The 57671-nt window shown below is 41.5% G+C and carries 49 protein-coding genes and 4 tRNA genes (1 of these 53 cut by a window edge); 5 read left to right on the top strand and 48 right to left on the bottom strand.

What is annotated here, in order from left to right; all coding sequences use genetic code 11:
* Both ACTNC6_RS04100 and ACTNC6_RS04095 read right to left on the bottom strand, forming a co-directional pair.
* A protein-coding gene (locus ACTNC6_RS04100; RefSeq protein ID WP_441032625.1) for an ATP-binding protein crosses the window boundary here: on the bottom strand, positions 1-138 show its start. Its footprint begins 1554 nt before the window's first position; 138 of the gene's 1692 nt are visible here — the first part of the coding sequence; its start codon is at positions 136-138; its stop codon lies off the left edge, out of view.
* Positions 57-1199, bottom strand: coding sequence for a transporter substrate-binding domain-containing protein (locus ACTNC6_RS04095; protein ID WP_441032622.1), 1143 nt, complete (start codon positions 1197-1199; stop codon positions 57-59). The genes ACTNC6_RS04100 and ACTNC6_RS04095 overlap by 82 nt, the downstream gene beginning before the upstream one ends.
* Before the next feature lie 407 nt (positions 1200-1606).
* Here ACTNC6_RS04095 and ACTNC6_RS04090 point away from each other — a divergent pair, with 407 nt between their 5' ends.
* From ACTNC6_RS04090 to ACTNC6_RS04080, 3 genes are read left to right on the top strand one after another with little or no spacing between them, the layout of a single operon-like run.
* Positions 1607-1924, top strand: a complete 318-nt coding sequence (locus ACTNC6_RS04090; protein WP_055153994.1) for a PadR family transcriptional regulator — start codon at positions 1607-1609, stop codon at positions 1922-1924.
* Entirely contained in the window at positions 1921-2535 is a 615-nt protein-coding gene (locus ACTNC6_RS04085) for a DUF1700 domain-containing protein (protein ID WP_441043291.1), read from the top strand. The genes ACTNC6_RS04090 and ACTNC6_RS04085 overlap by 4 nt, the downstream gene beginning before the upstream one ends.
* Positions 2532-3350 carry a DUF4097 family beta strand repeat-containing protein gene (locus ACTNC6_RS04080; RefSeq protein WP_441043290.1) on the top strand — a complete coding sequence of 273 codons (819 nt, stop codon included), beginning with the start codon at positions 2532-2534 and terminating at the stop codon, positions 3348-3350. Before ACTNC6_RS04085 ends, ACTNC6_RS04080 begins: the two co-directional genes overlap by 4 nt.
* A 224-nt stretch (positions 3351-3574) precedes the next feature.
* On the opposite strand, the gene ACTNC6_RS04075 is transcribed toward ACTNC6_RS04080, so the two are convergent.
* The 22 genes from ACTNC6_RS04075 to ACTNC6_RS03970 form a co-directional block, all read right to left on the bottom strand.
* The gene (locus ACTNC6_RS04075) at positions 3575-4903 is read right to left on the bottom strand and encodes an IS200/IS605 family accessory protein TnpB-related protein (RefSeq protein ID WP_441043289.1); all 1329 of its coding nucleotides are present in this window, start codon (positions 4901-4903) and stop codon (positions 3575-3577) included.
* 318 nt (positions 4904-5221) lie between these two features.
* Positions 5222-6148 (bottom strand): site-specific integrase, encoded by a 927-nt coding sequence (locus ACTNC6_RS04070; RefSeq protein WP_441032611.1) that lies wholly within the window; start codon positions 6146-6148, stop codon positions 5222-5224.
* A gap of 91 nt (positions 6149-6239) precedes the next feature.
* Positions 6240-9215: a type I restriction endonuclease subunit R gene (locus ACTNC6_RS04065; RefSeq protein ID WP_441043288.1), complete on the bottom strand. Its 2976-nt coding sequence runs from the start codon at positions 9213-9215 to the stop codon at positions 6240-6242.
* Positions 9121-9771, bottom strand: a complete 651-nt coding sequence (locus tag ACTNC6_RS04060; protein WP_441043364.1) for a restriction endonuclease subunit S — start codon at positions 9769-9771, stop codon at positions 9121-9123. Before ACTNC6_RS04060 ends, ACTNC6_RS04065 begins: the two co-directional genes overlap by 95 nt.
* 35 nt (positions 9772-9806) lie before the next feature.
* A complete protein-coding gene (locus ACTNC6_RS04055; protein WP_441032600.1) occupies positions 9807-10280 on the bottom strand; it encodes an NADAR family protein in 474 nt (157 codons plus the stop codon).
* A complete protein-coding gene (locus tag ACTNC6_RS04050) occupies positions 10280-10696 on the bottom strand; it encodes a hypothetical protein (RefSeq protein ID WP_441032597.1) in 417 nt (138 codons plus the stop codon). Before ACTNC6_RS04050 ends, ACTNC6_RS04055 begins: the two co-directional genes overlap by 1 nt.
* Before the next feature lie 9 nt (positions 10697-10705).
* Positions 10706-11353: a DUF3990 domain-containing protein gene (locus ACTNC6_RS04045; protein ID WP_441032594.1), complete on the bottom strand. Its 648-nt coding sequence runs from the start codon at positions 11351-11353 to the stop codon at positions 10706-10708.
* 16 nt (positions 11354-11369) lie between these two features.
* The gene (locus ACTNC6_RS04040) at positions 11370-12623 is read right to left on the bottom strand and encodes a restriction endonuclease subunit S (protein WP_441043287.1); all 1254 of its coding nucleotides are present in this window, start codon (positions 12621-12623) and stop codon (positions 11370-11372) included.
* A 3-nt stretch (positions 12624-12626) separates the two neighbouring features.
* Positions 12627-14225: a type I restriction-modification system subunit M gene (locus ACTNC6_RS04035; RefSeq protein ID WP_441043286.1), complete on the bottom strand. Its 1599-nt coding sequence runs from the start codon at positions 14223-14225 to the stop codon at positions 12627-12629.
* A 108-nt stretch (positions 14226-14333) separates the two neighbouring features.
* Positions 14334-15491: a M20 metallopeptidase family protein gene (locus ACTNC6_RS04030; protein WP_441043285.1), complete on the bottom strand. Its 1158-nt coding sequence runs from the start codon at positions 15489-15491 to the stop codon at positions 14334-14336.
* Between the two features lie 126 nt (positions 15492-15617).
* The gene (locus ACTNC6_RS04025; RefSeq protein WP_441043284.1) at positions 15618-16487 is read right to left on the bottom strand and encodes a DegV family protein; all 870 of its coding nucleotides are present in this window, start codon (positions 16485-16487) and stop codon (positions 15618-15620) included.
* Positions 16488-16577: 90 nt separating this feature from the next.
* Positions 16578-17768, bottom strand: coding sequence for a S41 family peptidase (locus ACTNC6_RS04020; protein ID WP_441043283.1), 1191 nt, complete (start codon positions 17766-17768; stop codon positions 16578-16580).
* Positions 17769-17890: 122 nt separating this feature from the next.
* Complete coding sequence (gene ftsX, locus ACTNC6_RS04015) at positions 17891-18796, bottom strand: permease-like cell division protein FtsX (RefSeq protein ID WP_433845274.1); 906 nt, start codon at positions 18794-18796, stop codon at positions 17891-17893.
* Positions 18786-19469, bottom strand: a complete 684-nt coding sequence (gene ftsE / locus ACTNC6_RS04010) for a cell division ATP-binding protein FtsE (RefSeq protein ID WP_019162442.1) — start codon at positions 19467-19469, stop codon at positions 18786-18788. Before ftsE ends, ftsX begins: the two co-directional genes overlap by 11 nt.
* A 230-nt stretch (positions 19470-19699) precedes the next feature.
* A complete protein-coding gene (locus ACTNC6_RS04005; protein WP_019162443.1) occupies positions 19700-20788 on the bottom strand; it encodes a PucR family transcriptional regulator in 1089 nt (362 codons plus the stop codon).
* A 200-nt stretch (positions 20789-20988) separates the two neighbouring features.
* A complete protein-coding gene (locus ACTNC6_RS04000; protein ID WP_441043282.1) occupies positions 20989-21876 on the bottom strand; it encodes a YitT family protein in 888 nt (295 codons plus the stop codon).
* 138 nt (positions 21877-22014) lie between these two features.
* Positions 22015-22383 carry a PqqD family protein gene (locus ACTNC6_RS03995; RefSeq protein ID WP_173743505.1) on the bottom strand — a complete coding sequence of 123 codons (369 nt, stop codon included), beginning with the start codon at positions 22381-22383 and terminating at the stop codon, positions 22015-22017.
* Between the two features lie 24 nt (positions 22384-22407).
* Positions 22408-24306: an OPT family oligopeptide transporter gene (locus ACTNC6_RS03990; RefSeq protein ID WP_441043281.1), complete on the bottom strand. Its 1899-nt coding sequence runs from the start codon at positions 24304-24306 to the stop codon at positions 22408-22410.
* 178 nt (positions 24307-24484) lie between these two features.
* Positions 24485-26278 carry a cobaltochelatase CobT-related protein gene (locus ACTNC6_RS03985; protein ID WP_441043280.1) on the bottom strand — a complete coding sequence of 598 codons (1794 nt, stop codon included), beginning with the start codon at positions 26276-26278 and terminating at the stop codon, positions 24485-24487.
* Positions 26268-27188 carry an AAA family ATPase gene (locus tag ACTNC6_RS03980; RefSeq protein ID WP_195565585.1) on the bottom strand — a complete coding sequence of 307 codons (921 nt, stop codon included), beginning with the start codon at positions 27186-27188 and terminating at the stop codon, positions 26268-26270. The genes ACTNC6_RS03985 and ACTNC6_RS03980 overlap by 11 nt, the downstream gene beginning before the upstream one ends.
* Positions 27189-27304: 116 nt before the next feature.
* Positions 27305-29425, bottom strand: a complete 2121-nt coding sequence (locus tag ACTNC6_RS03975; protein ID WP_441032567.1) for a glutamine synthetase III family protein — start codon at positions 29423-29425, stop codon at positions 27305-27307.
* Positions 29418-30377, bottom strand: coding sequence for a diacylglycerol/lipid kinase family protein (locus ACTNC6_RS03970; protein ID WP_303241947.1), 960 nt, complete (start codon positions 30375-30377; stop codon positions 29418-29420). Before ACTNC6_RS03970 ends, ACTNC6_RS03975 begins: the two co-directional genes overlap by 8 nt.
* 591 nt (positions 30378-30968) lie before the next feature.
* On the opposite strand from ACTNC6_RS03970, the gene ACTNC6_RS03965 reads away from it, so the two are divergent.
* A complete protein-coding gene (locus ACTNC6_RS03965) occupies positions 30969-31763 on the top strand; it encodes a Cof-type HAD-IIB family hydrolase (protein ID WP_441032563.1) in 795 nt (264 codons plus the stop codon).
* 262 nt (positions 31764-32025) lie between these two features.
* Here the strand turns inward: ACTNC6_RS03965 and trpA are convergent, their stop codons facing one another.
* The 21 genes from trpA to ACTNC6_RS03860 all read right to left on the bottom strand — a co-directional run bounded on the left by trpA (position 32026) and on the right by ACTNC6_RS03860 (position 52581).
* The gene (trpA, locus tag ACTNC6_RS03960; RefSeq protein ID WP_441032561.1) at positions 32026-32805 is read right to left on the bottom strand and encodes a tryptophan synthase subunit alpha; all 780 of its coding nucleotides are present in this window, start codon (positions 32803-32805) and stop codon (positions 32026-32028) included.
* The gene (trpB, locus tag ACTNC6_RS03955; RefSeq protein ID WP_441032558.1) at positions 32798-33982 is read right to left on the bottom strand and encodes a tryptophan synthase subunit beta; all 1185 of its coding nucleotides are present in this window, start codon (positions 33980-33982) and stop codon (positions 32798-32800) included. Before trpB ends, trpA begins: the two co-directional genes overlap by 8 nt.
* Positions 33983-34044: 62 nt before the next feature.
* Positions 34045-34683 carry a phosphoribosylanthranilate isomerase gene (locus tag ACTNC6_RS03950; protein WP_441043279.1) on the bottom strand — a complete coding sequence of 213 codons (639 nt, stop codon included), beginning with the start codon at positions 34681-34683 and terminating at the stop codon, positions 34045-34047.
* A 30-nt stretch (positions 34684-34713) separates the two neighbouring features.
* Positions 34714-35514, bottom strand: a complete 801-nt coding sequence (gene trpC, locus ACTNC6_RS03945) for an indole-3-glycerol phosphate synthase TrpC (protein WP_441043278.1) — start codon at positions 35512-35514, stop codon at positions 34714-34716.
* Positions 35515-35516: 2 nt separating this feature from the next.
* Positions 35517-36527, bottom strand: a complete 1011-nt coding sequence (trpD, locus tag ACTNC6_RS03940) for an anthranilate phosphoribosyltransferase (protein WP_441043277.1) — start codon at positions 36525-36527, stop codon at positions 35517-35519.
* Positions 36520-37098 (bottom strand): anthranilate synthase component II, encoded by a 579-nt coding sequence (locus ACTNC6_RS03935; protein WP_441043276.1) that lies wholly within the window; start codon positions 37096-37098, stop codon positions 36520-36522. Before ACTNC6_RS03935 ends, trpD begins: the two co-directional genes overlap by 8 nt.
* Positions 37095-38582: an anthranilate synthase component I gene (gene trpE, locus ACTNC6_RS03930; protein ID WP_441043275.1), complete on the bottom strand. Its 1488-nt coding sequence runs from the start codon at positions 38580-38582 to the stop codon at positions 37095-37097. Before trpE ends, ACTNC6_RS03935 begins: the two co-directional genes overlap by 4 nt.
* A gap of 410 nt (positions 38583-38992) precedes the next feature.
* Entirely contained in the window at positions 38993-40405 is a 1413-nt protein-coding gene (locus ACTNC6_RS03925; protein ID WP_441032542.1) for a uracil-xanthine permease family protein, read from the bottom strand.
* A gap of 404 nt (positions 40406-40809) precedes the next feature.
* Positions 40810-40883 (bottom strand) — tRNA-Met (locus tag ACTNC6_RS03920).
* 17 nt (positions 40884-40900) lie between these two features.
* Positions 40901-40973: transfer RNA gene (locus ACTNC6_RS03915), tRNA-Val, on the bottom strand.
* A 28-nt stretch (positions 40974-41001) separates the two neighbouring features.
* A tRNA-Met gene (locus ACTNC6_RS03910) sits at positions 41002-41075 on the bottom strand.
* A 15-nt stretch (positions 41076-41090) separates the two neighbouring features.
* Positions 41091-41163: transfer RNA gene (locus ACTNC6_RS03905), tRNA-Val, on the bottom strand.
* Between the two features lie 191 nt (positions 41164-41354).
* On the bottom strand, positions 41355-42470 hold the full coding sequence (locus ACTNC6_RS03900; protein ID WP_441043274.1) for a heparan-alpha-glucosaminide N-acetyltransferase domain-containing protein: 1116 nt from the start codon (positions 42468-42470) through the stop codon (positions 41355-41357).
* 116 nt (positions 42471-42586) lie between these two features.
* The gene (locus ACTNC6_RS03895) at positions 42587-45610 is read right to left on the bottom strand and encodes a leucine-rich repeat protein (protein WP_441043273.1); all 3024 of its coding nucleotides are present in this window, start codon (positions 45608-45610) and stop codon (positions 42587-42589) included.
* A 105-nt stretch (positions 45611-45715) separates the two neighbouring features.
* The gene (locus tag ACTNC6_RS03890; protein ID WP_441043272.1) at positions 45716-46123 is read right to left on the bottom strand and encodes a hypothetical protein; all 408 of its coding nucleotides are present in this window, start codon (positions 46121-46123) and stop codon (positions 45716-45718) included.
* 175 nt (positions 46124-46298) lie between these two features.
* Positions 46299-48314 carry a protein kinase domain-containing protein gene (locus tag ACTNC6_RS03885; protein WP_441043271.1) on the bottom strand — a complete coding sequence of 672 codons (2016 nt, stop codon included), beginning with the start codon at positions 48312-48314 and terminating at the stop codon, positions 46299-46301.
* A 207-nt stretch (positions 48315-48521) separates the two neighbouring features.
* Positions 48522-49448 (bottom strand): MetQ/NlpA family ABC transporter substrate-binding protein, encoded by a 927-nt coding sequence (locus tag ACTNC6_RS03880; protein ID WP_173743523.1) that lies wholly within the window; start codon positions 49446-49448, stop codon positions 48522-48524.
* Between the two features lie 90 nt (positions 49449-49538).
* Positions 49539-50198 carry a methionine ABC transporter permease gene (locus ACTNC6_RS03875; RefSeq protein WP_008707324.1) on the bottom strand — a complete coding sequence of 220 codons (660 nt, stop codon included), beginning with the start codon at positions 50196-50198 and terminating at the stop codon, positions 49539-49541.
* Complete coding sequence (locus tag ACTNC6_RS03870) at positions 50185-51240, bottom strand: methionine ABC transporter ATP-binding protein (RefSeq protein ID WP_441043270.1); 1056 nt, start codon at positions 51238-51240, stop codon at positions 50185-50187. The genes ACTNC6_RS03875 and ACTNC6_RS03870 overlap by 14 nt, the downstream gene beginning before the upstream one ends.
* A 252-nt stretch (positions 51241-51492) precedes the next feature.
* Positions 51493-51735: a hypothetical protein gene (locus ACTNC6_RS03865; RefSeq protein WP_441043269.1), complete on the bottom strand. Its 243-nt coding sequence runs from the start codon at positions 51733-51735 to the stop codon at positions 51493-51495.
* Between the two features lie 171 nt (positions 51736-51906).
* A complete protein-coding gene (locus ACTNC6_RS03860; protein ID WP_441043268.1) occupies positions 51907-52581 on the bottom strand; it encodes a hypothetical protein in 675 nt (224 codons plus the stop codon).
* Between the two features lie 294 nt (positions 52582-52875).
* Here ACTNC6_RS03860 and ACTNC6_RS03855 point away from each other — a divergent pair, with 294 nt between their 5' ends.
* Positions 52876-54087, top strand: a complete 1212-nt coding sequence (locus ACTNC6_RS03855; protein ID WP_441043267.1) for an IS110 family transposase — start codon at positions 52876-52878, stop codon at positions 54085-54087.
* Positions 54088-54209: 122 nt separating this feature from the next.
* On the opposite strand, the gene ACTNC6_RS03850 is transcribed toward ACTNC6_RS03855, so the two are convergent.
* The 3 genes from ACTNC6_RS03850 to ACTNC6_RS03840 all read right to left on the bottom strand — a co-directional run bounded on the left by ACTNC6_RS03850 (position 54210) and on the right by ACTNC6_RS03840 (position 57046).
* Positions 54210-54794 carry a fibronectin type III domain-containing protein gene (locus ACTNC6_RS03850; protein WP_441043266.1) on the bottom strand — a complete coding sequence of 195 codons (585 nt, stop codon included), beginning with the start codon at positions 54792-54794 and terminating at the stop codon, positions 54210-54212.
* A 363-nt stretch (positions 54795-55157) separates the two neighbouring features.
* Positions 55158-56366 carry a hypothetical protein gene (locus tag ACTNC6_RS03845; protein WP_441043265.1) on the bottom strand — a complete coding sequence of 403 codons (1209 nt, stop codon included), beginning with the start codon at positions 56364-56366 and terminating at the stop codon, positions 55158-55160.
* Between the two features lie 62 nt (positions 56367-56428).
* Positions 56429-57046, bottom strand: a complete 618-nt coding sequence (locus ACTNC6_RS03840; RefSeq protein ID WP_441043264.1) for a Crp/Fnr family transcriptional regulator — start codon at positions 57044-57046, stop codon at positions 56429-56431.
* Between the last annotated feature and the right edge of the window lie 625 nt (positions 57047-57671).

The following is a 57671-nucleotide window of genomic DNA, read 5'->3' as shown; positions in this document are numbered from 1 at the left end:
GAAAGGATAGTTAAAAGAAATATACCACTTCCCCAGCAGGTTATTCCTGCTCACTGCTACTGTATTATCTTTATTTTCATCAAACTTCTTAACACCGGTGAGTACTGCAACATTGACTTCAAAAACAGTATTTGACAATATAACATCGTTTTGCTCTGATTCATATGAAAAATCATATCAATCCTGCTATCCTTTAATGCCTGCAGTTCTTCCTCCTGAGAATCAAAGCCTGTCAACTGAAATTCTATGTTTTTTTCTCCCAGACAGCCAGAAGCCAGACTAATATAATCGTTAATAATTCCTACCGGTTTCTCTGACTCCGTATCCACAAGGCTGATACCCACATCATTTTTCAGATATCCAATCCTGACCGCCCCATGCTGTTCCAGCCAGTTCTGCTCCTCATCCGTAAGAGTTTCAAGGGAATTTGCGGAGAGATACCTTTTATAAAGATCGTCTTTATAAAAAGGATTCTCCCTCTCTATCTTCTGCATTACCTGATCCAGCTCTTCTTTCAGATCCGGGCGTTTTTTGCTGATTGCAAAATAGTTATAGGAGCCACCAATCAGAATAGCTGGTGAAATATCGTCTCTTTCCCACTGTGGAGATTCATTTAAAACAAATCCGTCAATTTCATGATTTTTTAATTTCTGACGGACATCGTCTACACCGGTAATATCAACCTGCTGCGTGTTCACTCCATGACTTTTCTCCCACTCATGGAACATTTCGGCAGGAAGTGCATTCGGCAGCATACCGATTCTTTTTCCATTTAATGTAGTCAGATCTGAAGTGGAGATATCTGTATTAGAAGTATCCACATACAGGTAATATTTATCCTCTCCCATAGGCAATTCTGAAAAAAGCACGGAAGTGGAACGTTCCTCTGTATAGGAAATGCCTCCCAGCAGATCGATCTGTCCATTTTTCAGCATGCTCATCAGTTCTGCCCAGCTTCCCTCCACATATTCATATTTCCATCCGGTATGCGCAGCTACTGCCTGCTGGTATTCGTAGCTGTAGCCTCTCCTCTGACCGTCTGCTCCTGTGGTATTATAAGTTCCTTCATACCAGCCTACTCTGACTGTTTTGGATTTTGCTTCCTCTGCTGATACAGGAAGGGGAAGCACAGTAATATATAAAATAAGGCATAATAAAATGCAGATATGTCTCTGTACATTTAACTTAAACTTTTTCATATAACTTTCTCCAAATGATTTTGTGTCTGTCCGGTGAAGATATCTCAACAGATTATTGCCTTTTTCATTTACTTCACCCGGGTTATGGAAACATGTATCATGCTTCTGCAGATATCATACCTTATTTTCCGTCATTGCAACAGCCCTATATTTATTTTTTATACTCATTTTTCAGTTTTCAAATAATCTTTCCCTGCCAAAATTCAAACACACTCCAAAAGATAGTCAAATGAATAGTTTGATATCAGAAATCCATTGCAGATTGTCCAGAGATACCATAACGATTGAGCTCCGAAAAATATATATATAAATTTTATATATGTATTGACATTGTGGTAGCATCGAAGTATAGTATATGTAAAATTTATATATATAAATATTTTACATATATACCAGGAGGTGATTCAATGTATTTTCCGGTATCAGCATTATTGATTGAATATATGATACTGTCAGTGGTAGAAAGCAGGGATTCTTATGGCTATGAGATCAGTCAGACAGTGAAGAAGGCTGCTGACATTAAAGAATCTACGCTCTATCCCATATTGAAGAAGTTACAAATTGCAGGATATCTGACTACCTATTCGCAGGAGTATCAGGGAAGAAAGAGAAAATACTATTCCCTTACAGAAGAAGGCAAGGCACAGATTGCATATCTGAGCAATGAATGGCAAATCTACAAAGACACTGTAGATGGAATTATTGAAGGGAGGATAAGAGGTTGAGCAAAGAGGAATATTTAAACCAGCTGCATAAATATCTGCGGAAGCTTCCGAGACAGGACTATGAAGATGCAATGGAATATTTTACCGAGTATTTTCAGGAGACAGATGAGGACGGAGCAGAAGAACTGATGAAAGAACTTGGTACGCCGAAGGAGGCTGCCAGAGAACTGATGGCGAATCTTCTGAATAAGAAAATAGAAGCTCATCAGAATTATGAAACAGATGGACAGACCAGAGCAGAACAGAAAGGTTCCGGAAAACATGTGGTATGGATAGCGCTATTGGTATTATTTGCAGCACCGGTAGGAGCTCCGCTTCTGGCAGCATTTGCTGCAGTCGTTCTTGCATTAGTTGTGTGTGTATTTGCAATTTTGTTATGTGTAGTTTTATGTCTGATGCTTATTGGCGGGAAAATCCTTATCCGCGGTATACTGGCAGTTCCGTTTTCTATGAGCGGTTTTGCAATGCTTACAGGAAGTGGGCTGTTGGCTGTGGGCGCTGGCATCCTTGTTGTACTGTTGTGCGTATATCTATGTAAATGGAGCAGCATGCTGATTGCGAAGCTGGTACGCCGGATCACAGGCAGAAAGAGAGAGAGGTTAGAACGATGAAAAGATGGGCAAAGGCATGGCTTGCAGTAGGAGTCGGATGCTGTGTATGTGGTGCAGCTTTGACGGGCATCGGTGTTGCGAGCGGTGGAAGTAAATATGTGAAATCAGCAGATTTAAACAAAATGGATGGAGCTGCAAAAAAAAGCGATAATGAGATGGTTCTTGAGAAAACAAAGCTTGATGATTTCGACTCAGCAGACATCTCCATGACAGATATGAATTTGCAAGTAGTCAGTTCAGATGATCAGTACTGTTATATTTCTTATCGGGCATCCGATCAGAAAAAGGATCCGATCAGTTATCAGGTAAAAGATGGTAAATTAAGGATTCAGGAAAATAACAATGATGGGAAGACTTATTATCATGTTGATATCGGATTTTTGTCGGGTCTTTTGGGTAAAGGAACACTTACTACAGATGAAAATGTGGTAACAATTTACGTGCCGGAAAGTCAGAAATGGAAGCTTGCAGATATTAAATCGGATATGAGCAATATATTGCTGAATGGATGCGAAATCGAAAATGGAGCCGTTCAGACGGATTCAGGAGATGTATTTTTTAAAAATTGCGATTTCAGTAATCTGAAAGTGAAAACGGATATGGGTGATCTTTGTTTTATTGGTAAAGAAGACGTGATGCGCACATGGAACATACAGGTGAATACTGATATGGGAGATATCAATGTAGATGATGCGCTGACCGGTAAGATGGTGGAAGACCAGGATGACTGTGATATTTCTTACACACAGAAAGGAACGGGTGGCAATCTGTTAATCCAGACTGACAGTGGAAATATAAGGCTGAAGTGCAGATAACGTTACTGTTTACTTCATTCTCAACAACAGAGCCTTTCCCTGAAATTTTCCGATTGACAGTGAACCTCACATGACTAAAGTCACATGCTTCCAGACGCTTTAGGCGTCAGACTGAATATCGGCGGATACGCCTGTAACTTAGGTCTGCACAATTATGCGCTTTTTCCATGCCGGATACGGCAGGTTTCCACATTACAGGTAGTCCGCTGTATATCTGCCTGTATCTATGCTGCTTTTAAGAGTTCCATTTCTGAATGGAGTTTCCTCAGATCTGCATAGACACATGAAGTTCTACGCTTTACAGGAGGGACTTTTGCCTCCAGCAAAGACCTTTCCGTTGCCGGAAGGGGTTTTAAAAGTTCTCTGATAAAATATCTCGCTCCTATATTACAGGATGCTGACAGGTCACAATTATATCGTTTTCCTGTCTGAAAAGTACAGAGGCTGTGGTTTTTCCAGTCGCGTATTACCACCCCGGAACCATCATAAGCCAATCTGCTGGTATTCCATGCACAGATCCGGGATACCCGCATCCCTTTCCTGTGTGCCTGATGTTCACAACACTTCTGGATATCTCTTTTTCTCCACAGGTGCAGTTTCTGCTTTTTCTTTCCCGATATCTTCCCCTGCATCTCCAGATACTCGAACACGATCACATCTGCGTGGTTTTCTTCCGCATATCTTACAATCGCACCTGCAATTTTTTTGCCCAGTTCTGTATTCAGACGTTTCGTATATGCCCATCTTCCCTGTGTCTGCGCAGAACCATGTTCCCTCTGGGATCTGCGGATCCGTCCCAATGTACGGTACATCCGGTCTTTTTCACTGGGATGATCGATAAATTTTCTTCCCAGGACAGTTCCGTCTGCCCGCATGATGGTACAGACTGCATCGGTATTGATCCCTAAGTCCACGCTGCAGATAACCTGTTCTTTCACAGGTGTTTTGGTAAGTGTTACTTCTTCTGTATAGGAAAAACGCAAAAAGTACTTCTGGTGTCTCTTTTCCAGAGTCGGGGCAGATGCCTTTTTCCCTGACCAGTATTTTCTCAGATATTCCATATCTGTATGAGCCAGACGTACACAGAACCATTTCCAGTCATGGCCGTCATAGAGTTTCAGGTATGCTTCGTCTTTCCCTTCCGCTCCCTCACGATACATGACATCACGGTAGAAGACCGGCATGGCATGATTTTCATATACAAGCTTTGGTTTCCCGCTCTTTCCGTCTGTCTTTTCCCATAGATTCAGCCGTGTTTTATAAGAGGATACTGTCCCCAGTGCATGCCGGATGGCAGATCTGCGCAGATAGGAAGGCATCTTTGGGAACCGGATATCAAAATCAAAACAGGCATGGTTTTTCTTCGTAGTATGTACCAGATGTTCTGCAGCATTAAAACGCCTCTTTGCATCCGGGATTTCTGCTAATTTTTCCCATACCTGCACATAAATCCCAATCAGATAACTGACAGCAGAACGGTAGATCTCCAGTGTCTGGCGGATCGGGATATTCTGTTTTCGTAATTCTACACCATAACTGGATATTATCTGCATTTTTATTTCTCCCTGATAACTCTTTTCTCAAATCCTGTTGTTTTTTCTACTACCCATGGCTATATTTTAGCACATATAGTGCCAGAAGTAAACATGTGTTCTTTCTTTGAGTAAAAAATTTGCGCGTCTAACTCATCTAAGTTCACTAAAGTAACGAGAATGTGACGCGCAAATATTCAAAAACTCCTATTATTCTGTAATGCCTGCCTATAAGATAACTAACAGTATACCACACTTCACATTTTTTTCCATGCCTCCTGTAACAAAAAAAGCAGTAACTTTTTTATCAGCGCAGGTAATTTCTCTAAATCATCCAGATTATAATCCTGATAAAGTTCTCATCACCAGATCTACATCTTTGTTCTCCAGTTCCTGAATAATGTGCAGGTATGTTTTCTGTGTTGTAGTCATACTTGCATGCCCCAGTCTGCGCGCAACACTGGCAATGGACACTCCTGCAAACAATAATAATGAGGCATGGGTATGTCTGAGTCCATGTATGGAAATCTCAGATATCCCACACCTTCTGCAATGCCTGGTAAGCACATCATTCACAGTAGAATTGTAAACCTTTGATTCTCCCACAAAAACAGGTTGATCCTGTGGAAGTGTTTTGGTCAGTTCTGAGAATTTTACAACAATCTGCCAGTCAATCTGAATTTTTCTCACAGAAGATTTATTCTTTGTTGGAAGGAAACCTCCTTCACCTTTATAATCCCAGGTTTTGCTTATTGACAGCGTCTGCCTGCCAAAATCAAAATCTGCCGGAGTAATCGCCAGAGCTTCTGAAAATCTCATTCCGGTTTTTGCAACAAGAAGAATAAACCAGTCCCAGTTTGGCTCCTCCTTAATATCCAGATCAGCGATCAATGTATGAAGTTCAAACTGATTCAGATATTTTATTTTCTTGGCCTTGGGAGTTTTTCCCTTAATGATGGCTTTTCTAGTCGGATCTCGTTCTATCATTCCTTCATCAACTGCATCCAGAATGGCACCTTTCAGCTGATGATGAAAATCCAGCGTAGTCTGTCTCTCATGTTCCCTTGCATAATCATTCAAAAGCTGCTGATATACCGTTCTGGTCAGCTCTGACACCTTCAGTTCAGGCACCAGCTTCTCCACCCACCTCTGTGTCATCAGATATTTTGCCATAGTTGCTTCACGAATTGCACCCTTTTTATATACATCAATCCACTGTGCATAATACTTCGAAAACAGTACATTGTTATTTGTATCATTTGACATAAGCATTCTCCATTTCCGAAATGACCTGCGCTGATATTTACAATGTAATGACTATAGCAATTCTGCAAATAGAGCGAATAAATTGATGGATTTATGCAGTCATAAGAAGAGGTTTTATCTCTTCATCCAGAGTTTTCTTCAATTCTGCCATCATGCGATTATAAAATTTATACTTCGGCAAAGCTGTTTCCTGTGCTTCTTTGTAGCTGGTATAATCAACAGTCGCTTTAATTGCCGTTTCATTGGGGATTTTCCCATTTCTGTAATGGATTGCCGCATACATTACATCATCCTTTGACGCATACCATTGAATACAGAAATCAGAGATAACTTTTTCCACACAGTCTCGTTTCATATTCTCAATAATATTAAGGATAGATTTTCCCCTGTACTTTTTGTCATCTTTCTCAATATCTGCAATCAGATTTGACATAAGGTCTGCTACTTTTTCATTATCTTTGCGAAGCTCCGCCACGTACTGTTTTACTTCTTCCAGCTTTTTCTGTCGTTCCTGTGGTGTAATTTCCTCATCCTCCTCTGTCGGAGTTACAATATTCTGGATCAGGTTAATGATATATTCGTAATCAATCTTTGTACTGCTGTATGCCATCAATTCATAATCCTGATCCACCTGTGTATCACCGGAATCTGAATCCCCATGATCTTTGGAATCACGAATCTCTTCCATTACATTTTTATAATGACCTGCATAATCCTCATATTCTGCCTCTGTAATTCCATACGCTTCCAACATACTGTCGTCATACTTTGTAAAAGATTTCAGCTGTGCAAACAGGCTGTCAAACTCCTGGAACATTTTTGCAAAAATTTTCTTCTCTTTCATGGACATACCCGGAATGTCCGAAGGCTTCTCAGCGCAGATTTTCAGTGCAGAAAGTGCTTTACGAAATGCAGGCTCTACTTCATCCCATTCTGCCAGCAACGCTGTCTCTGTGCTTCCGGCAGAATACAATTTCACTGCATTGTCCACGCACTTCTTAAAGAGCATTGGTGCCTGAAAGGTTACAATCTGTCCATATGTCTTATTGGTGTCATAAATACGGTTAGTTCTTGAAAAAGCCTGAATCAGATCATGAGGTCCCATAGGCTGACGATCAATAAAAATCGTAGACATACATGGTGCGTCAAAACCTGTGAGCAGTCTGTCTACCACAATTACCAGATCCAGCTGTTCTCGTCTGCTTTTAAATCTGGCATCTTTTCTGGCAAGACGTTTATTCAGATTGGCATTATAGCTCTGTATCTGAGACATTTCATATTTCGTTCCAAACATACCATTGTAATCATCCAAAGATTTCTGCATTTTTTCCTGATTTACATGAGAGCCTTCTTCGTTTTCGGTAACAGAATAGGTGATGGCGAATTTAGGAAAGTCCGGAAGCACCTGTCTGATTTTCTCATCAATCACAAGAGAAGTTTCTCCGTTCTTTACCCTGGTAAGCAGCTCATAATATTTCTGCGCAACCTGAATGGATTTGGTTGTAAGCATACACTCATATGTCATTCCCTTTCCATTCTGAAGACCTAATTTGTAATAGGATTTGTTTAAAATTACATCCAATACCTTTAACATATGCGTTTCATTGTCATACTGGCTGCTGTCCGTTTCATCTGTCATATTTTTAGGACCATTATGCTCAACCTGAAATCCCAGAACCGCCTTGTCATGAATTGCATTCTGTATGGTATAAGAATGGAGACATTTTCCATATAATTCTTCTGTTGTTCGTGGCAAATCGCCCATCTGCGGATATGGATTCTCTGCGAAGCGTGGAGTTCCGGTAAAACCGTACCATAAAGACCTGCCAAAGAAGCGTTCCAGTTCTCTCTTTGTTTTCGGTGTCACTGCCCTGTGGCACTCATCCACTACAAAAGCAATCCTCAGATTTTTGATTTTATCAAAGTCCGAGGTACCTTCCTGCAGTCTTTTACTTATGAGAATCTGCATTTTCTGGATTGTCGTTACAATCACCTGACGGTCAGCCGATTTTAATTTCTTTTTTAGATCATTTACATTATCTGTTTCATCCACATCTACCAGATCATTATTTGCATATGCCTGAAATGCCATAGTTGTCTGTGTATCCAGATCTTTACGGTCAATAAGAAAAATCGTCTTATCAATACTTGGAATATCCATCAAAAGATTTCTTGTTGCCTTATAGGATGTCAGTGTTTTTCCCGAACCGGTTGTATGCCATACAAAACCGGATTCTCCGGTTTTTGAAGCTTCACGTATAGACTCAATGGCATGAATCTGATATGGTCTGAGCAGAATCAGCCGTCTGGCATCTTCATCCAGAACTGTGTATCTGGCAATCATTTCATGAGCCTGGGGAATACGGAGTACACTCTTTGTGAAGCTAAGATAATCTGAAACAGGATTATTCTTTCTGTCTACCCATCCACTCATAAATTTGGGATTTAACTCTGTATCCCCTGCTGCCGCAAAATATCTGGTATCCACACCATTACTAACTACAAACATCTGCACAGCTGAGAAAATCCCGGTAAATTTACCCTCACCAATATATTTTTTTATCTGCCAGAATCCGTCCATGTAAGAATGCTGTTTATTCTTCAACTCAATATGTATCATGGGAAGCCCATTAATCATAAGAGTTACATCAAATCTTCTGTCCCGCACATCTGTGGAATCCTCATCATCTGATTTCAGTGCTTTATACTGATTAATCACTTCATAAACACTGGAACCGCCTGCAATATGCTCATGGTTCATCACTACAAGATGCAACTTTTCCGTATCCCGCTGTACATGAACCATTACCTTTCCATTCTCACCTACCAGCCATTCCCCGGCTTTATAAAATGAGGAAAACTGCAGCTGGTTCTTTACCTGTTCAAATTCAGAGTCAGAAAGACCCTCTCCATCCAGCCTGTCCTTATTATTCTGCTCCAGAATATATCTGAAATTCGCCCACAGATCCTCATCAGTTTTTAAATCCTCCCGGTATGTCCACTGGGAATCTCCGTAAATTAGCTGTTCTATTAATTTTTCCTCTATCATTGACTCTAATTCTGACATATTTTTCTTCTCCTTTGTGTTTCGTGTGGGTAGTTGGATGGTTGGGATGGGGAATTGGCTTTCGCTGGTGAAGAGTGATGAGGTGGTCAAGACTTTGAAAATATTCCCCAACTTCTTTTTGTTCCTCAAAACTCGGCAAGCAAATCGGTGTATCCGATAATTGTGTAATCGTGTAATGTGCTATAGTTCCAACATGAGAAATATTTCCCAAATAATTTCTAAAGGTTGGAGAGAAGAAAAATTCATATAAAAAATATGGATGAAATTTCCCTTTGTTTTTTATCCATAACAGATCTGCATCTTTTGTGTATAATGACTTATTATCCGGCACAATATAGGGATTTCCAACTGATCCTCCGCCTGTAACAAGGATATCTCCTTCTTCCAATTTTCCTGATACTTTAGAAAGCTTTTCATACAATTCTTCTGAAATAAACGCTTTTTCATTTTCAGTTCCATTTATTGCTGCCATTACATCACTCGATCTATAAAAAGGTACACCATTTGATGTCCATTCATCTTTATGAACTCGTGATGCTGACTTTAATTCTGTTATTTCACCGAACTTACGCTGTTCCCAAGGATTAGCATTTACAACTGCTCTCTAACCATCATCAGAGCATACCCTAACAGATTTTTCCCCTTCCACTTACTTAGATCAAGTCTATTGGGATCTCTCATGGATAAACCTATCCCCCAAATCTGATCTCTTACTGCACATTCTGCCAATATTGCGTCACCTGTATCAACAAGTTTTTCTTTCAATTCTGCATTTTGACTGAATTTCGCCTTTAATCCTTCATAGACAACAATCTGCCTTACGCCATTCCAGGTATTTTCATCATACCCATGTACCTCACGCCCTAATTTCTTAATTTCCGCAACATCATTTGTGCCCAGTATCTCATTTACTACTGAAGCATCATGAAAGCGGCATGCTTTCTGATACATCATAAACTGTTCCATTGAAGAAAATTCTATTCCATCAACTGTGAAATGAGTCGGATACCAGTTACTCAAATATCCATTTTCTTCATTCGGGTTGTGAAAACAAATAATATTCATTAAACCTCACCTACTTTTCTGACTGCCAGCTCAAGTTCCAGATCATGAAGTCCGTAATAAGCTTTCTTCAAAAAATCCACCGGGATTTTCTGAACAACTTCTGAACTTGGCATATTATAATACCACTGATAATATGCGTAAAATTCTCCAATCCAGTCCGGAATAAAACCTTTTAAGTTTTCTCCTTCCTGCAATCTGTAATGATCAGTTTTAAGAAAATACGACCATAAATCTTCCACATTCATTGTATTCACATAAGCCTGTGCTTCATCTATGCTCTTTCTCGTTTTGCTCTTCATGTATGTGTTAATAAAATCTTCTGTATTTTTATCAGGGAATGACTGTGCTACAAAATCAAACAGCTTTCCCTGATTTTCTACAACATCGCTTAAATAAGCTTCTGCATACGCTCTCATAATCCTCTCCTAAAGCAATGTACTGAATACATTCGTTACTTTATTGGCATCAGAATCAATTAATTCCCGCATCTTTTGTCTTGCTGAAACATCTCGCTGATTATATTTTTCTCTGAATTCCATATAATCAACAGGCAGCAGACCGTCCTGTACTTCCTGCAAATGCTCATATGCCAGCCTGGATTTAATACAATATTGGATTCCCAGACCACCAAGAGAAAGCAATTCCGTCAGAATGTCCATATCAATATTATCTCTTACAAATTCCTTTGCAATATAAAAGTAAGAAGCATTGGCTCTCCAGCCCTTAATCACATCATATCCTTCTGTATCTATTCCATATTTCTCAATAAATTTTTTTGATAACACCCGATAACGTTTGGAATCGGAAGCATCTCTGTGTTTCATCAGCTCTGCCAGCCATGAGAGAACATCTTTTTCCTGAAAATCCAGTATTTTTAATTGGTCGGTATCCAGTTCATATCGATGAACCCAACCATTCTCATCATTAGGTTTACAAACAGCCCATTCCTTTGCAAGATTCAGGTTATCTGTCAAATAAAACCCCATGCCATAATCATGTTTTTTCTCACCAAGTCCGTATGTTGGCACTACAATTCTGTTCGGAGTTCCATGAAATAACGTAATTTTTTCCATTTGCTCACCTTTTTTCCTAGACAAACATTTTCTGTAGCATGAATTTCTTTATTTTTTTCAGTTCTTCACACTTTTGCTGGTGAAGGGTGATAAGGTTGTCGAGGTTTCTAAAATAATCTCCTATCTGTCTCTGTTCCATCTCAGATTTAGGGTACATAATATCCGTATCTTGTATTGCAGATTTGGAAATAGATGAAACCTTTGTACCTTGAATCAAAGGAAGCAATTGGTCATGATATGAACCCGAATTCATATAATATCCAAGATAGCCTTCTGCAAAATTTCCTCTTGGTCTACATGGAATAGTATGTAGTCCGGACAATACTTTTTCATCTGTCAAACCCGCTATTTCACTACATTTTCCTACAGTCTCATCCTCCGCTGCATCGGCAATAATGATATCCCCATTTTGCAATAAAGAAGCCAGATGCTTATTTACAAGAGATGCATCCAATAGGTAAGTCATTTCATCCTTTTTAACATCTAAAACCTCTCCATATTTAATCAGAACATCTCCATAATGCACATTCATAACATCTCCACCTGCACTACTTAAGTCTGCCCTAGACAGAGCGTTATTTTGCATAATGTCAAAGGTATCTCTGAACTTACGCTGTTCCCAAGCTTCCGTAAATCCCTTAAATCTGATCTCTGGAACTTTTTGTTCATTTTGAGGAAACATTTTTTGTAACATATATTTTTTTAAACTTTTTACTTCATCACACTTTCGCTGGTGAAGAGTAATGAGGTTATCTAAACTTTGAAAATACTCACCTATTTGCTGTTGTTCTTCTCCTGATGGAATCATAAATTCCATTTTTGAGAACATATAACCTGTAATCTGATTAATAGTTGCTCCCATATTCTTTGCAATTTCATTTTCAAATACAGAAGTGTCAAGTAGTGCATTTACAAAAGAAGAATGTTCAGAACGCATGCCGCTCATAAATGCTCCAATTACTGTATTTGGCATAGAAACCTTAATTTGCGCATGTTTTCCAATAAGTGCACGTGAACCATTTCTTACTACAACTATAATATCACCTTCCTGTACATTTTCAGATGTAGCCACTTTATCATTCACATACACATTGTCAGCATCTATAATTTCTCCATTTTTCACATTTGAAGATCTCAATACCAATGTTCCTGTTTCTTCCACATCGTCTGGCGTATAAGTCAAACCATTAAAAAATGAAACAAATTCAGGAAGCTTACGCTGTTCCCACTCATCCGTATACCCTTTAAATCTAATCTCAGGTCTTTCCATAATTTACCCCTCCATTTTCGCAATCAGTTCATCTAATGATTTCATAATTGCGTCATCTGTAGAAGTTAAATCCCTGAGTAAGGACAGGAATTCCCCCTGTGTTTTTTCTAATTCATCATCTGTTTTTTTCATCTCGGATAACAGATCATTCAGGTCTATCTCTTCTTCTTTTTCAAAGTTGTCAACATAGCGTGGGATATTGAGGTTAAAGTCGTTCTTTTCTATTTTTTCAAAGCTGGCAAGAAACGATTCTTTTTCTACAGTTTCCCGTTTACTGTACAGTTTCATTACTTCATTGATATGCACATCTGTCATTTCATTCTGCTTCTTGCCTTTGTCAAATTTCTTTGAAGCATCAATAAACAGCACATCTCTGCCATCTCTGTGCTTCTTCAGCACGATAATACAAGTTGGAATCGAAGTATTGTAAAAGAGATTTGCCGGTAAACCAATTACTGCATAAATATTTCCGGAACGAAGCAGCTTTTCTCTGATTTTCCCTTCCGCAGCTCCCCTGAAGAGGACACCATGTGGAAGTACAATTGCCATAGTTCCATTATTTTTCAGATGGTAGAGTCCATGCAGTAAGAAAGCGTAATCTGCTTTTGATTTCGGTGCAAGTACCCCATAATCACTGAATCTTTCATCCTGCAGAAAGCCTGCTGCTGCGGTCCATTTTGCGCTGTAAGGCGGATTCATAAGTACCATATTGAAGTCTGTTTCTTCATCTGTTGGCCAGTCTCCGTCAAGAGTATCGCCATTTCTCAGATTCTGATTCTCTGCCGGAATGCCATGAAGAAACATATTCATTCTTGCAAGATTGTAAGTTGAAGTATTTAATTCCTGTCCATAATATTTAATGTACTGAGAATATTTCGCATATTTTTTTGCATTAAGCAGAAGAGAGCCGGAACCCATACATGGGTCATAGACAGATAATCCCTGTTTTTCTTCCTGTCCTGCGATTGCAATACGAGTAAGAATTTTGGATACTGCCTGAGGTGTATAGAATTCACCTGCTTTCTTTCCTGTCTCTGATGCAAACTGTCCGATCAGATACTCATAGGCATTTCCAAGTATTTCCGCATCTGAATTCAATAAATCTGCTTTATCAATTTCTTTTATCAGACTTGCAACTGTATCACTCTGCTTCTGATCTCCCGTTCCCAGACGGTTAGAATACAGATCAATATCTGCAAATAAATCTGCAAAGATAGGATCACTTTGTTCAATATTATTGAATGCTTTCTGCAGCTGCTCTCTGTTAAAAGAATTGTTTCTTGCAGCATCTGCAAAATACGTGTATGTAAGTTCAGGCTCGATCACATAATGGCATTCTTCTTTCATTCCCTGTTTCAGTTCCTCGCTACCTTCACTTTCCAATTCTTTTACATATACATCCAGTGCTTCTTTTAATGTCTGTGGTTTACCATCACAGATCATATCATATACTTTGATAAGAAAAGAATCTGACAGGTATTTATAGAAAATAATTCCCAGAAGATAGTTTTTATATTCATTTGCATCCATTTTTGAGCGAAGAATATCTGCTCCGCTCCACAATACACTGATCAGAGCTTTACTGTTTTCCATTTCAGCCATTTCACGTTCCCCCGTTTTTACTATCGCTTATGTATAGCGTAAGTATATCATATTTTTTTTGAACATGATACATTTCTGTATTAATTGTCGTGGGAAATTTCAGCTCTCTCAGATTCCCTTCACAATTTCATACAACGCTTCCACACTGCAAGGCAGTACTGCTTCGTCGATCTGGAACTGGTTGTGGTGGAGGGGATGGCTTTTTCCGGGGATTCCGGCCAGGAATATGGCGAAGAGGCCTTTTGTTTCGCGGAAATAACGGTAAGCATTATCTCCGGAGAGGAATAATTCATCTTCGCCTTCCAGAATAAAGCGGTCTCCGAAAATCTTATTTCCCACCTGACACGCAATATCCACCAGCCCATCATCATTGGCAAAAGGATAGACCGGTTCTTTTGGGAAATCCATGGTGATCTGTGTGCCGGTCTGCTGCCCGATCTCCACCAGCTTCTCTTCCAGTTCTTTTTTCAGGGCATGATAAGTTTCCTCATAAGCTGCGCGGATATTTCCGTTCATCACTACATGATCTGCAATAATGTTGGTATATTTACCTCCCTGCACAGTTCCGATTCCCAGAATATATTTTCCAACATCCGGATGTTCTCTGCCAAAATTCTCATTCAGATCATGAATGGCATTGATGACCTGAGCAGCCCCATAGATACTGTCTATGCCTTTCTGTGCTTCACACCAGTGGCTGGATTTTCCCCGGACATGAAGCTCCATACTGTTGATCATAGAAGAAGCCTGTCCCCGGTGGACTGCCATTCCAAAAGGCAGATCGGAGGCATAATGAAACATGACAAAGGCATCCGGCCTGGGCTCCTCCATAGCACCTGCCTGCAGCATCCGTCTGGCTCCTTCCCCGATTTCCTCTGCCGGCTCAAAGAGAAAACGTACCCTCACTGGGAAATCCTCCTGCTCTTTGGCCACAATCTTTGCCAGGATCAGGGCAGATGCAATAATGCAGTCGTGTCCGCAGGCATGCATACAGCCATTGTCTGCTGCATAGGGTAAACCTGTTTTCTCTGTTATGGGAAGAGCATCCATCTCTGCCCGAACTACTACCATCTTGGCCCGATTCTGTAGACCTGGCAGCTCTGCTATCAGTCCTGTTGGAGGGACTTCTGTAATGGTATATCCCAGTTTTTCCAGATAACGCCTTACATATGCGGAGGTTTCATATTCCTGCAGGGCAAGCTCCGGATATTGGTGGAAATGCCGCCTCAGCTGTATCAGTTCCTGTGTAAAATTTTCTATCTGCATAATTTCTCCTGTCTGTTATCAATATAGAATACTGCTGTAACTGTTTTTTACCTATATATATTATAGAGAAAGGCTGCCGGAATATCCATTCTGATATTTCGACAGCCTTTTACGTGCTGTATAACCTTATCGCACATCTCCCACAAAAAACAACGCCATAGTTCCCGGGCCTGAATGTGCACCGATGGTAGCACCTACCTGGTTAATAATGATGTTCTTTATATTATATTTTTCCTTCACCTTTGCCGCAACATACTGTGCATCCTGTTCGCAGTCACCATGACTGATAAAAATAGTATCGCAGTCAGCTCCAAAGCTTCCGATTTTTTCATCCATCAGCTTTACCAGTTCCTGAAGTGCCTTCTTTCTGCCGCGGACCTTACCGATTGCAGTCAGCTTGCCCTCATTATCTACATGAAGCACAGGTTTGATATTCAACATGCTTCCTACAATTGCAGTTGTTCTGGAAACACGTCCCCCTCTGTATAGATGGTTCAGATCATCCACAGTAAACAAATGTACCATTTTCAGTTTGTTTTTCTCTACCCAGTCTGCAACATCCTCCAGCGTCTGGCCCAATTCTTTTTTCTGCTGCGCCAACCATACCAGAAGTCCCTGTCCCAGAGAAGCAGAAAGAGAATCCACCACTATGATCCTCCGGTCCGTATATTCCTCCATCAGTTCCTCTGCTGCGATACGGCTGCTATTGTATGTACCGCTTAAACCAGAGGAAAATGCAATATGAAGAATATCTTTTCCTTCTTTCAGGTAAGGCTCCAGCAGTGTTTTTGCATTTTCAGGATTTACCTGTGCTGTGGTTGGCATGGAACCGTTTCTCATTGCCTCATAAAATTCATGCTCCGGAAGGAAATTTTCATGTGTATAATTTTTTCCATCCATGGAATAACTGAGATACATGCAGCCTACTCCATGGTCTTTGAAATATTTCTCCGGAAGATCTGAATTGTTGTCGGTGGTGATCACATATTCGCTCATGTTGTCGCCTCTCGTTTTCTGATATTTTTCAATTTCTGCCCATATAAATACAGATATATACAGTATAGCATCAAACTATCAACCAAACAACTACTTTTCCTTCTCAACTGCCTTAATCGCTTCCTGCAGCTGGTTATCCTCCTCATGTGTGATCTCATCTCTGGTCTTATTCAGCAGGTTATTATCCAGAGAAACCTCTATATCCGGTTTGATCCCAATTTTATTAATATTATTTCCCTTAGGTGTATAATAATTGGCAATGGTAAGCTTCACTGCACTTCCATCGTTCAACTGACTGATAGACTGTACTACCCCTTTTCCATATGTAGTAGTGCCCACAATGGTTCCGATTCCATAATCCTTCACAGCTCCTGCAAAAATCTCCGATGCACTGGCGCTGCTTTCATTAACCAGAACAGACAGGGGAAGCTGCAGTTCATTTTCTCCATCGCATTTTTCTTCTGTACGGTTTCCTTCTTTATCTTCTGTATATACAATCAATCCCTCAGGCAAAATATCCCGCAGGATTTCGCAGACAGAATCCAACAGACCGCCAGGATTGTCCCTAAGGTCTACGATCAGCCTTTCCATCCCCTGGGAATCCAGATCTGCAAAAGCCTTTCTGTACTGTTGGGCAGTTACACCTGCAAATTCTGTAATACGGATATATCCAATCTGATCCTCCAGCATTTCATGAAACACGTAAGGAAGCTCCACATCTGTAATGGAAACCGTAAGCTCCATAGCTTCCTTTACCCCTTCCCGATGAACAGTAAAAACAATACTGTCTTTGTCAGAATTTTTAACCAGTCCAGCCACATCTGAGACTTCCATATCTGTAATGTCCTCGCCGTCAACAGCACTGATAATATCCCCTTCCTTCAGTCCTGCTTCTTCCCCGGGGCCACCTTCATAGCATTTTTCCACACGCACGCCGCCCTCTTTATTCTTTGACATCAGGATACCGATTCCCACATAAGAACCCTGATTGGAGGTATTCTCCGCCTCATATTCCTCTGCAGTATAATACCTGGAGTAAGGATCATCCAGGCCATAGAGCAAACCTGTATACAATCCTTCTTTCAGTTTCTCCTCATCCTTATCTCCCAGATAATATTGATCGATCATATTTTCCAAATATGTAAGTTTTTCCGTACATTTCCGATCCCCAAGTACTGTATCTCCCCTGAAATAATTCACTCCTGCATAAACCCCGGTGCTTACACAGGCAGTAATCAGGACTCCTGCCAGTGCTCCTTTCCAGAATTCTCTGTTCTTCATGTTCTGTCTCCTGTTTTCTATTTTTTCGCCTTCTGTCAAAGGCCACACAACCAGCCAGTAAAAAAGGCTGCCGTTTTCCGTCCGGCAGCCTGACCTTTTCTCACTGTTCTCAGTAACAAGTGTCATACTCGTAAGTGTTTTCTTGTTGTAAAGAAGCTTCCTATTAATCCAATGCCAATTCCCAGCCCCAGGCTGATCGGCAGCAGAGTCCGGTACATCTCCAGAACAGGGATAAAATCCACCACTCCGGTTAATACATTAAATTTATTCAGGATATAGGAGATTGCTGCATTGTATCCAAAATACAGGCCAATCAGCGGAATTGCTGCCCCAATAATTCCAAGTACGATTCCTTCCAGCATAAAGGGAGCCCGGACAAAGGAATCTGTGGCACCTATGTATTTCATAATCCCGATTTCATCCTTGCGGACTGCAATACCAACTGATATGGTATTGCTGATCAGGAAAACAGAAATAACAAGAAGAAGTGCAATGATCGCAATGGAAACATAGGATACCAGCTTATTTATATTTCCCAGTGTTTTGGCAGCTTCTTCTGACTGATTTACCATTCTTACATGTTCCAGGCTTTGGATATAGGAAACCAGTTCTGTCTGTTTGGTAATATCATTCATATAAACACGGTAATTGGCTGAATTTGCCAGAGGATTGTCATCCTTAAATCCGTCTGCTGCATCAGAACCCTGGAAATATTTGTCTTTATACTCTTCCCACGCATCCTCTGCTGACTGGAACTCAATCTTTTCCACTTCCGGACGGGCTTTGATCTGCTTTCCTACTGCTTTCATCTGCTTACTGTTGGTTCCCTCATCAAAAAATACTGTGACAGGAACTTCTGACTCTACTTTATGTGCAATATTATTTACATTATTTACAATGGAGAAAAAAATTCCAAACAGAAAAATACAGGCAGCCATAGTAATAATAGATGCCAGGGAAAACATCCAGTTTCTTTTTATGTTTTTGATACCCTGCTTCAGGGTATACCATATTGTACTAGGCCTCATGATATTCTCCCTCTTTCTCGTCACTTATTATGGAACCCTCATGCATGGTTACCACCCTTTTACGCATGGCATTTACAATTTCCTTATTGTGTGTTACTACCAGAACTGTGGTTCCTCTGTCATTGATCTGTTCCAGAAGCTTCATGATCTCTTCAGAAGTTTTTGGATCCAGGTTTCCGGTCGGTTCATCTGCCAGAAGAATATCCGGACGGTTTACCAGTGCTCTTGCCAGGGCTACCCTCTGCTGTTCTCCGCCGGAAAGCTCATCCGGAAAGGATTTGTATTTACCGGCCAGGCCAACTTCCTGAAGAACCTCAGGTACACGTTTGCGGATCACACGGGTGGGACGGTTGATCACACGCTGTGCAAAGGCTACATTTTCATATACATTTCTGTCCTTCAGTAATCGGAAATCCTGAAAAACCACACCAAGCTTTCTGCGGTATTTCGCTACTCTCCTGTGCTTCATTCCCTCCAGGCGTTCACCGCTTACAATTGTCTGTCCGGATGTGGAATCCAGTTCCTTCATGAGAAGCTTGATCATCGTTGTTTTACCTGAACCACTGCTTCCTACTACGAATACAAATTCACCTTTGTCTACGTGCAGGTTTACATGGTTCACGGCAGGAAGTCCGGGCCCATAGGATTTACTTACATCTATCAGATCTATCATTTATTTATTCCTCCAGTGGGGTCATTAATCTTTTCGTAACATTATTGTAATATATGTTTTGTCATTTGGCAAGAGGATTCTCGGTGTTTCATAGATTGTTCATATTTTTTGTCACAGTCTACTCCAATAAAGCTCCGGATATGTGACCGGATATTGACTTTCACATAAATACTGCCTGCAGATAAATACACTGCAGGCAGGTAAAGACCAATCATTTTTATTCTGCGTTATCAGTATTCCAGAGTCTCCATATATTTCATATATCGCACTACCATCAGGGCAATCTTAAAGGTGATGGCATCCTCGAATACTCTAAGGTCAAGTCCTGTGCTCTTCTGAAGCTTATCCAGACGGTAAACCAGAGTATTTCGATGAATATAAAGCTGTCTGGAGGTCTCAGAAACATTCAGACTGTTTTCAAAGAATTTATCAATCGTTACAAGAGTTTCTTCGTCAAAATCGTCCGGAGACTTTCCGCCAAAGATCTCTTTGATAAACATTTTACACAGCGGTATAGGAAGCTGATAAATCAGTCGTCCGATTCCCAGGGAACTGTAGGCAATCACTTCCTTATCTCCAAAGAAGATCTTTCCTACATCCAGAGCCATTCTGGCTTCTTTGTATGAACGTGATACTTCCTTCAGTTCATTGACAATAGTACCGTATGCCATATGAGTCCTGCCGTCATTTCCCATTCCCAGTGTATCCAGAATAGTATGAGCCAGAGCATCCATCTCCGGATAATTTTCGCCCTCATCCAGTTCCTTGACTACGATGATACTCTTCTCATCCACTGCTGTAATAAAATCCTTGCTCTTACCGCCAAAGAGACTCTTTACACTTTCCATGGAGCTGTGATCCTTCTCCTGAGGCATTTCCAGAATCATAACCACACGGCGCACATCTGCTTCTATGTGTAATTTCTTCGCACGGTTATAAATATCCACCAGAAGAAGATTATCAAGAAGAAGATTCTTGATAAAGCTGTCTTTATCAAAACGTTCTTTATATGCTATGATCAGATTCTGAATCTGGAATGCAGCAAGCTTACCTACCATATAGGTATCCTCATCATCGCCGTGTGCTACCAGAATATATTCCAACTGATAGTCGTCACACACCTTAAAATACTGAAATCCCTTTACCAGCTGACTGTCAGCCTGGGATTCTACAAAAGCCTGTACATCTGCTGCTGCAATGGAAAAATCCGCAAAAGTGCTGGCCAGCACTTTGCCCTCTGTGTCAATAACACAAAATTCCGTTCTTGATATTTCTTTTAATCCTTCCAGAGTATTTTGAAGCACCTGATTCGATATCATCCCAATTCAATCCCTTCTCATCTACAGTTTATTTTTCTATTTTGCCGTTCTGTTTTACCATAAATATTTCTCACTGAATTATATTTTAATACAAAATCACCAAAATAGAAAGAGGGAAAATGAAAAAACTTACAATTTTTTGCATGTTTTTTTTTATATTTTGCTCAGTTTTATCTTTCAATATAAAACTTTCCATAGATTTACCTGTTTTTTTCTATAAATCCCTCTCCATGGACTTCTCTGGCATCCGTTACGATCACAAATGCCTGAGGATCAATTTCATCCACCTTTTCCTTGAGCATGACAATTTCCTTTTTATTTACCACCACAAAAAGCATAAGCTTATCCTGTCCGGAATACATCCCCTTCACATTAATCCCTGTAGCTCCCCGGTCCAGATCTTCCATGATAATTCCGGCAATTTCCTCCGGCTTTTCTGTGATAATATAGACAGCCTTGGAGAATTTCAGGCCTTCTATCAGTCCATCCGATACTTTTGTCACAAGGTACACTGCTATAATGGCATAAAGGGCCTTATGGATTCCGAATACATACATACCCACAACAACCACTGCCCCGTCAATAATCTGCATGATCTGAGAAATGGAATAATGCTGAAGAAATTTCTGGATAATAGCAGCCATCATATCTGTTCCGCCTGTAGTTCCGCCTCCCAGGAAGACCAGACCAATTCCCACTCCCTGGATCACGCCTCCATAGAGTGCTGCCAGAAGCAGGTCATCCCCGGCCAGATGAAACACTGGCTGTATTGCCAGCCATACAGACAGTGATATTTCACCCAGGATTGCCTTCTTTATAAAAGAAAAGCCTTTGACCCTCCATGCAATAAAAAACAGGGGAATATTCAGGACACAGTTGGTCACCCAGAGGGGAATCCCACCGTTCACCAGTCCCTTTGTCCAGGCTTTTATAATAATTGCGATGCCGGAAAATCCACCTGTTACCATTCCCGATGCATCAAACACCGAATTGATAGCCAGTGACATCAGTCCTGTACCTACAATGATCATCAGATATTCCAACCAGAGGGGTTTTCTGCCCTGCATACTTGATTTTTTTGAATTCATATTACTCCTCTCTGTTTTTACTTTAACACTGCGCCGTATTATTTTCTCTGCAAATTACAAGAACGGCAGCAGATCCAGTTAAGGACTGCTCCCGTTCTTATTATGGCTTATGATTCATAAACCAAACAATATATGCCATTATTTTTTCTCAGGCTTATTGATAAAATTTACAAAATGATAACTCTCCATTATCTGGAAATATTTCACAATTCTTGGATATAAAGGCTCTGCCTTTTCTCCGAATTCTTTTTTTACCAGTGCTGCAATCTCTGTCACTGTTTTCTCACCATCTATGAGTGGCCAGATAAATGTGCCATTGTCATCCAGATGTATCTTCGTATATCTGGGTTTTCCAAACAGCTTCTGGGCAATCGTGTTAAACGCGCCCTTATTCTCTATTTCCAGCACCATTCTCCCCCTGATATCAGTATGCCAGCGAAGCTGTGCACTGCGCTCAGGAATGAGATCCAGATAATTGATCTGTAATTCTTTTTTCTTTTTACTCATTTAAATATTATCATCTCCGCCTGATCAGGCTTTCTTCTTGTTCCAGATACTGAATTTCAGAAGGCTTAAGATCATAAGTAACATCAGGATCACGCCGCCTGCATTACCAAGGTTAATGCTTCCGGAGAGATCAAATACACTGCTTACGTTTACTACTGCAAGGATTGCAAGAAGGATACCTACAAGACCTTCACCTGCGATCATACCTGCACAGTAAAGTGTACCGTCTGTTGCCTGTTCTTCTTTTTTCTTATCATCAACATTCTTTCTTCCGTCAACGAACATACGAACAACACCACCGATCATGATAGCAGCGTTGAGGTAGATTGGAAGGTAAAGACCGATAGCAAATGGCATAACCGGAATTCTTAAGATTTCCAGACCAATTGCAAGGAATACACCGATAAATACCAGTGTCCATGGAAGCTTGCCGCCCATGATACCTTCTACGATCATCTTCATCAGAGTTGCCTGAGGAGCAGGTACTTCTGCACTTCCGTATCCCCATGCAGTATTCAGAAGATAAAGAACACCACCGATAGCAAAACCGGCAGCAACAACACCGATAAGCTCACCGATCTGCTGCTTCTTAGGAGTTGCACCAAGAAGATAACCTGTCTTTAAATCCTGTGAAGTATCACCTGCGATCGCTGCTACGATACAGATTACGGAACCAATAGCAATTGCTGCTTTCATTCCGTCGATACCGGTATTGCCTGATGCTTTGATAACCATTGTTGCGATCAGAAGTGTAGCGATAGCCATACCTGATACAGGGTTGTTGGAGCTTCCTACAAGACCAACCATACGGGAAGATACAGTTGCAAAGAAGAAGCCGAAGATTACGATAATCAGCGCACCGATCGGGTTAACCGGGATAGCCGGAACAAGCCAGATGATCGCAACCATTGCCACAATACCGATCAGGATAACGTTCATTGGAAGATCCTGTGCAGTTCTTTCTGTACTTGTATTCTTGCCACCTTTCATGCTCTTCATGGAATCACGGAAGGTTGTAATGATCAGAGGCAGGGATTTGATCAGGGAAATAATACCACCTGTTGCGATAGCTCCTGCTCCGATATATTTTACATAAGTACTCCAGATTTTAGCTGCTCCGCCTGCTGCATAAAGAGCAGAAATTGTTTCTGTTCCGGGATACATAACTGTATCAGCTCCGAACAGACAGATTACCGGAATCAGCACCATCCAGCCGATAAGAGAACCAACAAACATAAAGGATGCGATTCTTGGTCCTACGATATATCCAACACCGAGAAGTGCAGGATAGCATTCCATACCAATTTCACCTTTGAATCCTTTAAATGCTACTGCAACGTCTGCAGGGATTACCTTTAAACCGTCAACGACAAATTTAAAGATCGCTGCGATTCCCATACCTGAGAATACTGTCGCAGCGTTTGCACCACCCTCTTCACCTGCAAGAAGAACATCTGCGCAGGCAGTTCCTTCCGGATAAAGAAGTGTTGCATGCTCTTTTACGATCAGTGCGTTACGAAGTGGTACCATAAAAAGTACACCAAGAACACCACCGCAAAGTGCGATTAATGTGATTTCCACGATACCCGGCATTTCACAAAGTCCTTCTTCTGCCCAAAGGAACAGAGCAGGCATTGTGAAAATTGCACCGGCTGCCAGTGATTCACCGGCTGAACCGATTGTCTGGACCATGTTGCTCTCCAGAATGGAGTTCTTTTTCATGATCTTGCGAATTACGCCCATGGAAATAACTGCTGCCGGAATGGAAGCAGATACAGTCATACCAACACGCAGGCCAAGATAAGCATTGGCTGCACCGAAGATGACTGCAAGGATAACACCCATGATGATGGATGTCACCGTAAATTCTGGTGTGATCTTGTCAGCCGGAATATACGGTTTGAACTCTTTGTTTTCGTTCATGATTTTCTCTCCCTTTTGTATTAATTTATAAACATAAAACATTATAGCGAAATTTGTACAAAAAGGCAAGGTGAAAAAACTGGTTTATTATGCACTTTACCATATTGACGTGCTAATCTGATAATTTCTTAATATATCAGCACGTTCAAACAGCATATTTTCGCCCTGTTTTATCTGTCTATTCATCCGAATCCAACTGTTTAATCAGGTATCTCCCAACAATTCTGGAAAAATTCGAAATATCCCGGATATATGCGAAATCTTTTCCAAATATCTTTTTTTCTGTGGATAGGTCCTTTTCTTCCCCTGCAAACACTCCCAGAACACTTACTCCAAGGTTTCGCAGATGCCGTACTTCTGTTGCAGTGTCATTGACTGCATATTTTCCCATATAAGGTTCCGGATTCTTTGCATGAGGTCTGTTTACGATGACATCGTATGGTTTTCCATCACTTAATACAATGAGGATTTTTTTCTCCTCAGATCTCTGAAGCAGACCGTATCCTGCGGTTTTGATGGCAAGTCCATCCCTGTTATTGGAAGAAGTTACATAATTAAAAATATTTTCATTAGCTGACTGTGGATCATCGTACTCGCGGAATCTGTGAAGGATCGTATAGTCCCAGAATGTGCAGAAGCTCATGACACGGTGAGGCAGGTTTACATTACTTAATGCTTCACTGATGATGTAAGCCTGTAATGCCACATCCCCCTGCCTGGACATCTGGGAACCGCTGGCATCGATCAGCACATCTACTACGAAATCAGATGCATCAGATTTCAATTCTCTTTTAAACAGATTTGCTTCACTGCTTCTGCCCACACGCCAGAGTCTGGACGGAATGATCATTCCTCTGTCTGACAGTACTTCCTGCGTCTCGCTTTTCAGCACCAGTGTCTTTCGCAAAAGGTCTGTAAGGGATGCGATGTTCTGCTTTACAATCCTGTGTTTGTCATGGTAGAGCCAGATATTCTTATTCTTTAATCGCACTGCATATTCGTACTGATAATTTCGTTTCACCGGATTCTTGAGAATTCCTTCTGTAAAATAAAGGCTGCAGTCCCTGTGAAGTTCCCTGCACATCAGATAATTCATTCGCTTCTCTTCTGCTGGAGTGAGATAAGTTTTTCCGAAATTCAACTCTACATAGGTGTATGCTTTCTCAAGTTCCTCCTCTGTGAGAATTGTAATTTTGTGTTTGGTCTGGCGCTGTTTTTCCATTTCTTCAGTGACAGCAGTATCTTCCATGTCCGTGATTTTGTTTGTCATCTGTTCGATGTAACTCTCCAGAGCTTCCTCATAGAGTTCTTCTGTAAGAAAATCTTCCCAGTCGTATTCTGTCAGTTCTTCCATGGTGACTGCCATAACCTGTTCCAGTGTTCCATGATCTTTCTCAAAATTCGGATCAATAATGGTGTTATAAAGACTGTCAATAATACGGATCAGTTCTATAGTGTCTGCAGCTGTTCTGGCTTTGTAAACCATGTCGCGGATTTTTCGAAGACGCTCTTCTACATAATGGTTTCCATTCTGTAAACGGTCACGCAGGATGGCAATCTTCAATCGGCCAAGAATATCTCCGTATGCGGGCATCTGTTCAAACTCCTGATCCAGGATATCCTCGAATGCTTCCTTCTGCATCTCCCGGACTCCCGGACGTTCCTGACAGATTTTGTCCCCGATTGCTTCTTCTACACATAGCTGTGCTACTGCAGTCAGTTCTCCTTCTCCTGCCTGGCAGAAAACTTTTTTTACCAGATATAAACCCAGCAGATTTCTGTCATAATATTTTGCCAGAGCGCCCTGCTTGATGCCGTCATACAGAGCGATTGCTTTTGAGCGCAGATACAGAGAAACATCTACTTTCATATTTAATGTGTAATCTCCGCTGATAGTCCAGAGGAGATTGCGGATCCTGTTTTCCAGTTCCAGACGGTAATCGTCAATTTCTACGATTTTCTCATCTTTCATATACATCATCCCTTGTCCAGTCTGCCGGAATTCTGGTTTTCACAATATCCTCTACGATTTCTTTCTCAAAAATGTCAAAGGTCTTGTTCACCACCCCCATAGTAACTGCTTTTCTCGGAGAAAGTCCGGTTTCTACAATCTTCATGGCTGCAAGGAGACCTCGCAGATCCAGAGGTTTGGTGGAAATTTCACTGTTTGTGGCTTTGAGCTGAAGATCCAGGAATACTCCGATGAACTGTGTTCTGGCGTTTTCTTTTATATTCGGGAACATCCGGCGGAAAATAAATTCCAGGGATTCTTCAGTCTGAGCCGGCATGTCTATGACCAGAAATCTGGATACCAGCGCTTCATTGAGTTCTTTGGTTCCTGCATAACCGTAATTCATAGTTCCAATAAAACGGGCAGCCGGATGAAGATCAATTTTGTCATAGCCCGGGACATCGATGGAACGGCGATAATCCAGGGTTGCATGGAGAACGGAAACTGCATCGTTCTTTGCCATATTAATCTCGTCAAGGATTCCGAAACCACCGTATTCTGCACACTGATAGATAGTTCCTTTGCGAAGCTTAACTTCGTTGTCCACGAAAGTATCTGTGCCGATCAGATCTCCACTGTTTGTGTTTACATGAAAGGAAACATTATATGCGGGACGGTTGAAAATATATGCCAGGTTCTCTGCAAGGATATTTTTTCCTGTTGCCTTTGGACCGGTGAGTAACAGGTTCTCCCCTTTGAGCAATCCGGCAATGGCCATTTCCAGAATGTCTTTTCCGTAAAATGGAATGGATGGTTTCACAATCCTGTCTGCGGTCTCCGGTGCCACCTCATACCGGCTGCGGAATTCTTCTACTCTCTTTATCAGTTCAGGAGCTACCTGCTGCTCCTCCAGAAATTTCAGTTCTTCCATTTAGTTCTCCTTTATATAACTATTATAGTCCAGTTTGTGTTATAGAAAAAGGCCGCTTATCTTTTACAGATTCACGACCCTTTCATTATAGCATTCTTCTTTATATTTTTACAACATTATACTTCAAATACAAGATCTCCATAAGAAGGCATCGGCCACATTTCCTTATCTACGATCATTTCCAGTTCATCCACCGGCTCACGTAAAGCTTCCATTGCAGGAACCACCTTTTCTCTGCAGAATACGGCTCTGTCCCGTCCCTCTGCATATTCCGGGATCTTCTCAACCAGTTTGCTCAGCTTACTCATGGCACTGTTTGCAGCCTTTAAGAGTTTTGATGCTTTCTTGAGCAGATCAAGCTGTACACTTACATCGATCAGTCCTTCGCCTGCTGTTTTCACTGTATTGATAGATTCGCCAAGAACAGTGGTGTATCTGATAACTGCCGGAATGATCTGCTTGGTTGCCATGTCGATCATGGTCTTTGCTTCAATATTGATTGCTTTAGAGTAAATCTCATATTTAATCTCTGCACGTGATTCAAGCTCAGCTCTTGAGAATACATCAAAAGATTCAAAGAGTTTCACTGCCTTCTCTGTAGTAAGTGCAGGGATTGCATCCACCATGCTCGGAAGGATCGGAAGTCCGCGGCGTTTAGCTTCTTCCTCCCATTCCGGCGCATAGCCGTTTCCGTTAAATACGATCTTCTGATGATCTGTGGCATATTCTTTGATCAGGTCATGTACCGCCAGTTCGAAATCAGGAGCTTTTTCCAGGCGGTCACATGCTTCCTTAAATACTTCTGCTGTGATCGTATTCAGGACTACGTTACATGCGGAAATAGAATCTCTTGAGCCCACCATACGGAATTCAAATTTATTTCCTGTGAAAGCAAAAGGTGAAGTACGGTTACGGTCTGTGGCATCCTTCATGAAATCAGGCAGAGTCTTAACACCTGTTTCCAGCTTACTTCCCTTTTTACTGTGAGTTGCTGTTCCTGTGCTGACCAGCTGTTCCAGAACATCCTCCAGCTGCTCTCCAAGAAATACGGAAATCACTGCCGGCGGTGCCTCATGGCCGCCAAGTCTCTGGTCATTTCCCACATCTGCCGCAGATTCACGCAGAAGATCTGCATGTTCATCTACTGCTTTCAGGATACAGGTGAGGACCAGAAGGAACTGAATATTTTCATGAGGTGTTTTGCCCGGATCCAGAAGATTGATTCCGTCATCTGTGGTAAGAGACCAGTTGTTATGCTTACCGGAACCGTTCACACCTGCAAATGGTTTCTCATGAAGGACACAGCGCATTCCATGACGACTGGCAACCTTTTTAAGGATACGCATCATCATCTGGTTCTGGTCTGCTGCGATATTGACCGGTGCATAGATCGGTGCAAGCTCATGCTGTGCAGGAGCAACCTCATTATGCTGTGTCTTTGCAGGAATTCCAAGCTTCCAGCATTCTTCATTTACCTCTTTCATGTATGCGGAAATTCTCTGACGGATACTTCCAAAGTAATGGTCATCCATTTCCTGTCCCTTCGGAGGCATAGCTCCAAAAAGAGTTCTGCCTGTATAGATCAGGTCTTTTCTCTGAAGCCATTTCTCTTTATCGATCAGGAAATATTCCTGCTCTGCTCCTACTGACGGAGTTACTTTCTTAGAAGTTGTATTTCCGAAAAGTCTCAGCAGACGGAGTGCCTGGGTGTTGATTGCTTCCATAGAACGAAGAAGTGGTGTCTTCTGGTCAAGTGCTTCTCCTGTATAGGAACAGAATGCAGTAGGAATACAGAGTGTTCCGCCTGCTGCATCATGGCGCACAAATGCCGGTGATGTACAGTCCCATGCTGTATATCCTCTTGCTTCAAAAGTTGCTCTTAATCCACCGGACGGGAAAGAAGATGCATCCGGTTCACCTTTGATCAGTTCTTTTCCGGAGAAAGACATCAGGACCTTGCCGTTATCCATCGGAGCTGTGATAAAAGCATCGTGTTTCTCTGCTGTCACGCCTGTAAGGGGCTGGAACCAGTGGCTGTAATGTGTGGCTCCCTTTTCAATAGCCCATTCCTTCATCTCATGTGCTACTACATCTGCAATCTCCATAGACAGTTCTTTGCCCTCTTCTATGGTTTTTTTCAATTCCTTGTATACCTTCTTGGGCAGACGTGCCTGCATAACAGAATCATTAAACACATCACATCCGAATGTCTCTACTACATTGATATACTCACCCATTGTTGTTCTCCTTTTTATTTATTAATGCAGAAAATCCCGTTGTTTTGGAATCTTCATCTTTTGTACTTTTCAGATAAAGATTCAGTGCTTCATGGCAGTTCGAAATCTTCACCTGTGTATGTTCTCCCCCGAACTCCCCATCCAAGGTCCAGGGTACCACTTCCTCTGAGGTAATGGTCAGCTGCGCTGATTTAAAAGAATAGATCATGTCTGTATTATCCTCAGCTGTCAGCATTGCTGTCATGATCTCCTGTAATTCCAGTGGATTCTTGGGTTGTCTGATCATGGTCACTTCAAAAAGACCGTCATTCATATCCACATTCTTTCCAGTAAGATTCTTGAATCCTCCCACAGATCTGGAATTAGTCACCATTCCATAAATGAAATCATCTTCAACAGTCAGCTCCTCTGATTGGATTTTCATATGATAGAATTTAATATCAAAGAGACGCTTCACTCCTTCCAGAAGATAAGCCACATGTCCCAGAATATTCTTCAGATCCTGGTCTGTCTGGTAAGCAACATCCGTAAAAAGCCCAAAGGCTGCTATGTAAGTAAAGCTTTGATTATTAAACCTGCCAATGTCACAATGATAAAGCTTCTCTTCCATAATACCTTCAGCAGCCTCAACCATATTTTTCGGCATAAAAAGACTATTGGCAAAATCATTGGTACTTCCTGCAGGAATATATCCGATAGGAACAGAACTGTCTACCTCCATCACACCGGTGACCACCTCATCAAGTGTGCCATCACCACCACTGCATACGATAAGGTCTACTTTAGATTCGTATTCTTTGGCTTTTTCATAGGCATCTCTTGGTTTCTGTGTGGAATAGATGATGACTTCATAGCCACCTTTATTAAATATATCTACAATATCAAGCAAATTGGTTTTTATCTTACCTTTGCCTGCTTTGGGGTTGAAAACAAAGAGCATTTTTTTGTTCATTTCGAGCAACTCTCCTTTTTTTCAGAGTTTGAAAACGCATACAAAAAGAGATACGCAATTTCTATCTATAATAATATAAAAAAAAAGGGGGGAAAAGTCAATGGGGTTTAGGGACGGCAGGAAATATTTTTGGTTTCAGGTGCGGTTTCGCGGGCTAATAACTCTAGGTGTGTGGAAATCTGCTAAAAACATTCAAAAATTGCTCAAACTCGCTTCGCTCAGACAGTGAGCAATTTTTGAATAACGCAGATTCCCACGCACCAAGAGTTACTACGCCCACTGCAAATGCACCTGAAACCAAAAATATTTCCTGCCTGTTGGCTGGCTGTGGAACTGTCGGGCTGTTACTGCTCACTTCGTTCACAGTAATGCGCCTTGCAACGACAAGCTACGCAGATGAGATTTTTTTACAAAACATTTTGTAGGATAGTAACGCATGAATCGGAACTGGTGAATAGTTGCAATTTTTCTATATTTTTTATGGCAAGTTATATTTCGGCGTGATAGAATGGGGATTGTATTTATTATAAAAGGGACTTATTACAAAGAGAATTTATAAAATGGATTTTATAGAAAGGATTTCTTGTTCATATGATTAAATTGATTGCTTCAGATATAGATGGAACTTTGGTGAAGGATGGGACTCTGGCGATTGACAGGGAGTATATGGAGGTAATCGGTCGGCTGCTTGATAAGGGTATTATTTTTGTTGCATGCTCAGGGCGGCAATATCGAAGTGAGAGGAAGCTGTTTGCTCCAGTCGCAGACAGATTGCTTTATATCTCTGACGGAGGAACTGTTGTACGGACTCCGAAGGAGATTTTGAAAGTGGATACTCTACCGGACGAAATCTGGAAAGGAATGTGTTCTATGGTAAGAGAGGATATGCCTTCCTGTGATTATTTTATTTCCACACCTGAACGCTGTTTCGCAGAAGACGGAGGCAGCCAGATGTTTCACTGGCTGAGAGATTCTTACGGATATGATATCCATGAAGTTCCGGAAATGTTAAAACTTGAGGGACAGAAGGTAAACAAATTTGCTGTTTACCACCCCAATGCCTGTGAGGAAATGTGCGCCCCTTTATTCACTCCCACCTGGAAAGACAAAACAGTTATGGCTGCCGCCGGCAAAGAATGGATGGACTGTACTGCCCCAGGTTCCGGCAAAGGTCCTTCCGTTGCTTTCCTGCAGGAATATCTGGGAATTTCACCTGACGAAACCTGTACTTTCGGAGATAACCTCAACGATATTGAAATGCTTCAGAATGCTGGTCTCAGCTACGCAGTCTCCAACTCCCGCCCCGAAGTCCGGGCTGCCGCCAAAAATATCTGCCCGCCCTACTGGGAAAACGGAGTTCTGCAGATTCTGAGGTCTTTCTTATAAAAGATACGAATTACTCCAGTTCATACTAATACACAGCGCAGAAACATATTTCATTTCGTGTGCATTTGCAGGAGTCTTAGAACTTCTTAACTGATAAAAATATGCGCTATAAGAAAAATGACCCACTGTCTGAGCTGCAGCATGCGGCGAGTTTGGGTCATTTTTCTTATGTTTTTAGCATATTTTTAGCAGCTTAGAAGTTCTTAGGCTCCGAAACCGCACACGAAATGAAATATGTTTCTGCGCGTCCCCTTTTCAATATTTAAGCTTCCATTACCGCATCCTTCATAGCCTTCACATACTCTTTCACATACGGCACGCAATCTTCCCCATACTGTGCGCACAACTTAACAATAGCAGATCCCACAATCGCACCATCCGACTGCGCTGCCATCTTCTTCGCCTGCTCCGGCGTAGAAATCCCAAACCCTACTGCACAAGGAATATCTTTTGCAGCTTTTACCAGTTTCACCATCGCGCCGATATCTGTAGTAATATTTGTTCTGGTTCCCGTAACACCCAGAGAGGATACACAGTATACAAAGCCCTCTGCCTCTTTGGCGATCTTCGCGATTCTCTCATGAGAAGTGGGGGCGATCAGAGAAATCAGATCAATTCCATATTTCTTACATACAGTATCAAACTCTTCTTTTTCCTCAAATGGTACATCCGGAAGAATCAGCCCATCCATGCCAATCTCTGCGGCAGTTTTAATAAATCGCTCCGTTCCGTAGGAGAATACTACATTCGCATAAGTCATAAACACCATAGGAACAGAACTGTTCTTTCTGATCTTTACTACCATGTCAAATACCTTGTCTGTAGTCACACCACCTGAAAGTGCTCTCACGTTTGCGCCCTGGATCACCGGTCCCTCTGCTGTAGGATCAGAAAACGGAATCCCAAGCTCGATCAGGTCTGCACCAGCTTCCTCCATTGCATAGACAAGCTGCTCTGTCACTTCCAGAGACGGATCTCCGCAGGTAATAAACGGGATAAATGCCTTTCCTTTTTCAAATGCTTCTGTAATTCTCTTATTCATGAATATTCTCCCCTCTGTAACGTGCGATTGCTGCACAGTCCTTATCTCCACGTCCGGAAATTGTAATGACCACGATCTGGTCTTTTCTCATCTGCGGAACAATTTTCTTTGCGTAAGCTACTGCATGAGCACTCTCAATAGCAGGAATGATTCCCTCTGTTCTGGAGAGATATTCAAATGCCTCTACTGCTTCTTCGTCTGTGACAGGTACATATTCTGCACGTCCTGTATCATAGAGATGCGCATGTTCCGGTCCGATTCCCGGATAATCCAGACCTGCGGAAATGGAATATACAGGTGCGATCTGACCATATTCATCCTGGCAGAAATAAGATTTCATTCCATGGAAGATTCCCAGTTTGCCGGTTGCAATGGTAGCTGCTGTCTCTGCCGTATTTACGCCACGTCCCGCTGCCTCACATCCGATCAGACGGACATCTTTGTCATTGATAAAATTGTAGAATGTTCCGATTGCATTGGATCCGCCACCTACACATGCAAGAACTGCATCCGGAAGTCTGCCCTCTTTTTCAAGGATCTGCTCTTTGATTTCTTTGGAGATCACTGCCTGAAAATCGCGAACAATTGTAGGGAACGGATGAGGTCCCATTACAGAACCGAGTACATAATGTGTATCGGAAATACGGTTTGTCCACTCTCTCATTGTCTCGGAAACAGCATCCTTCAGTGTTGCAGTACCGGAAGTAACTGCATTGACCTTTGCACCCAGAAGACGCATTCTGTATACATTTAATGCCTGACGTTCTGTGTCTTCTTTTCCCATGAAGATTTCACATTCCATACCCATAAGAGCTGCTGCTGTTGCTGTTGCCACACCATGCTGACCTGCGCCTGTTTCTGCAATGACACGGGTCTTGCCCATTTTTTTTGCAAGAAGTACCTGACCAAGTACATTGTTGATTTTGTGAGCACCTGTATGGTTTAAGTCTTCTCTCTTTAAGTATACTTTTGCTCCACCCAGATCTTCTGTCATGTGGGATGCAAAGTAGAGACGGGATGGTCTTCCTGCATATTCGTTCAGAAGCTCTGTAAGCTCTGCGTTAAACTCCGGGTCATCTTTATAGTGGTTGTAGGCTTCTTCCAGTTCGATGACAGCATTCATCAGTGTTTCCGGAATGTACTGTCCTCCATGGATGCCGAATCTTCCTTTTGACATCTGTATATGTCCTCCTTTTATGTATGTAATCCCTGGCCTGTCAGATGGTCAGTCAGAGTATTCTATATTCTTTCTGATTTTATATGCACCAGTTGAACTGCCTTCAAAATCTTATCTCTGTCTTTCATTCCATCCGTCTCCACACTACTGCTCAGATCTACTGCATAGGGATGAATAGTCCGGACGGCTGTTTCCAGATTTTCCACACCCAGTCCTCCTGCCAGGAAAAAGGGTCTGTCTATCTCCGGAATCAGTGACCAGTCAAAGGTCTGTCCGGTTCCACCGCCACCCTGATCAAGCAGTATATAATCTGCCGGACTTTTCAGGGCATTTTCAATATCCTGAGCTGTTTTTACGGAAAAGGCCTTTATAACCTGATCACCTGTATTCTTTTGGATTCTCCGTATATATGCCTCATCTTCCTGTCCATGAAGCTGTGCAATATGGATAGTTCCGTCAAGAAGCAGTTCCTCCACACGCTCAGGTGCTGCATTTACAAAAACACCTACAGGGATAATGTCCGGATTAAGTTTTGCAGTAAGTTCTCTCACCAATGCACCTGTAACATTTCTGCTGCTCTTCGGAAATTCTATGATAAATCCACAGTAATCAGGTTTTGCTTCATTTACATAGGTAATGTCTTCCGGGCGTTTCAGACCACAGATTTTGATTTTGGTTCTTTGCTGTTGTTCTCTGGTCATATTCTATCCTCTCAGATAATATTCGATCTTTCAGCGTAACGGGCTGCCATTCAGGCTTTCCAGCGCTGCTTTCTTGTCCGGGCTTCGCATCAGTGTTTCCCCGATCAGTACCGCATCCACTTTATTCTCATAAAGAAGCCGGATATCCTCCGGGGTGCGGATTCCGCTCTCGGAAACAAAAACCACATTGTCCGGTGCCATTTTTCTCAGGCGAATGCTGTTGTTCATATCTACATGAAAGGTTCTCAGATCCCGGTTATTGACTCCCACGATCTCTGCCCCGAGATTTAAGGCCCTGTCCACTTCGTACTCATCGTGTGCTTCTACCAGTGCATCCAGTCCCAGCTCTTTTGCAAGCTGTCTGTATGCTCTTAATTCTCCGTCATCCAGGATGGCGCAGATAAGCAATACCGCGGAAGCACCAAGGGATTTCGCCTGATAGATCATATATTCATCTACTGTAAAATCCTTGCGGAGTACAGGTATCTGTACAGCGGCTGCGATTTCTCTCAGATACTGGTCTGCTCCCTGGAAATAAAAAGGTTCTGTGAGACAGGAGATTGCACTTGCACCTGCCTGTTCATATTCCTTTGCAATTGCCAGATATGGAAAATCCGGTGCAATCAGTCCCTTTGAGGGGGAGGCTTTCTTTACCTCGCAGATATAGGACATACCATCTTTTTGTAATGCCTGGAGAAATGTGATTTTCTGCCTTGCATTTTTATTTACTTCCTGAATCCGGTTCTCCAGCTCCGAAACAGAAATACAGGACTTTTCTTTTGCAATTCTTTCTCTTGTTCTGGCTGCTATTTCTTCTAATATATTCTTCATTTTTATTTATTAGTCTCTTCTACAAATTCTTCCAGTTTTTTCAGTGCTGCACCGTTGTCGATGAGGGATTCTGCCAGCTTCACTCCTTCTTCTATGGAAGCGGCTTTTCCTGCGATATAGAGTGCTGCACCTGCATTTAAACATACCGCCTGACGCTTCGAGCCTTTTTCCTCACCCTTCAGGATTGCTTTTGTGATCTCTGCGTTTTCTGCAGGTGTACCACCTGTCAGGGCACCCTTCTCACATCTCTCATATCCAAACTGTTCCGGTGTAATCTCATAGGAAGTAAATTTGCCATCCCTGATCTCACATACAGAAGTAGGTGCGCACATGGAAATCTCATCCAGACTGTCCTGTCCATAGACAACCATTCCTCTGTTAACGCCCAGGTTTGCCATAACCTGTGCCAGTGGCTTCACCAGTGACTGATCATAAACTCCCATCAGTTCCATGTTTGCACCTGCCGGATTGCTTAATGGTCCCAGAATATTAAATACAGTACGGATTCCTAGCTCTTTACGAATCGGTGCCACATATTTCATTGCAATGTGATAATTCTGCGCAAACAAGAAGCAGATGTTGATCTTTTTCAGGATCTCTGCACTGCGTTCCGGCGTCAGTGTAATCTTCACTCCCAGTGCTTCCAGAACATCTGCTGCACCGGATTTGGAGGATGCTGCCCTGTTTCCATGTTTTGCAACCGGAACACCGCCTGCTGCGATCACCAGAGAAGAAGTAGTGGAAATATTGAAGGAATTGGAACCGTCTCCGCCGGTACCCACGATTTCAAGCACATCCAGATTGTGAAGAAGTTTGATACAGTGAGCTCTCATTCCTGCTGCGGAAGCTGTGATCTCATCAATTGTCTCTCCTTTTAAAGCTAATGCAGTAAGATAAGCAGACATCTGTACAGGTGTTGCCTGACCGCTCATAATCTCGTCCATTACAGCTTCTGCTTCCGCATAAGCTAAATCCTGTTTCTTTGATAATTTAATAATGGCTTCCTTAATCATTTCTCACTACCTCCATAAAGTTCTCTATCATCACTCTGCCGTCCGGTGTCATTACCGATTCAGGATGAAACTGTACTCCGAACACAGGATATTTCGTATGTTCCACTGCCATGACCTCTCTGTCCTCTGACTCTGCTGTCACCTTAAGTTCTGCCAGCAGGGTATCCTTTAACGCTGCCAGGGAATGATATCTGGCTGCTGCAAAGGTATCCGGCAGGCCCTTAAAAAGCTGACTTTCTCCTGTTTTATACATCAGCTTTTTCTTTCCATGCATCAGCTCTTTTGCATAGGAAACTGTTCCTCCAAAAGCTTCGCAGATGGATTGATGTCCCAGGCACACACCCAGGATGGGAATCTTTCCCGCAAATTCTTTAATCACCGGGATACAGATACCTGCATCCTCCGGGCGTCCCGGACCAGGGGATAAAATGATGGCTTCCGGTTTCATCTCCGCAATTTCTTCCAGTGTACACTCATCGTTTCTCACTACTTTGATGTCCGGTTCCACTGCACCGATGAGCTGATATAAGTTATAGGAAAAGCTATCATAATTATCGATCAGTAATATCATTCTAATCCCTCCTGTGCCTGTTCAATTGCCTGTACCACTGCTCTTGCCTTGCTGCAGCATTCCTGAAATTCCTTTTCCGGTACACTGTCTGCCACGATTCCGGCACCTGAACGGATACAGATTTCTCCGTTTTTCTTATAAACCAGGCGGATGGCAATACAGGTATCCAGATTTCCTGCAAAATCCAGATATCCGATGGCGCCTCCGTAAATGCCTCGTTTGCTCTGTTCCAGTTCCTCGATGATCTGGCAGGCTCTGAATTTGGGTGCTCCGGAAAGGGTTCCTGCCGGAAGGATTGCATCCACTGCATCCACAGCATCTTTATCATCCCGGATAATCCCTGTTACTGTAGAGCCCAGATGCATTACATGGGAAAAACGTTCTACGCAGAGATACTTTTCTACTTTTACAGTTCCGATCTTGCTGATCTTTCCAATATCGTTTCTTCCCAGGTCTACCAGCATATTGTGTTCTGCCAGCTCTTTTTCATCTTTCAGAAGTCCCTCTTCAAGTTCTTTATCCTCTTCTCTTGTCTTTCCTCTTGGTCTGGTTCCTGCCAGAGGGAAGGTACTTAATGTGCCATTTTCCAGCTTCGCAAGTGTTTCAGGGGAAGCACCTGCCAACTCAATATCATCGCTGGAAAAGTAGAACATATAGGGAGATGGATTTGTTGCACGGAGGACACGATAGGTATCAAACAGGCTTCCGGCTGCTTTTGCACGCATGGGATTGGAAAGTACTACCTGGAAAATATCGCCTTCTTTAATGTAGTGTTTCGCTTTTTCCACCATATCTGCGTATTTTTCTTTGGGAAACTTGGGCTGGATTTCGGACTGGAGCTTCAGCGGCTCGAATTCCATGTGTTCTCCATTTCGGATGAGTTCTGCCATTTCATCCAGTTTCTTTACTGCAGCTTCATAGGATGCCTCCAGATCATCTGTCATTACTCCGGTGATCAAAAGAACTTTCTGTTTAAAGTGGTCAAATACAATGACCTGGTCAAAAAGCATTAAGTCCATATCCCGGAAATCCTGCTGTTCCTTATCTTCAAGCTTCAATTTCGGTTCACTGTATTTAATGTAATCATAGGAGAAATATCCTACCAGACCCCCTGTGAAGGGAGGCATATTTTCCATAACAGGAGTTCTGTATTCCCGGATGATCTCGCGGAGGGTATCTCCGGGATGTGTAACCTGCTTTATGATTTCTTCTGTCTTTCCCTGTACATCTGTTTTACGGATCTTCAGGGTACCGTCTGTACAGGTAATTTCCATAGATGGTTCATATCCCAGGAAAGAATATCTGCCCCATACTTCTGTCTGGCTGGCACTTTCCAGCAGATAGCAGTGACGGCTGGCTTTTCGCAGGGTGCGCATTACTTCTACCGGCGTGTATCTGTCTGCGTAAAGTTCTCTGCACAAAGGGATACGACGGTATTCTTTTCTCTGTGCAAACTGTCTGATGGTTTCTAATGTTGGATACATGGGAACACCTCCTGTGGTTGATTTGACCATCTGTCAGGGAAAATGAAAACGCCCGTCCCTGACAGATTTATACTATCTGTCAAGGACGAGCGTATATAATTCACCCGCGGTGCCACCTTGATTTACGGTTTGATCCGTACACTTTGCGAAATACCTGCATATTTCCGGCAACTTACGTATGCCCTACGTCACAGGATACTCAGCCAGCTCTATGAACTCCGGCTTTTCACTGTGCCCTCAGCGGCCCATTTGGCAGCCTGCATTTCCATCCGGCTCTCACCTGCCCGGATTCTCTGTGCGCGCATAACTGCTTTAACTTCCGCTTCATCAGTTTAGTCTGTTAAATTTTGGCTATACTTTACCACTGTGAAGACGGTTTGTCAATCCTTAATTTTAAATATTGAAATATTTTATTTCGCCTGTGCTTCTGCCTCTTTCGGCAATACAATATTCAGAATGATGGCGATCAATGCTGCCGGTACGATTCCGGAACCGCCAAAAATCAGGCTTATAGAAGACGGAAGCTGTGCCAGTACTGCAGAGTTAGAACCAATTCCATATCCCAGACCCAGAGCTACAGAAACAATCGTTACGTTTCTCGGGGTTACCGGCCACTTGGTAATCAGCTGAATACCGCTGACTACAATGGATGAGAACATCATAACTGCAGCTCCGCCCAGTACGCTCTGAGGCATAATGGAAATTACCGCTGCAAGCTTTGGAAACAGTCCGCAGGCAATAAGGAAAATACCTCCGGTTGCAATGGAAAATCTGTTCACGACCTTGTTCATGGCGATAAGGCCTACATTCTGGCTAAAGGATGTGTTTGGAAGGACACCAAATAAGGATGCCAGGGAAGATCCCAGACCATCACACATAACGCCGCCTGAAAGCTCCTTGTCAGTAGCTTCTCTGCCCAGACCGCCCTCAGTAATACCTGAAATATCTCCTACAGTCTCCACTGCTGTTACAATAAACATAATACATACAGGAACAATAGCTCTTGGATCAAATACCCATTTTACAGGCATCAGCTTCGGAATTGCAAACCAGGAAGCCTGTGCAACTTTATCCCAGTTCAGGACCCAGGATTTGGTTGCTTCTACCGTTGCACCTGCATCATCTACATAAGTAAAGGTAGTAGGCAGAATCAGTGCCATAATGCTTACCAGAATATATCCTACGATAATACCGATCAGTATAGATGAAAAACTGGTAAATCCCTTTGTTCCGTGCTTCAAGGCAATGATCACGATCAAAACCACCAGACCTACAAAAAGATTCTCCATAGAACCATAATCATGGGCAGAACTTCCGCCTCCAAAAGAATTGATTCCAACAGCGATCAGCGAAAGACCGATGGACAAAACCACGGTACCTGTAACTACTGACGGGAAAAATTTTCTCAATGGTTTCAGAAAGCTTCCCAGTATGGTTTCAAACAGACCGCCAATAAAGCAGGCTGCCATAATTGCCCCATATCCGCCGATGCTGTTGCCCATTACTGCTGATACGCTCTGACATACGCCGATAAATCCGGAGCTGGTTCCCATTACGATAGGAAGTTTGCCACCGATCGGTCCAATCGTAAAAATCTGTACCAGAGTCACAATTCCAGCGATCAGCATGGCGTTCTGTAAAAGTGCTACCTGAAGTGCTCCACCAGCCTCGATCCCACAGGCTCCTGTGATGATCAGCAAAGGTGTAAGATTACCAACAAACATTGCCAGTACATGCTGCAGACCAAGGGGAATCGCAATTTTCAGCGGAGGTCTTCCATCAAGGTCATAAGGTGTTGCCGTTTTTTTCTCTTGTGTTTCCATTCCTTTTCCTCTCTTTCGCAACTGTGCACCAATTCCCGGTACACAATGCAGATTTTTCGTTACAGTTCACTAGTACATCGTTTTCGATGTACTAGTGAACTGTAACATTTTATGAAATTGCAGCGTTCACAACAGGAAAAAAGACGGCTATCCTGTAGAATAACCGTCTTGTAGTTTTCACACCTCTGCTGGCATATCCTGTTATGATTCTCTACAATCCTCTAATTCTTTACCAGTATACCGTATCTGTCCTTATCTGACAATACGGCAATTTGTGAAAAATATCCCTCTCTATATATAAAATACTGTATATTTCATGTAAGTCCCATGTTTCAATATCCACTTAACTTTGCACAAAAAAATCCGCAGATCTTAAATTCAGATCTACGGATTTTTTATTATAGTAGCGAGAGGGGGATTCGAACCCTCGACACCACGGGTATGAACCGTGTGCTCTAGCCAACTGAGCTATCTCGCCATATTCTTTTATATCTATGGGACCTATAGGGCTCGAACCTATGACCCTCTGCTTGTAAGGCAGATGCTCTCCCAGCTGAGCTAAGATCCCATATTCTTTCACAGATTTCTCTGGTCAATAGCGAGAGGGGGATTCGAACCCTCGACACCACGGGTATGAACCGTGTGCTCTAGCCAACTGAGCTATCTCGCCATATTCTTTTATCTATGGGACCTATAGGGCTCGAACCTATGACCCTCTGCTTGTAAGGCAGATGCTCTCCCAGCTGAGCTAAGATCCCATATTTACAAGTCTGTAATCGTTCTCGTTCACAACTCGCTTTGCTATTATATAATGGATTTTCATGAATGTCAACACCTAATTTTGAATTTTATATATTTTTTTAAATTTTTATACAATTTTCTCCAAAATTCTCTGCAGAAAAGAGCTGTATTTTTCCTACAGCTCTTTTCCCAGCTTTACATTCACTTTTTATTTATGGAAAAACAATATTGTAACTTTCATATATCCCTGCACAAGTAAATCTGTTGCCACCAGTACTGCCACTGACCACAGCAGGCATCCCTTTACATTATATGGGTAAAATGCAGAGAAACCGGCAATTGCCCAAAATACTCCTATATGTATTGCATACATCTTGGATATCTGTTTCGAAAAATAACATAATTTGTTATATCCGAATTTCCATTTTTCCACCAGTGGCATGATCCCGAATGCAACTGCAAATACAAATATGATCGCACAGAAGCTTCCTGCTACCTTTAAAAGTCCCGGTGTCCTGTATTGCACCAACATATAATCAAAGAATTTCTCTACGCTCGGATGTGATATGATACAGCCCACAAACCAGATGACTGCGATCACTCCACATACTGTTCCGCTCTTTTTATAGAACTCACCTTTTTCATTTTCAGGCACTCTTCTGATCACTTTTCCGAAAACATATCCCAGAAATACATAGCTCAAATAGGGAAAGAAGCAAAAGCTTGTCTCACCTTTTCCACCAAAAGTCATATCTAAGATCCAGTTAAGGGCCTGATTGTCAGAAATCAACAGCTTTGTAAATGGTGACAGGATTCCTACTATTACAGCACTTATGATATATCCGCTTAGCTTTACCTCTAATTTGCGGTAGATTGCAAGTACAAGGTAACACATACCGGATATAAAAAATATATTTACAAATGTAAGCACTGAGTACAGGTTTGCTTCATATAATTCTCTGCTGCCAGCCACTTCTCCTGTGAGCAAAATTCTTATGTGAAAACAGATTATGATTGCTGCCGCATAGCACAAATTACACAAGCCCTGATATACCAGAAGCCTTACCCCATTCCTGACCATATCCTTAGGTTCCGAATGGCGGGTAAAAACACTTCCAAACCCCATGGTAAACAGATACAGACAGGCACCTGTAGGCATAAACAGCGCAAACAGGATTTTATGTACATTGGATTCAGCTGCCGCTGCACCTGCAATACTCTGAAAGGAATGTATAAATACGATCATAATCATCAGGAAACCTTTTACCAGATCCAGCTCCCTCTGCCGCCCTACATTTACTTCCTTATCCTTCAAAGAAAACATATTATCTCCTTCTCTCTGAAACAGAGGTATATTCTCATCATAATATCATAAATACATTATATGGTATAAAAGGTTTTCACGCAATTACTTTTCGTATTTTTCATTTTCCTTTCTGCTTATTTTGTAATCTTCACAGAGTTCTTCTGTCCTTTTCCTTTCAGAAGTTTCCGGTATGCGCTTAATTTCGCTGCCGGAACTTTGATCACTGCTTTTGCAGAGATTCCCTTAAATGCAGAAGAACCAACTGCCTTTAAGACATTGGAACTGATTGTTATGGATGTCAGTGATTTGCATCCGCTAAATGCCTCTTTGCCGATTGTAGTAACCTTAGCGCCAATTTTTACGCTCTTCAGTTTTGTGCATCCGGCAAATGCTTTATTTCCAATTGCAGTTACCTGGAAGGTGTACCCATTGATTTTTACAGTTGCAGGAACAGAAACACTTGTCAGTGTTTTCTTAACCGGTGCATATACATTTACGGTTCCATCCTTATATGCTGATCTGGTCACCTTATATTTCAGGTTTCCGGATGTATAGACTTTACCCTTTGCAGGAATTGCTGCAATCTTATACTCTTTGCTTACTGTACCTACATACTGACCTTTTCCTGTAATGATCACAGAAGCTGTAGAACCGGCTTTTGTGTTGTTTGCATAAGAAACTGTATAGTCTGTTCCTTTTTTCAGTTTTTTACCGTTTAAGGTAACGGTTACTGACGGTGTAACTGCCTTGCCTGCATAGACCTGAGTTTTAATATCTGAAATCTGTGCGGATGCGATGCTTTCCAGGTTCTTTCCCGTAAATTCAAAATAAGCCGGAATTTCTACTGCTTTTTGTTCCCCTTCCTCGCTCCACCAGTCAAAATAGAATGCAAGTCTCTTATTTCCCTCAATTCCATCTGTAAGATTCTTGTATTCTTCCAGATACTTATAACGTGGTTCTACCCGGCAGATTCTTGTTTCTCCCTTGTCATCCTGAAGACTGAGAATAGCTGCCACTTCTTCCATTACATTTTCTGCATCTGCTGTGCTTCCTATTGTGGCAAGATTTATTTTTTCTCCCTTATACTGGCAGGGATAACTCCACCAGTTCTCTGTTTCATCATCATACCAGTCATAGTTGTAGCTTTCATCAAAGCAGTCTTTCGCACATAATGCACCTGCACTGCGGGCTGCCTTTTCATCAAACTGTCTGAGTCCCACAAGCCTTGAATACTCTTTTCCCTCATACACAACTTTTCCGGAATCTACATTACCACCGAAATAAGCCTGTGCCCGTTTCTTTCCATTTACACCAACATAAATCGTAAGTGCATCCTCAGAATCTGATTCTGTGATCTTAATCTCTCCCATATTCAGATAGGCACCCGGCTGTCCGTAAATCACCATTCCTTCCGGCCCAAGGAATGCCTTATCAAATTTCAGATACTCTGATATGATCAGTCTGCCACCCAAAACATCAACCAGTTCCTTACAATCCAGACTCTTTACTGCAGCATCTGTAATCTGAAGCTTATCTGCTTTTACATTGGTATTTAATCTGGCATTAAGAAGTTCCGCTTCTCCAGCTCCTGTAAACATCAGAGTGTTTGATTTTACCAGGATTCCCATAAGAGAAAGCTTCTTGCCTGCCGGAACATTTACAGAAGAAATATTAACCGGAATAAAATGAGCAGTATTTGTACTCTCATCATAACGATTAGGACCTTCCACCTTCAGAGCATTTACTCCCTCCGGAACTGTAAGCGTACCGCTGATCTTTGCTTTTTCTCCAATATGCAGCAAATAGTATCCTTCTGCCTGATTCTTTTTCTGGTATGCAGTCATATATCTTTCTGCCATTGCTGTGCTTGGTACTATTCCAATTTCCTCACATCCACCTTCCGGATACTCCCCTTTTCCATGTGCTTCAAAAACTTCCTGTGCAGACATTCCTTCACAGGCCTGGAACTTATCAATTATAATGATATTCTCTTCATTTGGACTCCAAGTTTTTCCTTCCATATCCAGCTGATACCAGTTCTCCGGTGCAGCAACACCAGTTCTATCCAGCATTTCTGTAATATCAACATCTGACATGGCAAATTTCGCAGCAACTTTATTCTGTCCAATATCTAATTGCTTCCAGTCTTCGCCCTCTTTCACATCAAAGGACTCAATATACTGAATTCCAATCCCATATTCATCGATCCGGTGTTCTCCGTTTTCATCTTCAAATTCTCCTGATCCCCAGTCAAATGTCTTATGGAATACCGGTGCCTTCTTTTCACTGTATCCTTCTATCTGAAGCCATACAGCCCAAGTTTCATCTGTACATCCTGTATCATTATAAAGATTATAGAATTCAGAAGTCCCTTTGATATTAAAGCTTCTGCATCCTTTCCCAAAATGAACATTCTCTACTCCGGAAATGCCGCCGGCAAATGCATCCTCATAAAATACAACTGTATCATTGGACCCGCTTCCTTTAATGTCTCCTGATGTATAAAGCTGACGGAATCCAACAGTACCCTGACCTTCTTTAATCTCTATGGATTCTGTTTCATTTCCAACACCCCAGAAAATAATATTTCCATTTGGAGTAATGCTCCTGATCTTTACATCTTCGGAATAACCAACAAATACATTCAGACCTGCCGGAACTACAATATCCTCTTCCCCACTCAGATCATGAGGTACAACCAGACAATATCCTGTATTCGCTCCCTCTATGCTGTTTAACGCATTTGAGAGAGTTGTATCTTCGACCATTTTCATTTCTATTTCCGGACGTTCTTCTGACTGCAGGCAATGATTATACTGCTCTTCCGTAATATACGCTACCTCATAGCTTCCGGTTCCCTGTTCTGCTCCTGCCACATCTGTCAGTTCTTCTGTGTCTTCTGATGTAAATTCATCAACTTCCGGAATTTCGTCCGTTCCAAATTCCTCTTCTTCCTCTGAAATCCAGATACCTTCTGCTGCCTCTTCATTTTCCGTTTCTGCAATCTCAGGCACTACCTCTTCCGCTGATGATGGATCCATAGTTTCCACAGTCTCTTCCCCTGAAGAAAATTCCGCACCCATAACAGCTGTGCCTTCCACTGCCGTTGACACACTTAAAAGTGCTGCAAGTAATACTGCGATTTGTTTTTTCTTCACACACCTAACCTCCTTTGGATTTGAGTATTTATACACTGTCAGCTTTTATTCTGACAGTATTCAGAATCCCTTCCGGGATATCCTTCCTAATATTCTTTCTTATTTTCATAGTAAAGTTTCCTCTGCTATCTTATCAAGAAAGTTATTTATCTCTTCAAGAGTCATTTTTTCTTCCAGCCCGTAGATAATTGCCGCATCATAGCGCACTCGCGGATAAAGCCTTGGCTTCTGACCGATATCCAGAAGCCTTTGTGTATCCTCCAGATCAAGAGAAAGGAGAAACGCGCACTGCAGCAGTATTTTCCTTGTAGGGATCCGCTGACCGCCAAACAGCTTTCGTGCATAGGATTCTTCCAGATTCAGCTTTCGCACAATGTCTTTCTTTTTCATTCCACGCTCTTCGATCAGATGTTCAAGATAAAGTCCCACCTCTACCTTGTTTCCACGTTCTCTTTCAAAATATGCGACGCCCTCTTCTTTTATCATTCCCATGATTTCATCTGTTTCTTTCATTTCTTCGCAACACCTCTTTCCTGTTCATATCTCTCTTCTGCCAAAGCCCGAAGTTCTGTTTTTCATCTTTACCACCGTCCGTTATCCGATGGCTGATTCATAATTAAAAAGCAGATATGATACTAATAAGTGTACCATATCTGCCTATTTTATAACAGGACAATTTTGTCCCTTTTTATGTATAAATTTCAAAATCCGGGGAAGAATTCAGCTTCAGAATTTCCTGTTTCTGTTCTTCTGAACAACGTACCTCTTTCAGTCCTGTATGTTCAAGTAAAGGCTCATAATTTTCAATTTCTGCATTGGAAATATCTATTGTCTGCAAACTCTCTGCTCCTGTGATCGGGCTCAGATCTTTCACCAGACTGAAGCTCACTGACAAGAAGTTCAGGGAAGGAAACTGCTTAATTCCCTCCAGTGAAGAGGTCTGTGTTGTAAATGCAAGGTTTTCCAGTTCCTCCATTCCTTTCAATGGCTTCAGATTCTCCAGTTCCGTACTGTCTCCCCACATAAACAATGATTTTAATGTACTCAACTTTGAAAGCGTTTCTGCTGCTGCCTCATTGATATCACACATACACAGCGTATCCAGTTTCTTCATCTCTGCCAATGGTTCAAATATATTACTTTTTACTTCTGCATTACTCATATCCAGATAATCCAGTTTCAGATTTTTCAGGAAATCTATATCCGTCAGATTCATCCCCTGTATATTTAACCGGGAAATACCGGTGCATTCCCCAACCGGTGACAAATCCTCTGCCGGATTCTCCATAATACAGAGGATATCCAGATCTATCAGGTTGGGAAGCACAGAGAAATCTGTGATCATATTTTTGCTAAGATAAAGTTTTTTCAGAGGCAGCTCTTTTAACCCTGAGATATCTTCAATCTCCTGATTGCACAGTGCAAGCTCCTCCAGATTTGTCATCTGTGCCAGATCCGAAAGATCCTTAATATCTCCCCGCACAGAACCAAAGCTGCTATCCTTTCCATCCACATGATGCCCTTCACCCCAGAAAGTATCTCCGTCCTCAAGAATTTCCTTTCCTACAATGCGCAGCTTTCTCACATCCTCCAGTACGGAAGCAGTTATGGTATCTGTCTCTGAAAGGTTCAGCTCCTTACGGACTGCTTTTTCTATCAATGCTTCTTTAAATACTACCGGGGTATTTTGAGATTGTTCTACATTCTGAACCTGTTCCGGATTCTGAGTCTTTTCTTCAGTCTGTTCCGTCTCTTCGTCCTGAATTTCCGATGCTGTCTGCAATACTTCTGCCGCATTCTGATCTGTCGCAGCTATTCTTTCATTTTTGATCTCTGTCATACCAGGAAAAAGAAACGCCAGTATATAGCCGGCTGCTATCAGTCCCACTGCTGCACCAGTTTTTTTCCATAGGGTTTTCCTGCTGCTTTTTTGACATTTTTCAATCGTCCTGCTTAGTTCTGATGCATCTGCATATCTTTTATCAGGCTCAAATGAACAGGCTTTTTCTATTACTTTCTTCAGTTTCCTGCTGATATTACATTCAGAAAGCTGATCCATTTCATAGCTTTCTGAAACCATATACAAGATTGTCTGTCCGATGGCATACACATCTGTGCGCTGGTCTGTCTGTGTATAGCCATACTGTTCCGGTGCTGCAGTTCCTCTGGTACCCACCACAAAGGTATCACGGGATCCGTCTTTTTTGTAGCTGCGCATAGTGCCAAAATCAATAAATACAGCTTCACCGCCAGATGTAACCACTATATTCTCCGGTTTTATATCACGGTGTATCATGGGTTCATCCGGATTATGAAACTGCTCTGCTGTTCTGCAGATTTTTCTGCTGATCCTGCAGATCTCTTCTTCCGGTATTCCACCCTTCTGCAAAACCATCTGGGCCAGAGGTGTTCCCTCTATATATTCTCTGATCAGATATACTTCACTGTTTTCTTCAAATATCCTGTATGCCTTTGGAATACCTGACAGATTCCTGTCTGCCAGTTTTTCCAGGATTTCCATTTCATTGCGCAGCAGTTCTGCCTGCATGTTCCGTCCCCATTTCAGCACACACAGAATCCCGGCAGCTGTCTCTTTTACAATAAATGTTGCAGAATCTTCATTTTCCTTCAGACATTCATATACTGTCCAGTTCTCTTTCATTTCTACCGGAAGATAATCCTTCCATATCTTTTTCTCTTTCATACGCTCTTTCCCAATTTAGTATAAGCCGGTAAAATTTTTCCGGAGTTGTTATCATTGTATCAATTTCATAATGAGCCAGATTGCCTGCAGTATTTTATAGAGTTACTATAAATTGTATCAGAAACTACAGTAAAAAACTACAAAAGATTCCCTCTTCAGTTTTACCTGAAAAAGGAATCTCCTGTTATTTATCATTATTATCTGTTATTATTCGGCATCTTCCGCTGCTTCAGTTGTTTCTGCATTTTCTTCTGCAGCATCCTCTTTTGCTTCATCCTTGCTGTCTGTTTCTTCTGCATCAGCTTCTTCAGTGTCTGTGCTGTCATCAAAAGGAATTACTGCACCGTCATATTTCTCGTTGATAAAGTCTTTGATCTCATCAGATTTCAATACGTCAACCAGAGCTTTAATCTTATCGCTGTTTTCGTTGCCTTCTTTGACTGCGATCACATTTACATATGTTTTAGCAGCTTCAGAATCGGATTTCTCATATGCAAGTGCATCTTTCCCTACTGAGAAGCCAGCTTCCAGAGCATAGTTTCCGTTTAATACCACATAAGCTGTCTCACCTGTAACACGTGCTACCTGTGCTGCTTCCAGCTCTACGATTTCTACATTGTGAGGATTCTCTGCAATATCCTTAACAGTTGCATTTAATCCTGCACCCTCTTTCAGTGTGATGATTCCGTTATCCTGGAGAAGAAGAAGTGCTCTTGCTTCGTTTGTGGTATCATTTGGTACTGCAATGGAATCTCCGTCTTCCAGATCATCCAGGCTGTCTTTTGTTCCAGGATAGATTCCGAATGGCTCATAATGAATGCCACCTGCATTTACAAGGTGTGTACCCTTCTCCTCATTAAACTGATCCAGATATGGAATATGCTGGAAGTAGTTTGCATCAAACTCACCGCTCTCAACTACCTCGTTTGGTCTTACATAATCGTCAAATACAGTAACCTCAAGGTCATATCCTTCTTTCTCAAGAAGTGGTTTTGCCTCCTCAAGGATCTCTGCATGAGGTGTTGCAGACGCTGCAACTGTGATGGTTTTGTCATCATCCTTTGCATAAACGCCTGTGCTTAATGTTCCTGCCACTAATACTCCTGTTAAAACTGCTGCCACTAATTTTTTCATAATAATTGTCCTCCTGAATTTTTCATATTTTTATTGATTTTTTTAACTTGTTTCTATTTCTTCCAGCTACATTTTTACAGCCGTTTTTTTTTACTTTCTTCTGTCAATCTTATTTGCAATCATCATTCCCACTGACTGGAAAATCTGTACCAGCACTACCAGCAGGATAACTGTGACGATCATAATATCTGACTGATATCTGTAATATCCATAGCGGATAGCAATATCACCAAGTCCGCCTCCACCTACTGCACCGGACATTGCTGAATAACCAAGGATAGTTCCGATTGCAATCGTTGCTCCTGTGATAAGTGAAGTTCTGGCTTCTACCAGAAGAACCTTCACGATGATCCTTATATTGCTGGCACCCATAGCTCTGGCTGCCTCGATCACACCTGCATCCACCTCTTTAATAGAAGATTCCACCATTCGTGCGATAAAAGGAATGGCTGCCACTACCAGTGGCACTACCGTTGCTGTAGATCCATAGCTCTTTCCTACCACTGCTCTGGTAAAAGGAATCAACAGGATCAGCAAGATCAGAAACGGAATACTTCTCACAATATTTGCAATGGCATCCAGTATCTTATACAACACTGCATTTGGTTTCAATCCCTCTTTATCAGACACTGCCAGCAGCACTCCCATAGGAAGTCCGAACAGATATCCCAGAACTGTGGAAAGAACTGTCATGTAAAGTGTTTCTCCCACACCCTGGACGATCATCATTATTGTCTCATGATCCCACATATTCTGTCACCTCCCCGATTGCTAAACCTTTTTCTTTCAGATACTGTTTCATCATTTCTGTCCTGGTACTGCCCTCCATAAACTCCAGTATCATCTCTCCCTTGGCTACACCACCTACATTCTTGGTATCTGCCTTCAGGATATTTACCGGTTCTCCGAAGGTAAGGATCAGATTTGCGATCACAGGCTCAAAAGCTGAGTTCTCGGAGAATACAATTCGTATCTTCTCACCGCTTTTAATCTCTGCCTGTCCCTTTTCTCTGCCGGCATCCGGTCTGATGTCTGCGCCGATATCGGAGCCTGTATCCTTTCGGATCAGTTCTTTGGCAACCTCTGACTGAGGATTTGCAAAAATATCTGCAACCAGTCCTTTCTCAACCACTTCACCCTCATACATGATCGCCACATGTGTACAGATTTCACGCACAACCGACATCTGATGAGTAATGATCACTATGGTGATTCCAAACTGTCTGTTAATCTTTTTCAGCAATTCCAGAATGGAAGAAGTAGTCTGCGGATCCAGTGCACTGGTAGCCTCATCACAAAGTAAAATCTTCGGATCCGATGCAAGTGCTCTTGCAATGGCAACCCTCTGCTTCTGTCCACCGGAGAGCTGTGCAGGATAAGCATTCTGTCTGTCCCCCAGACCAACGATCTCCAAAAGCTCTGCTGCCCTCTTTCTGGCCTCTGCCTTCTTCTTTCCTTTTATATAAAGTGGAAAACAGACATTATCAATCACTGACTTCTGCATCAGCAGATTGAAATGCTGAAAGATCATACCAATCTCTTCCCTCTGTTTCCTCAATTCCTTCTCTGTCAAATCTCCAAGAGCCTTCCCATCTATCAGAACCTGTCCCTCTGTGGGAACCTCCAGAAAATTCATACATCGTACCAATGTACTCTTACCTGCCCCCGACATACCAATAATTCCATATATATCACCGGAATCGATATTCAGGTTCACATCCTTCAAAGCCTCGACCACGCCATCCTTCGTGTCAAAAGACTTCCGGACCTTCTCAATCACAATCCCAGACATCTCATTCTCCCTCTCTCTTATTCCCCGCTCCGTTGAGCATGAACATACTATACCACTCCACTTCCAAATATGCCAATTCATAATACCTAGTGCCAGTTATAGCTTAAAGCTATTATTTTCATCACTTTACTGCATTAAATTCTATATCTCTTGGATTTATTCAGAAAGAAAAACAGCAGGAGAAAGGTCATATTCCTTTCATCCTACTGCTTATTGCTTTTCGCAGCCCCGCAGGGGACTTACTTGATTCGGTTAAAGACCATATTCCTTATATAGTTGCTCACGTCTTTTAGAATCTGTTGATACAATCGGGATTTCTTCCGTTCTCTGATCCTGAATCAGTCGAGTAATCAGGCTTCCCAGTCGAACTTCTCCCTGAATCTGCCCGATTGCCTCTCCTCTTGCCTGTCCAATTCCCTCTCCTTCTGCACGTCCAATTGCTTTTCCCTCTGCTTTAAGTCTTTCAGATTCCAATTCCAGAACTTTTCCACCCATAATATCACCTATTCCTTTCCGAACATTGTCATCTTCGCGAAAAATTTTACTTGACAATCAACACCCGCTAAGTACAAAGATTTTACACTTTGCAGCTTGTTCGGGATAGTTTTATTTTAAGAGTATGTTCGCATAATTTTCACAAAGGAAAACGTACTGCAGACTTAACTATTATTCTGTATAAAGTCTCACATTATAAAACTTATTATTTTTTTTGGATTTAATCTGCATAAATATACCGTAAGTACCCTGTGGAAGCTTTTTTCCGCTTTTTATATTTTTGACTGTAGAATACTTATCCCCGGTTTTTGCATAGCATATCATGGATACCAATGTATAATTCGGTTTTAACTTATATACCAGTCTCCCATTCAATGAATCCTCTGACACTGTAACAGTACCTGATTTATTTAACTTTGAGCAGTAATTTTTTGAACCGATTTTAAATATCTTCAACGGGTTTTCCCATTTATATACTGTATAACTGCATGTTCTTGTATAGGATTTCGCTCCAACCGTAACCTTAACTTTAATTTTAGTGTTTCCCGGTGCTATTGGTGTTGTCTCATATCCTGCGGAATATTTTCCGTTTCTTTCAAAGGTATAACCTTTTACAGTTACAACCTTTGTATTATAACTCTTTACACTGATTTTCACCTTTGATGTATATTCAGGTGTGAAATAATCGCACCCCATTCCAGCTGGTGCTGAATATAATACAGCGCTGATCTTCGTTGACATTTGCGCCAGAGGATTCTTCTGTGCTGCCCAGACATTTACGGACATGGCAAGCATTGCTACTACTGCAGCAAGGAGCATAAATAATACATTTTTCTTTCTCTGCATAATTTTTTCCTCTTTCTACTACAATATAAATATGGTTAATATCCCTTACAACCAGTAAGGAATTATCCATCTTGTTGCTTAAGCTGTATAATGATGGAGCAATAGGTATGTCGGCTTCCTTTCTTGGACTTCGCGTCCGTATTTTAGACTGATAACCAGCTCCTCATTTGCAGCGTTCGTTTTATGCAGGTTGAATCGCCTCAGGTGCATTCGTGTCACACCACAGTAGATTGAATAGGCAATGAGTAAAACTGGTACTTATCCATTGCAATAATCTTAAGGAGTGACAAATTTATGAATGCAGTAGGTATCGATGTTTCAAAAGGTAAAAGTATGGTTGCTATTTTGCGACCTTTTGGTGAAGTTGTTTCCACACCTTTTGAAATCAAACACACAACCAGTGACATCAATTCGCTTGTAGAACTCATTAACTCTGTTGATGGTGAATCCAGAATCGTAATGGAGCATACTGGACGGTATTATGAAGTCCTTGCCCATCAACTTTCTGCTGCAAACCTTTTTGTCAGTGCTATCAACCCAAAACTTATCAAGGATTTTGATAATGATTCCCTTCGTAAAGTGAAATCCGATAAAGCTGACGCTGTTAAGATTGCCCGATATGCACTTGACAAGTGGCAAAATCTTAAACAGTATAGTGTTATGGACGAATTACGAAATCAACTCAAAACCATGAACCGACAGTTCGGCTTTTACATGAAGCAAAAGACGGCTATGAAGAATAACCTCATCGGCATCCTTGACCAAACCTATCCTGGTGTTAATACTTATTTTGACAGTCCTGCACGTAGTGACGGCAGCCAGAAATGGGTTGATTTTGCATCTACATACTGGCATGTGGACTGTGTCCGTAAAATGTCTCAAAACGCTTTTGTTGAGCATTATCAAAACTGGTGCAAACGCAAGAAGTACAACTTCAGCCAATCCAAAGCTGAAGAAATCTATGGAAAAGCAAAGGAACTTGTTCCTGTACTTCCTAAGGATGACATCACGAAACTTATTATCAAACAGGCCGTTGACCAACTTAATAGCACCTCTACAACAGTTGAGTCGCTTCGCACTCTCATGAACGAAACTGCATCCAAGCTCCCTGAATATCCTATCGTTATGGCAATGAAAGGTGTTGGTCCATCACTTGGTCCTCAGCTAATGGCTGAGATTGGTGATGTTTCTCGGTTTACTCATAAAGGTGCTATCACTGCATTTGCTGGTGTAGATCCCGGTGTTAATGAATCCGGTACCTATGAGCAGAAAAGTGTACCCACTTCAAAAAGAGGTTCTGCAGATCTGCGAAAAACACTATTTCAGGTAATGGATGTTCTTATCAAGACAATGCCACAAGATGATCCAGTATATCAGTTCTTGGATAAGAAACGTGCTCAAGGTAAACCTTACTATGTCTACATGACAGCTGGTGCCAACAAGTTTCTACGAATCTATTATGGTCGTGTGAAAGAATATCTTTCATCACTTCCAGAATCCGAATAATTCCACAACATTTTCTTTCAGACCAGCACTAGTGTGGTGGTCTTATTTTGATACCTATTTTTCAACCTGTATAAAAAAACACCTGTCAAAATCGCGGAAAACTTTTTCTTCATCTTAGCTCCTTATCTTTTAATTTTTTTCACAGATGAGAACGCACTGTAAACTTTCTTTCCCTTCACTGTCTGATATGCACGGATTTTATACTGATAAGTGGTATTCTTTTTTAATCCCTTATCTGTAAAAGAAGTGGATTTTGTGTCACTGATTTTTTTCCATGTCTTTCCAGTCAGTTTGTATACTTCATAACCAGATGCACCTTTTGTCTTGGCCCAGGTTACTTTAATATCTGAGCTTCCGGATTTTTTTACAGATTTTATGTTTGGCTTTGGAAGATAAATTTTAAATGTCTTCTTTAATGTTCCGGAATAACTTCCTTTTCCCTTAATAGTAATCGTAGCAGTTCCACACTTTATATTATCTTTATACGATACTGTATAATGAACACCTTCTCTAAGAGTTGTTTTTCTATTTTGGGAATTTCCTTCAACAACCTCAAGATAATACGGTTTTATTGCTTTTCCCGTATATAAATACTTGGTCTCTGATATTACTACTGTGCAATTTGAAAGTTTTCCTTTTTCCGGTTTAGCAGTAAAAGTATTTGTTTTTACATCAGAAAGTGCAGTACCATCCAGAAGTTTTTCCATACCGTTGCTTTGGGCACAAATATAGTAAACAGAATTTGGTTTTAAAGCATTCACTCCATTGCTCAATAATCCGGCCCATTGGGTTTTTCCACCCCCCAGGTCAATACTTGCAGATAATACAAAGAACGGTGAACTGTTAATAATATATCTGGAATCATTTCCGGTAACCAGTCGACAATTTGCCATAGCATCTGTTGCACCAGTCATTGAAACCGGAACAGTTACCTTACCTTTCTTATTGATTCCCGGCATTGAGGGATAATCTTTTATCACTGCACCATTTTTTATGATTAACTCAGTTTCAGAGTTTTCGTAACTGAAATGTAAATCATAGGTACCAGCTTTAGGATTTCCCTCACCTGACTATTCAATAAATGGTACTAAACGATCTGCATATTTATTTTTTGCATAGCATGGGAGAATTTCGCTTTCCCCATCACTGTAAGTAACTTTAATTTTACCTCCAAACATATCATAAAGTCTGAATTTTCCCGGTTTCCATGTTTCAGGCGTCTTTGCCGAAATATAATAAGTGTTCTCATATGGCTGTTCAACCATCTCCAGGGATATAATATCTCTGAGCATTTCTGCTTTATATTCGATTTCTGTTACTTCTGTTCCAGTCTTATAAGATAAATAATATTCTTTTCCCTTCTGTAATTTATATTTTGCTATTCCTAATGTGAAATCACCATTTGTGTTCTCCTGCTGAAGTACATTCATAGAAGTATCACATAATTTAAAGCCATAACCATTTCCCCATTCAAAATTCCTGCCGGTTCCGCTAAACAGGTAAACTCCATCTTCTTCAGGAGTAATTTTAGCATATTTCCATGAGGTTGATGTGCTTGCTGATACAGAATACTTACCTTCTTCATACTGCTTTAATACAGGCATATTTTCTGCTTCTTTTATCCAGATGGATGTTGATATAGAAGACTTATCACTGGCAGTGATTTTTACTGTATATTCTCCGACTGTTAATGGCTGATACTCTGTTCCTTCATTTTCATGTGTCTTAACCTGTGAACCATTATACCATATGGAAATCTCATAACGATTGCTATAAGAATCTTCCATAACCCAACAGGACTTTGAATAACTAAAATCATCAGTATCAATCTTTAATTCTTCTGAATCCAGATCATAATAATCCCCTTCATCAAGGGGATAGGTTGTTTTTATTGTCATGCCTGAAAAATCAAACTCTGATATGTCTCTTGCTTCGACTCCGTAGACATAGGACGTAATGTCAGGCTGTTTCAGAATTTCAAGCTGAATTGCCGGCTTTTCCCCTTTCTCCTCTTCATCATCGTCATCCTCATCCTCATCGTCGTCATCATCTGTTGTTCCTGTCAGCAATTCTTCTTCATTACTGACGAGAGTTTCCTCATTTTCACTTTTCTCTTCTTCTGGTGAGGTAACCTCCTCATCTCCATTTCCTGTCTCATTACCTGCTGAAAATACATCCGCACTTTCTTCCGGGCTGGAGAACTCTGCTCCATAAGCCGGAGCCCCCATTGTACAGGAAACTGCAGCTGCCAGAAATACTGCTAACGCCTTTTTCTTCATGGACTTTTCCTCCTTGATTTGTGAGTTTTATTATGTGAATTGACAGTTACTTTCCAACTCTGTCAAGCCCCATCATATTTTTTCAGCATCCTGCTGAAGCATTCAGGTGTCATATTCAGATAAGATGCTATATCTTTTTTGTTCACCTTTTTTTCCAGCCCCGGATAGGTTTCCAGGAAATATTCATACCTCTGTACCGGATTACAGGTAAGAATCATTTTTCTGTATTCATATTCCCTCATAGATGCCACACTCTGCATCCGATTACAGACCAGAGCAATTTCTATATTCTCCATAGCCAGCTTTCGAAGAACATCCGCTGATATCCTTACAATTTCACAGTCCGTTATCAGCTCCACTGTCAGGAAAGAGGTTATCTGCTTGTCCAGATTCATAATCCCTACCAAAGCTTCCCCCGGAAAATGCGCAAAACAATGAACCTGTTTTTTTCCATCCGATTTTTCATAATATGATTTTACAAGACCACCCTTTTTATACAGAAAAGAAATCGCATCTACCTTCTCATTCTCTTTCATCAGCAAAGTTCTTGCTTTCAAATTACAGATTTCCGAATTCTCCGCCAACACCTCCAGCACAGCTTCCGATTTTATTCCTATCACATTATGAAAAAAATCTTTCAGTTTTCCCTCTTCATTTTCCCTTTTTCTTTCATCACTCATACTTTTTCCTTTTTACACGCTCAAAACCAACAGACAAAACCATATTATTTAAAGTTATCGTTTATCCTGTTCCTTTGCAAACAAGATTTTCTCTAATTATATCTTATTGTCTGACAAATAGCAATTCCGCCACTTGATTCAAATCAAGTAATCAAAAATATTTTTTCCCAACATACCATTCACAATTTTTACTGCTACACAAAAATAGCTATAAGACTTCATTTTTGAAATCCTATAGCTTTGCTATTGATAATATTACGTTGTATTTCTAATCATCAATTATTTTCCAGTAACCATTGGAAAACGACCAATAAACCGAACAATACTTGTGTCTTTATTCTTTATCATATTCAAATCCATAAAATCACTCCTTAACGTAAAAAAGCTGAGCACAAGTCTCAGCTTGGTCCCCAATGCCAAAAAGGCTTCGGGCAACTCTGTTACATATAGTATATTCAAAAAGCCCCGAAATTGCAATAGTTTTTATTATTTTCATCAATAAAAATCTATAACATTGCATCTAAGCAGTTCATTACTACTATAGTAATTCCCTCAAATGCCTTAGTAGTCTAAACTGCAACAAATTCAATGCTTTCCGGCATATTCTGACCCGTGGCGACCTTCA

It is taken from the genome of Blautia sp. HCP3S3_C4 (assembly GCF_052064095.1).
Lineage (GTDB): Bacteria > Bacillota > Clostridia > Lachnospirales > Lachnospiraceae > Blautia_A.
Note: the sequence above shows the minus strand (reverse complement) of the source record. Positions and strands in the feature narration are given on the sequence as shown.

Coding starts and splice junctions, on each gene's coding strand:
- ACTNC6_RS04095 (WP_441032622.1), bottom strand. CDS start 1,199: ATGAAAAAGTTTAAGTTAAATGTACAGAGACATATCTGCATTTTATTA.
- ACTNC6_RS04090 (WP_055153994.1), top strand. CDS start 1,607: ATGTATTTTCCGGTATCAGCATTATTGATTGAATATATGATACTGTCA.
- ACTNC6_RS04080 (WP_441043290.1), top strand. CDS start 2,532: ATGAAAAGATGGGCAAAGGCATGGCTTGCAGTAGGAGTCGGATGCTGT.
- ACTNC6_RS04075 (WP_441043289.1), bottom strand. CDS start 4,903: ATGCAGATAATATCCAGTTATGGTGTAGAATTACGAAAACAGAATATC.
- ACTNC6_RS04070 (WP_441032611.1), bottom strand. CDS start 6,148: ATGTCAAATGATACAAATAACAATGTACTGTTTTCGAAGTATTATGCA.
- ACTNC6_RS04065 (WP_441043288.1), bottom strand. CDS start 9,215: ATGTCAGAATTAGAGTCAATGATAGAGGAAAAATTAATAGAACAGCTA.
- ACTNC6_RS04055 (WP_441032600.1), bottom strand. CDS start 10,280: ATGAATATTATTTGTTTTCACAACCCGAATGAAGAAAATGGATATTTG.
- ACTNC6_RS04050 (WP_441032597.1), bottom strand. CDS start 10,696: ATGAGAGCGTATGCAGAAGCTTATTTAAGCGATGTTGTAGAAAATCAG.
- ACTNC6_RS04045 (WP_441032594.1), bottom strand. CDS start 11,353: ATGGAAAAAATTACGTTATTTCATGGAACTCCGAACAGAATTGTAGTG.
- ACTNC6_RS04040 (WP_441043287.1), bottom strand. CDS start 12,623: ATGGAAAGACCTGAGATTAGATTTAAAGGGTATACGGATGAGTGGGAA.
- ACTNC6_RS04035 (WP_441043286.1), bottom strand. CDS start 14,225: ATGGCTGAAATGGAAAACAGTAAAGCTCTGATCAGTGTATTGTGGAGC.
- ACTNC6_RS04030 (WP_441043285.1), bottom strand. CDS start 15,491: ATGCAGATAGAAAATTTTACACAGGAACTGATACAGCTGAGGCGGCAT.
- ACTNC6_RS04025 (WP_441043284.1), bottom strand. CDS start 16,487: ATGAGCGAATATGTGATCACCACCGACAACAATTCAGATCTTCCGGAG.
- ACTNC6_RS04020 (WP_441043283.1), bottom strand. CDS start 17,768: ATGAAGAACAGAGAATTCTGGAAAGGAGCACTGGCAGGAGTCCTGATT.
- ftsX (WP_433845274.1), bottom strand. CDS start 18,796: ATGAGGCCTAGTACAATATGGTATACCCTGAAGCAGGGTATCAAAAAC.
- ftsE (WP_019162442.1), bottom strand. CDS start 19,469: ATGATAGATCTGATAGATGTAAGTAAATCCTATGGGCCCGGACTTCCT.
- ACTNC6_RS04005 (WP_019162443.1), bottom strand. CDS start 20,788: ATGATATCGAATCAGGTGCTTCAAAATACTCTGGAAGGATTAAAAGAA.
- ACTNC6_RS04000 (WP_441043282.1), bottom strand. CDS start 21,876: ATGAATTCAAAAAAATCAAGTATGCAGGGCAGAAAACCCCTCTGGTTG.
- ACTNC6_RS03995 (WP_173743505.1), bottom strand. CDS start 22,383: ATGAGTAAAAAGAAAAAAGAATTACAGATCAATTATCTGGATCTCATT.
- ACTNC6_RS03990 (WP_441043281.1), bottom strand. CDS start 24,306: ATGAACGAAAACAAAGAGTTCAAACCGTATATTCCGGCTGACAAGATC.
- ACTNC6_RS03985 (WP_441043280.1), bottom strand. CDS start 26,278: ATGAAAGATGAGAAAATCGTAGAAATTGACGATTACCGTCTGGAACTG.
- ACTNC6_RS03980 (WP_195565585.1), bottom strand. CDS start 27,188: ATGGAAGAACTGAAATTTCTGGAGGAGCAGCAGGTAGCTCCTGAACTG.
- ACTNC6_RS03975 (WP_441032567.1), bottom strand. CDS start 29,425: ATGGGTGAGTATATCAATGTAGTAGAGACATTCGGATGTGATGTGTTT.
- ACTNC6_RS03970 (WP_303241947.1), bottom strand. CDS start 30,377: ATGAACAAAAAAATGCTCTTTGTTTTCAACCCCAAAGCAGGCAAAGGT.
- ACTNC6_RS03965 (WP_441032563.1), top strand. CDS start 30,969: ATGATTAAATTGATTGCTTCAGATATAGATGGAACTTTGGTGAAGGAT.
- trpA (WP_441032561.1), bottom strand. CDS start 32,805: ATGAATAAGAGAATTACAGAAGCATTTGAAAAAGGAAAGGCATTTATC.
- trpB (WP_441032558.1), bottom strand. CDS start 33,982: ATGTCAAAAGGAAGATTCGGCATCCATGGAGGACAGTACATTCCGGAA.
- ACTNC6_RS03950 (WP_441043279.1), bottom strand. CDS start 34,683: ATGACCAGAGAACAACAGCAAAGAACCAAAATCAAAATCTGTGGTCTG.
- trpC (WP_441043278.1), bottom strand. CDS start 35,514: ATGAAGAATATATTAGAAGAAATAGCAGCCAGAACAAGAGAAAGAATT.
- trpD (WP_441043277.1), bottom strand. CDS start 36,527: ATGATTAAGGAAGCCATTATTAAATTATCAAAGAAACAGGATTTAGCT.
- ACTNC6_RS03935 (WP_441043276.1), bottom strand. CDS start 37,098: ATGATATTACTGATCGATAATTATGATAGCTTTTCCTATAACTTATAT.
- trpE (WP_441043275.1), bottom strand. CDS start 38,582: ATGTATCCAACATTAGAAACCATCAGACAGTTTGCACAGAGAAAAGAA.
- ACTNC6_RS03925 (WP_441032542.1), bottom strand. CDS start 40,405: ATGGAAACACAAGAGAAAAAAACGGCAACACCTTATGACCTTGATGGA.
- ACTNC6_RS03900 (WP_441043274.1), bottom strand. CDS start 42,470: ATGTTTTCTTTGAAGGATAAGGAAGTAAATGTAGGGCGGCAGAGGGAG.
- ACTNC6_RS03890 (WP_441043272.1), bottom strand. CDS start 46,123: ATGAAAGAAACAGATGAAATCATGGGAATGATAAAAGAAGAGGGCGTC.
- ACTNC6_RS03885 (WP_441043271.1), bottom strand. CDS start 48,314: ATGAAAGAGAAAAAGATATGGAAGGATTATCTTCCGGTAGAAATGAAA.
- ACTNC6_RS03880 (WP_173743523.1), bottom strand. CDS start 49,448: ATGAAAAAATTAGTGGCAGCAGTTTTAACAGGAGTATTAGTGGCAGGA.
- ACTNC6_RS03875 (WP_008707324.1), bottom strand. CDS start 50,198: ATGTGGGATCATGAGACAATAATGATGATCGTCCAGGGTGTGGGAGAA.
- ACTNC6_RS03870 (WP_441043270.1), bottom strand. CDS start 51,240: ATGTCTGGGATTGTGATTGAGAAGGTCCGGAAGTCTTTTGACACGAAG.
- ACTNC6_RS03865 (WP_441043269.1), bottom strand. CDS start 51,735: ATGGGTGGAAAAGTTCTGGAATTGGAATCTGAAAGACTTAAAGCAGAG.
- ACTNC6_RS03860 (WP_441043268.1), bottom strand. CDS start 52,581: ATGCAGAGAAAGAAAAATGTATTATTTATGCTCCTTGCTGCAGTAGTA.
- ACTNC6_RS03855 (WP_441043267.1), top strand. CDS start 52,876: ATGAATGCAGTAGGTATCGATGTTTCAAAAGGTAAAAGTATGGTTGCT.
- ACTNC6_RS03850 (WP_441043266.1), bottom strand. CDS start 54,794: ATGGAAAAACTTCTGGATGGTACTGCACTTTCTGATGTAAAAACAAAT.
- ACTNC6_RS03845 (WP_441043265.1), bottom strand. CDS start 56,366: ATGAAGAAAAAGGCGTTAGCAGTATTTCTGGCAGCTGCAGTTTCCTGT.
- ACTNC6_RS03840 (WP_441043264.1), bottom strand. CDS start 57,046: ATGAGTGATGAAAGAAAAAGGGAAAATGAAGAGGGAAAACTGAAAGAT.